45 protein-coding genes are annotated in these 40729 nt (G+C 60.9%); 13 read left to right on the top strand and 32 right to left on the bottom strand.

Features of this window, described 5'->3' with window-relative positions:
* From BMY36_RS13185 to atpD, 12 genes are all read right to left on the bottom strand, one after another.
* Positions 1 to 260: transposase (locus BMY36_RS13185; protein ID WP_175469299.1), on the bottom strand; the 260-nt coding region annotated here is incomplete at its 3' end.
* A gap of 23 nt (positions 261 to 283) precedes the next feature.
* Positions 284 to 1069, bottom strand: a complete 786-nt coding sequence (locus tag BMY36_RS13190) for a hypothetical protein (RefSeq protein ID WP_231579640.1) — start codon at positions 1067 to 1069, stop codon at positions 284 to 286.
* 99 nt (positions 1070 to 1168) lie between these two features.
* The gene (locus tag BMY36_RS13195) at positions 1169 to 1540 is read right to left on the bottom strand and encodes a hypothetical protein (protein WP_050518229.1); all 372 of its coding nucleotides are present in this window, start codon (positions 1538 to 1540) and stop codon (positions 1169 to 1171) included.
* A gap of 105 nt (positions 1541 to 1645) precedes the next feature.
* Positions 1646 to 2458, bottom strand: a complete 813-nt coding sequence (locus tag BMY36_RS13200) for a F0F1 ATP synthase subunit gamma (RefSeq protein WP_050518230.1) — start codon at positions 2456 to 2458, stop codon at positions 1646 to 1648.
* Complete coding sequence (locus BMY36_RS13205; protein WP_050518231.1) at positions 2455 to 3939, bottom strand: F0F1 ATP synthase subunit alpha; 1485 nt, start codon at positions 3937 to 3939, stop codon at positions 2455 to 2457. The genes BMY36_RS13200 and BMY36_RS13205 overlap by 4 nt, the downstream gene beginning before the upstream one ends.
* A complete protein-coding gene (locus BMY36_RS20785; RefSeq protein WP_050518232.1) occupies positions 3929 to 4660 on the bottom strand; it encodes a F0F1 ATP synthase subunit delta in 732 nt (243 codons plus the stop codon). The genes BMY36_RS13205 and BMY36_RS20785 overlap by 11 nt, the downstream gene beginning before the upstream one ends.
* A 4-nt stretch (positions 4661 to 4664) precedes the next feature.
* Positions 4665 to 4910 carry a F0F1 ATP synthase subunit C gene (locus tag BMY36_RS13215; protein WP_050518233.1) on the bottom strand — a complete coding sequence of 82 codons (246 nt, stop codon included), beginning with the start codon at positions 4908 to 4910 and terminating at the stop codon, positions 4665 to 4667.
* Positions 4910 to 5593: a F0F1 ATP synthase subunit A gene (locus tag BMY36_RS13220; RefSeq protein ID WP_050518234.1), complete on the bottom strand. Its 684-nt coding sequence runs from the start codon at positions 5591 to 5593 to the stop codon at positions 4910 to 4912. The genes BMY36_RS13215 and BMY36_RS13220 overlap by 1 nt, the downstream gene beginning before the upstream one ends.
* On the bottom strand, positions 5590 to 5862 hold the full coding sequence (locus BMY36_RS13225) for an N-ATPase subunit AtpR (RefSeq protein ID WP_050518235.1): 273 nt from the start codon (positions 5860 to 5862) through the stop codon (positions 5590 to 5592). Before BMY36_RS13225 ends, BMY36_RS13220 begins: the two co-directional genes overlap by 4 nt.
* Positions 5859 to 6140 carry an AtpZ/AtpI family protein gene (locus tag BMY36_RS13230; protein WP_050518236.1) on the bottom strand — a complete coding sequence of 94 codons (282 nt, stop codon included), beginning with the start codon at positions 6138 to 6140 and terminating at the stop codon, positions 5859 to 5861. Before BMY36_RS13230 ends, BMY36_RS13225 begins: the two co-directional genes overlap by 4 nt.
* Positions 6137 to 6541: an ATP synthase F0F1 subunit epsilon gene (locus tag BMY36_RS13235; protein ID WP_050518237.1), complete on the bottom strand. Its 405-nt coding sequence runs from the start codon at positions 6539 to 6541 to the stop codon at positions 6137 to 6139. The genes BMY36_RS13230 and BMY36_RS13235 overlap by 4 nt, the downstream gene beginning before the upstream one ends.
* Positions 6538 to 7980 carry a F0F1 ATP synthase subunit beta gene (gene atpD / locus BMY36_RS13240; protein WP_050518238.1) on the bottom strand — a complete coding sequence of 481 codons (1443 nt, stop codon included), beginning with the start codon at positions 7978 to 7980 and terminating at the stop codon, positions 6538 to 6540. Before atpD ends, BMY36_RS13235 begins: the two co-directional genes overlap by 4 nt.
* 239 nt (positions 7981 to 8219) lie before the next feature.
* Between atpD and BMY36_RS13250 the strand changes: the two genes are divergently transcribed.
* On the top strand, positions 8220 to 8639 hold the full coding sequence (locus BMY36_RS13250; protein ID WP_050518240.1) for a cupin domain-containing protein: 420 nt from the start codon (positions 8220 to 8222) through the stop codon (positions 8637 to 8639).
* Positions 8640 to 8838: 199 nt separating this feature from the next.
* On the opposite strand, the gene BMY36_RS13255 is transcribed toward BMY36_RS13250, so the two are convergent.
* From BMY36_RS13255 to BMY36_RS13270, 4 genes are all read right to left on the bottom strand, one after another.
* Positions 8839 to 9309, bottom strand: coding sequence for a DM13 domain-containing protein (locus BMY36_RS13255; RefSeq protein WP_050518241.1), 471 nt, complete (start codon positions 9307 to 9309; stop codon positions 8839 to 8841).
* Between the two features lie 243 nt (positions 9310 to 9552).
* A complete protein-coding gene (locus BMY36_RS13260; RefSeq protein WP_050518242.1) occupies positions 9553 to 10230 on the bottom strand; it encodes an ABC transporter ATP-binding protein in 678 nt (225 codons plus the stop codon).
* A complete protein-coding gene (locus BMY36_RS13265) occupies positions 10227 to 11432 on the bottom strand; it encodes an ABC transporter permease (RefSeq protein ID WP_050518243.1) in 1206 nt (401 codons plus the stop codon). Before BMY36_RS13265 ends, BMY36_RS13260 begins: the two co-directional genes overlap by 4 nt.
* Entirely contained in the window at positions 11432 to 12613 is a 1182-nt protein-coding gene (locus BMY36_RS13270; RefSeq protein ID WP_231579641.1) for an efflux RND transporter periplasmic adaptor subunit, read from the bottom strand. The genes BMY36_RS13265 and BMY36_RS13270 overlap by 1 nt, the downstream gene beginning before the upstream one ends.
* Before the next feature lie 167 nt (positions 12614 to 12780).
* Here BMY36_RS13270 and BMY36_RS13275 point away from each other — a divergent pair, with 167 nt between their 5' ends.
* Together BMY36_RS13275 and BMY36_RS13280 are read left to right on the top strand one after the other, a co-directional pair.
* Positions 12781 to 13713, top strand: a complete 933-nt coding sequence (locus tag BMY36_RS13275) for a DnaJ C-terminal domain-containing protein (protein ID WP_050518265.1) — start codon at positions 12781 to 12783, stop codon at positions 13711 to 13713.
* The gene (locus tag BMY36_RS13280) at positions 13710 to 14039 is read left to right on the top strand and encodes a chaperone modulator CbpM (protein ID WP_050518244.1); all 330 of its coding nucleotides are present in this window, start codon (positions 13710 to 13712) and stop codon (positions 14037 to 14039) included. Before BMY36_RS13275 ends, BMY36_RS13280 begins: the two co-directional genes overlap by 4 nt.
* Positions 14040 to 14046: 7 nt before the next feature.
* Here BMY36_RS13280 and BMY36_RS13285 read toward each other — a convergent pair whose 3' ends face one another.
* The 6 genes from BMY36_RS13285 to BMY36_RS13305 form a co-directional block, all read right to left on the bottom strand.
* On the bottom strand, positions 14047 to 15588 hold the full coding sequence (locus BMY36_RS13285; RefSeq protein WP_050518245.1) for a phospholipase D family protein: 1542 nt from the start codon (positions 15586 to 15588) through the stop codon (positions 14047 to 14049).
* Entirely contained in the window at positions 15588 to 16295 is a 708-nt protein-coding gene (locus BMY36_RS13290; RefSeq protein WP_074818805.1) for an endonuclease/exonuclease/phosphatase family protein, read from the bottom strand. The genes BMY36_RS13285 and BMY36_RS13290 overlap by 1 nt, the downstream gene beginning before the upstream one ends.
* A 160-nt stretch (positions 16296 to 16455) precedes the next feature.
* Positions 16456 to 16923 (bottom strand): hypothetical protein, encoded by a 468-nt coding sequence (locus tag BMY36_RS13295; RefSeq protein WP_050518247.1) that lies wholly within the window; start codon positions 16921 to 16923, stop codon positions 16456 to 16458.
* Positions 16924 to 17008: 85 nt separating this feature from the next.
* Positions 17009 to 17164, bottom strand: a complete 156-nt coding sequence (locus tag BMY36_RS19970; RefSeq protein ID WP_156215057.1) for a hypothetical protein — start codon at positions 17162 to 17164, stop codon at positions 17009 to 17011.
* A complete protein-coding gene (locus BMY36_RS13300) occupies positions 17161 to 17334 on the bottom strand; it encodes a CsbD family protein (RefSeq protein WP_050518248.1) in 174 nt (57 codons plus the stop codon). The genes BMY36_RS19970 and BMY36_RS13300 overlap by 4 nt, the downstream gene beginning before the upstream one ends.
* A 104-nt stretch (positions 17335 to 17438) precedes the next feature.
* Positions 17439 to 18203 carry a Crp/Fnr family transcriptional regulator gene (locus BMY36_RS13305; RefSeq protein WP_231579642.1) on the bottom strand — a complete coding sequence of 255 codons (765 nt, stop codon included), beginning with the start codon at positions 18201 to 18203 and terminating at the stop codon, positions 17439 to 17441.
* A 138-nt stretch (positions 18204 to 18341) separates the two neighbouring features.
* On the opposite strand from BMY36_RS13305, the gene BMY36_RS13310 reads away from it, so the two are divergent.
* Entirely contained in the window at positions 18342 to 18578 is a 237-nt protein-coding gene (locus tag BMY36_RS13310; protein WP_050518249.1) for a hypothetical protein, read from the top strand.
* Positions 18579 to 18870: 292 nt separating this feature from the next.
* Here the strand turns inward: BMY36_RS13310 and BMY36_RS13315 are convergent, their stop codons facing one another.
* Both BMY36_RS13315 and BMY36_RS13320 read right to left on the bottom strand, forming a co-directional pair.
* The gene (locus tag BMY36_RS13315) at positions 18871 to 20178 is read right to left on the bottom strand and encodes an ATP-binding protein (protein WP_050518250.1); all 1308 of its coding nucleotides are present in this window, start codon (positions 20176 to 20178) and stop codon (positions 18871 to 18873) included.
* Complete coding sequence (locus BMY36_RS13320; protein WP_050518251.1) at positions 20175 to 20834, bottom strand: response regulator; 660 nt, start codon at positions 20832 to 20834, stop codon at positions 20175 to 20177. Before BMY36_RS13320 ends, BMY36_RS13315 begins: the two co-directional genes overlap by 4 nt.
* 141 nt (positions 20835 to 20975) lie before the next feature.
* Between BMY36_RS13320 and BMY36_RS13325 the strand changes: the two genes are divergently transcribed.
* Genes BMY36_RS13325 through BMY36_RS13340 form a run of 4 tightly spaced genes read left to right on the top strand, consistent with a single transcriptional unit; the run spans position 20976 to position 24999 of the window.
* Positions 20976 to 21344, top strand: coding sequence for a PepSY domain-containing protein (locus BMY36_RS13325; RefSeq protein ID WP_050518252.1), 369 nt, complete (start codon positions 20976 to 20978; stop codon positions 21342 to 21344).
* A 39-nt stretch (positions 21345 to 21383) separates the two neighbouring features.
* Entirely contained in the window at positions 21384 to 21848 is a 465-nt protein-coding gene (locus tag BMY36_RS13330) for a DUF2271 domain-containing protein (RefSeq protein WP_050518253.1), read from the top strand.
* 18 nt (positions 21849 to 21866) lie between these two features.
* The gene (locus tag BMY36_RS13335; protein WP_050518254.1) at positions 21867 to 24080 is read left to right on the top strand and encodes a PepSY domain-containing protein; all 2214 of its coding nucleotides are present in this window, start codon (positions 21867 to 21869) and stop codon (positions 24078 to 24080) included.
* Entirely contained in the window at positions 24061 to 24999 is a 939-nt protein-coding gene (locus BMY36_RS13340) for an FAD:protein FMN transferase (RefSeq protein ID WP_050518255.1), read from the top strand. Before BMY36_RS13335 ends, BMY36_RS13340 begins: the two co-directional genes overlap by 20 nt.
* Positions 25000 to 25007: 8 nt before the next feature.
* Here the strand turns inward: BMY36_RS13340 and BMY36_RS13345 are convergent, their stop codons facing one another.
* The 7 genes from BMY36_RS13345 to BMY36_RS13375 all read right to left on the bottom strand — a co-directional run bounded on the left by BMY36_RS13345 (position 25008) and on the right by BMY36_RS13375 (position 33853).
* Positions 25008 to 26891: a heavy metal translocating P-type ATPase gene (locus tag BMY36_RS13345; RefSeq protein ID WP_050518256.1), complete on the bottom strand. Its 1884-nt coding sequence runs from the start codon at positions 26889 to 26891 to the stop codon at positions 25008 to 25010.
* A gap of 217 nt (positions 26892 to 27108) precedes the next feature.
* On the bottom strand, positions 27109 to 28212 hold the full coding sequence (locus tag BMY36_RS13350; protein ID WP_082224727.1) for an AI-2E family transporter: 1104 nt from the start codon (positions 28210 to 28212) through the stop codon (positions 27109 to 27111).
* Between the two features lie 39 nt (positions 28213 to 28251).
* Positions 28252 to 29400, bottom strand: coding sequence for a hypothetical protein (locus BMY36_RS13355; protein WP_139194052.1), 1149 nt, complete (start codon positions 29398 to 29400; stop codon positions 28252 to 28254).
* A 104-nt stretch (positions 29401 to 29504) separates the two neighbouring features.
* A complete protein-coding gene (locus BMY36_RS13360; RefSeq protein ID WP_231579643.1) occupies positions 29505 to 30590 on the bottom strand; it encodes a zinc-dependent alcohol dehydrogenase family protein in 1086 nt (361 codons plus the stop codon).
* 221 nt (positions 30591 to 30811) lie between these two features.
* Complete coding sequence (locus tag BMY36_RS13365) at positions 30812 to 31402, bottom strand: rhodanese-like domain-containing protein (RefSeq protein WP_050518258.1); 591 nt, start codon at positions 31400 to 31402, stop codon at positions 30812 to 30814.
* Between the two features lie 96 nt (positions 31403 to 31498).
* A complete protein-coding gene (locus BMY36_RS13370; protein WP_244888672.1) occupies positions 31499 to 31858 on the bottom strand; it encodes a hypothetical protein in 360 nt (119 codons plus the stop codon).
* A 78-nt stretch (positions 31859 to 31936) separates the two neighbouring features.
* Complete coding sequence (locus tag BMY36_RS13375; protein WP_082224728.1) at positions 31937 to 33853, bottom strand: PHA/PHB synthase family protein; 1917 nt, start codon at positions 33851 to 33853, stop codon at positions 31937 to 31939.
* Between the two features lie 262 nt (positions 33854 to 34115).
* On the opposite strand from BMY36_RS13375, the gene BMY36_RS13380 reads away from it, so the two are divergent.
* From BMY36_RS13380 to BMY36_RS13400, 5 genes are read left to right on the top strand one after another with little or no spacing between them, the layout of a single operon-like run.
* On the top strand, positions 34116 to 34772 hold the full coding sequence (locus BMY36_RS13380) for a TetR/AcrR family transcriptional regulator (protein ID WP_082224729.1): 657 nt from the start codon (positions 34116 to 34118) through the stop codon (positions 34770 to 34772).
* On the top strand, positions 34762 to 35781 hold the full coding sequence (locus BMY36_RS13385; RefSeq protein ID WP_050518260.1) for an HlyD family secretion protein: 1020 nt from the start codon (positions 34762 to 34764) through the stop codon (positions 35779 to 35781). The genes BMY36_RS13380 and BMY36_RS13385 overlap by 11 nt, the downstream gene beginning before the upstream one ends.
* Entirely contained in the window at positions 35778 to 38525 is a 2748-nt protein-coding gene (gene rbbA, locus BMY36_RS13390) for a ribosome-associated ATPase/putative transporter RbbA (RefSeq protein WP_050518261.1), read from the top strand. The genes BMY36_RS13385 and rbbA overlap by 4 nt, the downstream gene beginning before the upstream one ends.
* A gap of 3 nt (positions 38526 to 38528) precedes the next feature.
* Complete coding sequence (locus BMY36_RS13395; RefSeq protein WP_050518262.1) at positions 38529 to 39653, top strand: ABC transporter permease; 1125 nt, start codon at positions 38529 to 38531, stop codon at positions 39651 to 39653.
* The gene (locus BMY36_RS13400) at positions 39650 to 40384 is read left to right on the top strand and encodes an alpha/beta hydrolase (RefSeq protein ID WP_050518263.1); all 735 of its coding nucleotides are present in this window, start codon (positions 39650 to 39652) and stop codon (positions 40382 to 40384) included. Before BMY36_RS13395 ends, BMY36_RS13400 begins: the two co-directional genes overlap by 4 nt.
* A gap of 35 nt (positions 40385 to 40419) precedes the next feature.
* On the opposite strand, the gene BMY36_RS13405 is transcribed toward BMY36_RS13400, so the two are convergent.
* A partial coding sequence (locus BMY36_RS13405) for an integrase core domain-containing protein (protein WP_244888673.1) occupies positions 40420 to 40729 on the bottom strand: 310 nt, incomplete at its 5' end.

A 40729-nucleotide genomic window follows, 5' to 3' on the forward strand; every position in this document is an offset into this window, starting at 1 on the left:
TCCAAGTCGATCAGGTGCAGGAGGCTCTCGACAAACCCCGTCGTCTGCCGCAGCGCCATGCCGAACAGTACTTTCATCGTCAGACATGTCTGGATCGCAGCGTCACTGTAGTCGGGCTGTCGGCCACGTTTTCCGGTCGGCGCAGCCTCCCAGGTCATGGTGGGATCGAACCAAATCGTCAGCGAGCCACGACGCTTGAGCGCTTCGTTATAGGCGGACCAGTTCCTGGTCTTGTAGGCGAGGGGTGTCGGTTTACTCATACCACACAGCTACCATGCTGGATTCACAAGATGAATCCCTCATGGGATTTGTGCAACAGAGCCGCCTTGCGGTCAAACACCAGAGAGCGTGACGGGTCCGCCTTGACCGTTGCTGCATAGCGCATGACATAGGCGGTGGTGGCCGCAAAACTGACCACCAACAATCCAATCCGCAACGCCAGCCCATCGGTAAACGGCACCCCCGCCGCATTGGACGCAATCACCGTGGAAAACGCGTTGACGGTGGACCCCAACACACCGATCCCCGCCCCCAGCAAAATAATTGCCACAGCCGTCAGTGCGTCATATCCCGCCGCGATCATCACGGGGGTCAGCAGCACATAAAACGCCAGCGTTTCCTCGGCCATGCCTTCGGTGGTGCCGCCCAAAGCGAACAGCCCCATCAGGATCGGGATCATCCATTTCTCCTGCCCTTTCAGCCGCGTCATGGCGCGTTTGATGCCTGCGTCAATCGCCCCCGTGGCCGTGACCACACCAATAAACCCACCAATCATCAACACGAACAGCGCCACATCAATGGCGTTGGCAGTATAGCCAACCGGATCATAAAACCCGGCAATCGGGGCCAAAATCACATCAAACACGCCCTGCGGGTTGGCGTCCGTTAGGGCATAGGTGCCCGCCACGGGCACATCGCGGCCCACCACCTCGGACGCGACCCGCTGATACAGGCCCGCCGGAATAACCCAAGTCAGCCCCGCGATGATGATGATCAAAGCGAACAGAATGGTATACGCCGTAGGAAAATGGAAACGGCTGGTGGCGGCGGGTTTGGTAGAAGCGGGCATGGCAGCTGTCCTTTTTATCAACAGGTAAGGGCGCGGATGGGCAAAGCGTAAATCAGATTTGGTGGGGCTGGATTAACCCAAGTTAGGCCCACCCCCATTTCAGGTCGCGATTGGGGCCAGGGGGTTTTGCTGATGCGACAGGCGCAGCCAGTTTTCATCGTCCAGCAGATAAGTTGATGTGCAAAGCGCCTCATAAATCGGGTCATCGCTGCGCTCGGCAGATACGCGGTAGGCCAGCACGGCGATATGGCCTTGGCGCTGCAAATACCGCTCGGTCATCACCACAGATCGCCAGCGTTGTGCGACATCCTTTTCCCGAAACACCATGTCGCCCTGAAGGATTCCGGCGGGATAGGGCAGCACAAAGACCGCCCCCTTGGCGGACATACGACGGGCGGCGTCTGCGCCTTCGGTCCAAAAGCGTTCTTCCAGATCCCAGAGTTTTGCCCAGAATTTTGCAGCGTCCGTCATGTTTTGCCCCGCTTGATAGCATTGGGGTGCAATGTGACAAAAAGCGGCGGGCTGTGGGCTGATGCAGATCAGCGCGGCTTACTGGGCGCGTTGAGCGGCCCCCGTTTAGGCCACACCTGTGCCCAACTCAATAATCTCGGCTGTGATCGCCTCTTGCCGGACCCGTTGCAAGGTGGCTTGGAAGTGCTTGAGTTCGCGGGCGATCTGGCTGCCTGCGGCAGTCATCGCTTCAATCCGCGCCTCATTCTCGGCGGCAAAGGCGTTCAGGGCGGCTTTGCACACCAGCGCATGGACATAATCCGCGCCCAAAGCGTCGATCAAGGCCGCAGTGGGCAGTTGCGTCAAAGGGCGCTCATGGGTGGTTTTCGGCAGGTCCGACAGATCGAGCGGGAACAAAGCCGCGCGCTGCACCACGCCCCGCCCCGATTGCCAGCCGGTGAACACCACATCCAACCGGTCAATCTGGCCCACGCTCACCGCTGCGAAAATCGCCTTGGTGATCTGGTCGGCCAGCTTTGGGATACCGCGGGTGTGCGACGGCATTGCGGCGTGCCAGCCCGGAAGGGTCCCCCGCGCCGTGGCAACCGACAGCCCCCGCGTGCCGATTAGGAAAAACGCCGCCGCCGGGTCTTGGGCCACGCTGTCCAGAACCCGCTCACTGAACGCGCCCGCAAAGCCTTGTTCGGCGCAAAACAGCAAAATCCCGGTTTTGCCCTGCATGGGGGGCGCAGGGTGTGTGGGGCCAAGAACGCTGGCCATCGCCGCAGCAACGGTTGCTGCATACGCCTCTACCGCGCCCAATTGGGTGCGCGCCATGCGCGCCCGCGCGGCCGCAATGCCTTTCATGGCGTTCACCACTGACCCCAAGGCGCTGATACTCTCCACCCGCGCGGTGATATCGGCTAAGCGTTCGGTCATGGTTTGGCTGTCTTGGCTTCAGGGGTCAGTGATGCCGCAAGCTGCCGCATCGCCGTCAGAACAGCAGCCTGATCCTCGGTGTCTAATCCGTCCAAGACCGCAGGCAAGGCCGCGCGAAACACTTTTACCGCCGCGACGGGCAACGCGTCCAGCAATCCCAATTGCACCGCCAGCATCAGCGCCACCTCATCCCCCAGCCTAAGCGGCGCGTGTTGCGCCTGCTGCAACGCCGCACGGATGCGCGCGCCGCGCGTCAGTTGCGCCTTGACCCGCCCATCGGGCATGCCGCCAAAGCGGGTGAAGACCTCCAGCTCTAAAAACTGTGCATAATCCAGCCGAAGGGTGCCAGCGGCCTTGCGCAGGCTGGGCGCTTGGGTTTTGCCCCCGACCCGGCTGACCGACAACCCCACATCCACCGCAGGCTTTTGCCCCTGATGAAACAGGGCCGCGTCCAGCACGATCTGCCCATCGGTGATGGAAATCAGATTGGTTGGGATATAAGCTGACAGGTTGCCCTGATCGGTTTCGGCAATCGGCAAGGCGGTCAGTGACCCAGCCCCCCGCGCCTGCGACAGCTTTGCCGCGCGTTCCAACAGCCGGGCATGGATATAGAAAACATCGCCCGGATAGGCCTCTCGCCCCGGCGATTGCCGCGTCAGCAGCGCAATTTCGCGGTGCGTGGCGGCGTGTTTGGACAGATCATCAATCACGATCAGCGCGTGCTGGCCCTTGTCGCGGAAATATTCGGCCATCGTCATGCCCGCATAGGGCGCGATCCATTGCAAACCGGGCGCCGATGCCGCCCCCGCCACTATAACGATGCAGCGCGCAAAATTGCCGTGGATTTGCAACGCCTCCACCGCATGCCGCACGCTGGAGGTTTTTTGCCCCACCGCAACATAGACGCAAATCATATCGCTGTGGGCTTGCGCAATAAGCGCGTCAATCGCCAGCGTCGTCTTGCCGGTGGAATGGTCGCCCACAATCAACTCCCGCTGCCCCCGGCCAAGGGCGAACAGCGTGTCCACCACGACCACGCCGGTTTGCACAGGCTCCGTCACTAGATCGCGGTCAATGATCGACGGGGCGGGGCGTTCAATCGGCCAATGCGCCGCCGCGTCAACCCCGCCTTTGCCATCTAGTGGGCGGCCCAGCGGATCCACAATCCGGCCCAGCAACCCCTCGCCGACCGGAACATTGACCACCTCACCGGTGCCAAACACCGCATCCTCCGCCTGCACCGCCACGGCGGAATCGAGCATGACGCAGCCGATCAAATTGGGGTCCAGAACCCGCGCAAAGCCGAATTGCCCACCCGCAAAGCGCAGCACCTCATCCAGCCGCACATCGCGCAGGCCTGAAATCATCGCCACACCGTCACCGATTTCCTCCACCCTGCCCCGGTGTTCAGCGCGGGGGGCAAGGGCTATTCCCTCCACCGCCGCGGTCGCAGATGCCAGCCAATCAGCGTCATGCGGCATGGTCTATGCCCTGCAAAATCGTGGTCAAATCAGCGCGCCAAGAATTGTGCAAAACAAAATGCGGCGAATGAAGTTCGAACCCCGCGATCAGGTCAGGATCGGCGCGAAAATTCAGCTTGGCCTTTTGCCCCAGCGCCGCCTGAACCGCTTTGGTGATGGCCGCTTGCTGCGGCGGGGTTGGCACCAAGGGGCTGACCACATCCACATCTGCCACCCGCAGCAATGCTTTACTGGCATCCGGCAAGGCCGCAATCGCGCCGACCAACGCCTCCAGAAACACCGCCTGAATCGCCGCCCGGTTCAGCCGCCCCAGCAGTTTTTCCGCAATGCTGACCCCAAGCTGCGCCGCATCCTTGGACAGCGCCGCGCGGTTTTTGGCCTCTGCCTGCGTTGTCGCAACCTCTGCGGCCCGGGCCAACGCATCCGCCTGCGCCACACTTTCCGCCAGCGATTTTTTCGCCGCGGCGTCCCCCGCCAAAACCGCTTGGGCCAAAGCCGCCGCACGCTCCGCCGCAATGCCGTCCCGCGCCTTCGCCACCTCTGCCAAACCCGCATCCGCCTTAGTTTTGGCAAGCCCCGCGTCGTCCAGAAAATCCTGCGCCGCCTTTTGGCGCGCCGCAATCGCCGCCGCCACGGGCCGCCAAAACACCCGGCTTAACAGCCAGATCAGGATCGACACGTTGATGGCTTGCAGCCCCAACGCCCATGGGTCAATCGTCATGGTGTCACGCCAACAACGGGTTGGCGAACAGCAACAGCAGCGCGATCACGAGGCAATAAATCGCCGTCGTCTCAATCATCGCGAGGCCCACAAACAGGGTGCGCGAAATGGTGTTGGCGGCCTCGGGTTGACGCGCAATCGCGTCCATCGCGGCGGCCACTGCGCGCCCTTCGGCCAAAGCGGGGCCGAGGGCTCCGAACGACACAGCAAAGGCGGCGCAAAAAATGCTGGCAAGTCCAAGATAATCCATCAGGTTTCCTTTTGGGTGGGGGTTTGGCCGTCCTCAACGGTGGCGGCGATAAAAACCATCGCGAGGACGGCGAAAATATAGGCCTGCACCAGCCCCGTCAGCAGATCGAGCGCCATCAGCGGGATCGGCACCAGCAGGCCCGCAAGCGAGGCGACGATGCCGATGACAAAAACCCCGCTCATGACATTGCCGAACAAACGAACAAACATGGAAAACACGCGGGTCACACTTTCCAGCATGTTCAAGGGGATCATCACTGGGTTCGGCGCGGCAAAGGATTTGAGGTAGCCAAGCACGCCTGTGCCGCGCACCCCGAACCAGATCACGGATAAAAACACCAGCACGGCAAGAGCCGCGTCGGTTTCCAGCTTTGCGGTCGGCGGCTCCACCCCCGGCACCAAGGACGCCCAATTGGCAAATAGGATGAACACAAAAAGCGTGCCGATAAAGCCGCGATAAGGCGCGGGGTCCGCGCCCGTTGTCTCGCGGATTTGGGTGTCGAGCGTGGTCACAATCAGCTCCACCGCCGCTTGCCGCCGAGTGGGGTGCAGCGACAGCCCGCGCGTCAGGGCGTAAGCGCCAAGCACCAACAGCGCCATGATGGCCCAAGTGGTGACAATGGCGGTGCTGATCGGCACCGGCCCGATATAGAACAAGACGGTCGATTCCAGCGGTGAATTCATACCTTGGCCCCGCGCAACAGCAACGCCTTGGCCGCCAGCACGCCCGCCAATGCCGCAATCAACGCCGCCGCGCCAAATTGCACAGCGAGGTAAAACCCTGCAACCAGCAGCCCCAACCGCACCACGCCCAAGCAAAGCGCCAACAGCGCCGACCCGCCGTTCACAATCAGATCGGCGCTTATGCGCAGGGTGCGGAAATAGACGAACCCAAGCGCCAGTCCGGCCAAAGCCGAAGTGGCAATCGTGGCAAAAAGCGGCATGTTATTCATTTGGCATTCATCCATTTCCAAGCGGTCCAACCGCCAAGGCAAACCCCCAGCACCAACAAGGGCACAGTCCAAAACAACCCACTGTCCAGTCGCGCATCCAGCCAACGGCCGAAAAACAGCCCCCCCAGCATCGGGACCACGAAAATCCACCCGAGCACGCCGATTTGCGCCAAACGACGGCCCACCGACATATCCCCTTCGCGCAGCCACCGTGCATTGCGATCCCGGCGCAAGCGGGCCTGTTCGATAAGCGGATCATTCTCCGGCCCGTCCGTCATCGAAACTGCCCCCCATCGGCGCGCGGTCGCAAGCTGCTGACCATGCGGCGAATGGCGTTCATTTGCAGCTGCACGCTTTCCACATGCTCGCTCCGCTCCGCCTCCTCGTCCGATTGAAATCGCGCCAAAACGTCGCCGTCCAGCGTGGCAAGGTCGTCGCCCACAACCGCCTCTCGCGTGGCAATATGGGTGTCCCCCTGCACCGTCAGCACCCCGCCGCGCACCGCGCAAAACCGCGCCACCCCAGCGGCTTTCCAACTGACGATGGACAGTGCAAGGGCGGTCACAAACGGCGCATGGCCGGGCGAGATGCCAAAACTGCCGCTGGCATCCTCGGCGCGCAGGCTGTCGATCTCGGTATCGACCACAACATCAAGCGGGGTGACGATGCGCAACCTCATGCAGCCGCCCCGGTATTCGCGGCCGCCTCTTTCGCCTGCGCATCAGCCAGCGTGCCCACCATGTAAAGCGATTGCTCCGCCCAATCATCCGCCGCACCGTCCAAGATCGCGCGGCACCCGGCCAGCGTATCGGCCAACGGCACGCTTGCGCCCGCTGTGCCGGTGAACGCCTCGGTCACCATAAACGGTTGCGTCAAAAACCGCTGCAAACGGCGCGCACGCTTGACGACCAATCGATCCGCATTCCCCAACTCCTCCACCCCCAGCAGGGAAATAATATCCGCCAACTCCCGGAACCGCGCCAGCGTTTGGCGCACGGCTTCGGCAATCTGGTAATGCGCCTCGCCCACAACCAACGGGTCCAGCAGCATCGAAGATGACACCAGCGGGTCAATCGCCGGGTAAAACCCTTCGGCGGCCTGCGCGCGCGACAGCACAATCACGCAATCCATATGGCTGGAAATTGTGGTTACCGCCGGATCGGTAAAATCATCCGCAGGCACATAAACCGCCTGAATGGCGGTGACGGCAGCCCCCGCCACCGACGCGATACGCTCTTGCAGTCCCGCCACTTCGGTCGCAAGCGTTGGCTGATACCCCACCCGGCTGGGCAAGCGCCCCAAAAGGCTGGACACTTCGGCCCCCGCCTGCACAAAGCGAAACACATTATCCATCAACAGCAAAACATTCTGGTGCTTTTGATCGCGGAAATATTCGGAAATCGTCAGCGCGGTCAGCGGTGCGCGCCAGCGTGCGCCAGGTGGCTCATTCATCTGGCCATAGACAAGCACCGTGCGCGCCAACACGCCCGAGGATTGCATTTCCGACAGCAACTCATGCCCCTCGCGCGACCGCTCTCCGATCCCTGCGAAGACCGAAATACCGTCGTATTTTTCCACCATGGCGCGGATCAATTCCATCACCAAAACGGTCTTGCCCACGCCTGCCCCGCCAAACATCGCGGCCTTGCCGCCTTGGGCCATGGGGGTTAGTAAATCAATCACTTTGATCCCGGTTTCAAACACCGCCGCCGCCCCCGTTTGCGCGATCAATCCGGGCGGGGCCGCATGGATGGACCGGCGCGGCGTGCCCTCAGGCAGCGCAAGCCCATTGTCCTTCACCTCGCCAACCACATTCAAAAGCCGCCCCAACACACCCGTTCCCACAGGCACCGTCAACGGCCCGCCCGTGTCGCGCACATCCACCCCACGCGACAGGCCCGTGGTGGAGCCGAACGCCACAGCCCGCAGGGTGGTCTGGTCCAGATGGCTGTGAACCTCCAGCACCAAAGGGGCGGGCTGGTCCCAATCCACCACCAAAGCGGAATTGATTTGCGGCAAGCCACCCTGCGCAAACACCACATCCACAACCGCGCCGCGCACGGTATGCACGATGCCTGTCGGTACAGGGCTGTGGGGGATGGTGTCTTGCTTGCCCATGCTGACGCGGGCCTCTCAGGTAGAAGAAGGTGCTGCTTTTGACGCGACCCTAACGGCCGCGATGGCCCGTCGCATTGATCTGCGTCAGTTTTAGGGCCACAGGCACCGCATCAGCGGCAATTTGCCCCATAAAGCCCAAAAAATCCCCCACGCTAACCCCAATCAGTGCGAGGGGCGCAGCAAAGGGCCAGAAAGGAAGCGTTGGCCATATCAGGCGACGCTGCATTCGGGGGACCACCATGAACGGATATGTCGCGAATATTGAAGGTCTGACCGAGGAGAACACCGATTTTCGCCACGTGCTTTACTCCGGCGTGCATCTGCAACTGGTTTTGATGTCGGTCCTGCCCGGCGAAGAGTTGGGCGGCGAAATCCACAGCGATACCGATCAGTTCTTTAGGATTGAGGCTGGCAAAGGCATGATTGTGATCGACGGCGTGACCCACAAGGTCAAATCAGGCGATTGCGCCGTGATCCCGGCAGGCGCGCACCACAACCTGATTTGCACCGGGCATGAGGCGCTGAAGGTCTACACCCTTTATGGCCCGCCGCATCACCGCGACCAACTGGTGCAGGATACCAAGGCCGATGCTGACGTGTCGGATGAGGCGTTTGATGGCGAGACGACAGAACATGTCACAGACCCGGTTCGGGTTTAGAGGGCTGCCTGTCGGTCAATCAAGGATACTCCTGTATCGGCGTTGGCCCCGGCTTGCAAAATCCGGGCTCATCGCGGCTGGTTTCATCACCGGCTTGACACAATCCTTCATCATCTGACTAGGATTTGAACGGGGTTTGTGGCAACGTCAATCGGGATGTTTTGCGCATCTGCCAAAAAGGAGCGTTTTTGACGCGGCCCTATCTATACTGAGCCGCAGCAATAAATTCCGAAAAGGCTTCGCACCAGACCAGCACAGTCGTGTAATCTTCGATATTTACGCCGCTGGGGATATCGAGAGAGAACCCTTTGAACGTTTTTACCGCACCGATCCCTTGGCTTTGATCCTTAATTGGCAAAAAATCATCCTCATGCTCGACGAATTTGGGTACGAGGTAGACCATGAAATCGGGGCCCGGTGACAACTCTCCTTCATGGACGATCTGCGTTTGCGTGAGGCTGATCGTGCCTTTGCCCCAGTGCAGGAAATCATGCCCACGCAAATCCTGCGCCAGTTCTGCCGTGTAGACTGCATTCTCGGCCATAGCCTCCAGCGTTGCGGCGTCCGGCGAAGGGGGCGCGGTCAGGATCGGCAGGAGATACACGCCGAGCCCGAATCCCACCGCGAGGGCAGCGGCATGGGAGACAGTTCCAAATAAAATACGTCGCATGACAGTTCCTTTGACGAGCGTGTTTGGATCCTCGTGAATACTACACGTCCCACGCAAATCCGTCTATCACTCCGACGCTGGCTGGGGACTTGTTCCCGCGCCACGATGATGGGCGTGGTGTCGGTCGCCCTCCAGCGGCTTGTCATCGCCCACTATCCACATACCTGCCGTGCTCTTACATCACGGACTTTTCTGCGTCTGCGTAGACCGCTCCAAAAACCACCGTTTGTGATCGCCCCACGCTCACCCCGTCACCAGCCCATCCCCCACCACAATTCTGCGGCGGCACAGGTCTGCGATCTTCTCATCATGGGTGGAGATCAAAAACGTCGTCCCCTCCTCGCGGTTGATCTGTGCGATCAGGTCCATCACCTGCATCGCTGATACCCGGTCAAGGTTGCCCGTGGGTTCATCCGCCAGCACCAGTTCCGGCCCGTTCATCAAGGCCCGCGCCACCGCAACCCGCTGCTTTTGTCCGCCCGACAGTTTGACGGACGGGAAATTGATCCGCTCCTCCAGCCCCATCCGCACCAGCAAATCACGGCCTCGCGCCCGCGCACTTGGCGTCTCGCGCCCCTCGCGGACAGCGGTGGGAAAAATTACATTTTCCAAGGCCGTAAAATCGGGCAGCAGGTTGTGGAATTGGAACACAAAGCCAATGTGCAGGTTGCGAAACGCGGTCAGTTCCGAATCCTGCGCCGCAATAAGGTCTTGGCCCAGCATGGTATACCCCCCTGATGACGGCTTCATCAACGTCCCCAGAATGGTCAGTAACGTGCTTTTGCCCGACCCGGACGGCCCTAACAGCGCCGCCATTTCCCCCGCCTCCAGCGTCAGCGACAGCCCCCGCAAAACGCGGGTGGCTGCATCGCCCACGCCAAAGGTCTTGACCAGATCGCGCACCTCCAACAAAGCGCTCATTGACCAATCGCCGTGACGGGATCAACGCGGGCGGCGGCGCGGGCGGGCAAAATCGACGCCGCAATCGCGCCGATCACCGTCAGCGCAATGGCCAACCCATACGACCCTTGCGTGATGTCCAGCGGCAAGGTGCCCGCCCGAAACGCATCGCGTGTGGGGAACGGCAACAAGGCCGAATACCCCAACGCCGCCCCCGAAAGTCCGCCCATCAGCCCGATCAGCGCGCCTTGGGTGACGAACACAAAGATCACAAATCCCCGCCCAGCCCCCATCGCGCGCATGATCCCAATCTCGGGCCGCCGCCGATAGGTGGACAGCAGAAGTGCCGAGGCAACCCCGATCACAATGGTGATCAAGGCGAATGTTTTCAGGAAATACCCGGTCTGCGCCTGCGCATCCAATGCCTCCATCAACTGCGCGGCCCCGTCCGTCCATGGCACGGCGTCCAAGCCCGTCAACGCGCGGATGCGCAGCGCGGTTGTATCGGCCGCGTTCAAATCGCGCAGCTTAATCTCTATCCGCGTGACACCTTGGGGCAGCGCAAACAGGGTGCGCGCGGTGGACAGGCTGACAAAAACGCTGCTTTCGTCCATGCGCCCGTTCCCGGTTGCGTAAATTCCACTCAGCGTCAGCACCGAGGCCACCCCGCCAGACGATTGCAACCGCACCGTTTGCCCCAAGCGCAGCGCCAGATCATCGGCCAGCTTTTGCCCCAGCACCACCAACCCCGCCCCCAGCCGCGCGGTGCCTTGCACCATATACCCGTCCAAATCCAGAATGGCGGATTCCAGCCCCGGCTCCACCCCCGTCACGCCCACTTGCGACACCTGCGCGCCCCGCGTCATAAACCCCGCTCCGGTGATCTGCGGCGACACCGCATTTACACCCGCCACCCCTGCGATCAGCGGCACAAAGGTTTCCGCATCGGCCAGACTGGCCGTGCGCACACGCGCCTTTTCCACGACCGCCAGAACATGACCTTCGGGAGAGATTAAAATGGCAGGGTCCACCGCCTCTGCCTCAATCGTGATATGGGATAAATCGCCAACGGTGCGGGCCAGAATAAACTCTGCAAGCCCACCAATCAGCGCGGACATGAAGATGAAAATGAACACCCCCACCGCCACGCCCAAGACCAATAAAGCTGTCTGCGCCTTGCTGGCGGTCAAATAGCGGGTGGCGATTTTTAACGCATACAGCATCAGGGCACCATAACCCTGACCGCTTGCCCCGCCTCAATGCCCGTGCCATCGACGATCATCGCGTCGCCCACGGCAAGCCCTTTGGTTACAATCAAACGTGCCGCGGGCCAATCAACCACCTCCACCGGCTGAAACCGCGCGGTGCCGTCCTTGACCAGAAAAACGCCCTCCTCCGCATCCTTGGTCACCAGTGCCGTGCGCGGCAGGGTCAGGGCGGCATCTTGTTGATCCACCACAATATTTGCGGTCACGGTTAGGCCAATCGGGGCCTCAACGCCTTCATCAAACATCAGCTTCAACGCCAGCCCGCCCGTCGCCACATCCACCCGCGATGATACAAAACCAACGCGTCCCGGGCGCGCCTCCCCCTCCCCCGCCAGTTGCAAAACCGCCAGTTGCCCGCGCGAGATCTGGGTGGCATAGCCTTCGTCCACGTCCGTCTCCACCAGCAGATCCGTCAAATCGGCCAGCGTCATTAGCACCAGAGAAGGATCCACGCTTTGCCCCGGATCAACCGCCAGCAGCAAAACATCCCCCGCAATCGGCGCGCGCAGGGTATAGTTTTCCAGCGCAATCCGTGCCTGATCCACCAAAGCCGTTGTCCGCGCCACCTCTTGCCCAGCCGATTGCACCGCGCGGGCCTGCGCATCAAGCACGCTGCGCGCAATGTTGCGACCCAGCGCCACAGACCGCGCGTAAGTTTCAACCGCGCCAACTTGCGCCACCAACGCCGCATCCAACCCCGCCACCGCTTGGCGCATGCTGGCGTTCGCGGCCTGCGCATTGATCTGCGCCAACACCTGCCCCGCCGTCACCACGTCACCCTCAGCCACCAAAAGCGCGTCCAGCCTGCCGCTGACCAAGGGCCGCACCGCCACCGACTGCGCGGAGGCAATCCGTCCGTTCACCGCCAGAATTCGCGTGACGGGCGCAAGCGTGGCCACTTCAACGGCAACCACAAGCGGCTGTGTGACCCAAGGTTGAAAATACCCCGCGACCGACAGACCAACCGCCAAAATCCCCGCCCCGAACCAAAGCCAACAACGCTGGCGCGGCACAGGCGCTTTTGTGGCCGAAACCACTGGCCGCAACGCGGGAACCTGCGGCGGCACCGCAGTTTTGGCCGCATCCTTTGGCACGGGGTCCAACTTGTCGGCCACATCCTTTTTGTCTGATGCCATCTTGACCATAATCCATAATGAGCTGCCAACCCCGTTGCCTACCACAAAGCCCCCCATCAAGGGTTGATATGGATCAACGACAGCGCCCCGCGCCGCGTGCCAATTGGTGCGAATTGTCCCGGCGGCGCAGTGCCCCTCGCGCAGCCAAGGACATTGAAGGAGGCCGGATGCCCGATGATCCCTACAAGACCCTTGGCCTGACCAAGCAAGCCACGGCAGACGACATCAAGAAAGCCTACCGCAAGCTGGTGCGCACCAGCCACCCCGATTTGCACCCCGATGATCCGGCTGCCGAGGCGCGGTTCAAGGCCATCGCCTCCGCGCATGACCTGCTCAAAGACCCCGCCACCCGCGCGCGGTTTGACGCGGGCGAGATTGACGCCGCTGGCACCGAACGCCCGCAGCGCCAGTATTATCGCGATTTCGCCGATGCGCCGGATAACGCTTACCAGCAAAGTCGCGGCTATGGGGCCAACCCCGATCCCGCTGATATCTTTGCCGAAATTCTGCGCAAACGGGGCCGCCAACAAGGCGCGCAAGGCCAAGGCTTCGCGGCCCCCGGCCAAGACATGCGCTTCACGCTAGAGGTTGGCTTTCTGGAGGCGGCCCTTGGCGATGAGGCCCGGATCACCCTGCCCGATGGCCAAACCCTTGGCGTCAAAATCCCGCAAGGCACGGCAGATGGCCAAACCCTGCGCCTGCGCGGTAAGGGCGGCCCCGGATATGGCGGGGGGCCTGCGGGCGATGCGCTTATCACTGTAACCCTTCGCCCCCACCCGCTGTTTCGCCGCAATGGGGATGACATTGAGGTGACGCTGCCCATCACGATTGCCGAGGCTGTCCTGGGTGGCAAGGTCACCGCCCCCACCATCGACGGCCCCGTGGGGCTAACCATCCCGGCGGGCGCCAGCTCTGGCCGCATCTTGCGCCTGCGCGGGCGTGGTGTGGGGCGCGCGGGCAGCACGGCCAAGGGCGACCAAAGGGTGGAGTTGCGGATTGTGTTGTCCCCCGAACAAGATACTGCCTTGCATGACTTTCTGGCCAAACACCAAGGCACGTTCGACCCCCGCAAAGATCTGCTGAAAGGGGCCACCCCATGACCAACAGCTTTTCCGAAGATCAAGTGATCGCCACCATCACCCGCCTGACCCGCCCGCAGCTGACAGGCTTCATTCAGGCCGAATTCATCCGCCCGCACCAAACCGCCGCCGGATACACGTTCCAGCGCATCGATATCGCGCGCATCGAATTGCTGTGCGACCTGTCCCACGACCTTGATCTGGATGAAACGGCCCTTGGCGTGGTCATATCCTTGCTGGACCAGCTTCATAGCGCGCGTCAGGAACGTGCCGCCTTGACCCGTGCGCTGGCCGCTTTGCCACCCGATCTTCATGCCCAGATCATTGCCGCGATGATGCCGCCTTAAGCGTCCGTTACAGCAACCATTCAACAGGCAACCACCCCACAACCATCACCACCACGCGTTTGAACAGGGTTGACCCCGGCTCCTGTGTCAAAACCTTACCGTTGGCTTGGTCAATCCAAACCAACCGCAAGTCTTTCCGCTTCACCTGCCACGCCACGCCTGACAACCCAAGGTCAAACGCAGCGTGCAATGCTTCCGCCATCACGGCGCTTTCAATCAACAGCCCCATTTCGGTGTTCAAAGTGGTGGATCGCGGGTCAAAATTGAACGAGCCCACGAAAATCCGTGCCCCGTCTACCGCAAATGTCTTCGCATGCAAACTGGCTCCGGACGATCCGAACGGTCCCTTTTTCACGCGCGGTGTCTGCGTGTCCTTGCGGGCGTGCAGTTCAAACAAGTCCACCCCAGCGCGCAGCAATGCGCGGCGGCGCTTGGCGTATCCGGCATGGACTGGCACCACATCCGTCGCCTCCAGTGAATTGGTCAGCATCCGCACGGCAACACCGCGCTTAGTCAGCATTGCAAACGCCCGCACACCCGCCGCCCCCGGCACGAGGTAGGGCGAAACACCATCAAACCGCACGCCAATCTCCCCCACCGCCTGCATCAGCTTGGTCGCCAGCAAGTCCTCGCGCCGCACCGCCCCTTGGCCTTTGATCGGGTCATCGCTGACCAACAGGGCACGAGTCCACTCCAACCCCAAATCCCCCTTGGCCATGTTTGCAATAACGTCAGACCGTTCCAAAACCTTTTGGAAATCGGTAAATTGCGGGTTGGATTGGAAGCGCGCCAGACCATCGCCAATCGGATCGCCGCCATTTGTGGGCCGGATAATTTGGTCCACGCCAAGCACCGAAGGGGCCGCCCAATAGCGGTCAAAATCCGCCGCAACATGCGCCACAATCGCCCCCACCGCCAAAATATCCAGATCAACGAAAAGTGCGGCCTCGCCGATTTTGAAATACGCATCCCCCACATTGCGCCCGCCTAAAATGGTGACGAGCCCATCCACGGTAAAAGACTTGTTATGCATCCGGCGGTTCAGGCGAAAGAAGTCGAACGCATAAGACAGCGCTTTGAACCGGCGCAGGTTGAACGGGTTGTAAAGCCGGACCTGCACATTGGGATGGGCGTGCAGCGCCGCCAATTCGCGGTCCAGCCCCCAAACACCATTGTCATCCAGCAACAGGCGAATCCTGACCCCACGATCCGCCGCCCGCAGCAGCGCGTCCAGCAGCAAATACCCGGTCAAATCGCCGCGCCAAATGTAATATTGTGCATCAATCGACGCCACCGCCGCATCCGCCAGCATTATTCGCGCGGCAAAGGCATCATCGCCATCTTGAAGCGCCAACACTCCCGTTTTGCCCGTCTGGCCCACCGCCTTCGAGGCCAAGGCCAGCGCCAATCGCCCTGATGTCGCAGGCGGCAAAGCGGTGCTGTTGGCGCGCTCCTCGCCTTTTGGCACTGCAAACGCCCAGCGCGCCAGCATAACGGCAATGCTAACCACCACTCCAAACCCCAAAAAAATCTTGATTAAAATCAACATTATGCGTCTGCTTCCCAGCTTGGAGCCAGAACCCGAAACCGCGCCCAAACGGGCCGATGATCAGAGGCAATAATCGCGTCCGGCCCGCTCATCACGGCGCTGCCCGTCAATTCAAGATCACGGCTGTAGGCCAACCTGTCCAGATGCAAAAACGGCCGCCCCGCCGGAAAGCTGGGGCCGGGGCTGTGCAGCTGCAACCAATCGGGCAGCGTCTCCCATCCGCGCCCATCACGCCACTCGTTGTAATCGCCCGCGATGATTGTGGGGCGGTGCTCCAACTCCGCCAGCCGCGCCGCGATAAAGGCAATCTGGCGGCGGCGGTTGCCCCGCAACAGGCCCAGATGCACGCCCACCACCCGCAGCGCCGCACCGCGCAGGGTCAAATCCACCACAACCACCCCGCGCGGCTCCAAAGCGGGCAAATCATGGCGGTGGATAGCATCCACCCGGATGCCGGGACGCTTGAGCATGGCAATTCCGTGCCAGCCAAGGCCAACCCCCGTGGGTGTCAGATCAATCACCTCAAACGGCCCAATCCGGCCCTGAAGGATGGGCAAGGCGGTGGGGCGCGGGTGGCGGCGAAAATCGGCTTCCTGCAACACGACGATATCGGCGTCAAACCCTGCGATGGCATCAATTGTGCGGGCTGGGCGGCGGCGAAAATCGCGGCCAAGGCCGGCGCGGATGTTCCAGCTGGCCACCGTCATGTCCATCGTTCCCACAATCTCTTTCCTCTCGTGGCGCAACGCAAAGGGCTTTCTCGCCCTTATCCTATACGCCCTCCGACCAGAAATTGCGACAGATCATAGCGGCACAAAGGTTGCGTTTTGGTCGGGACCAACCAGGCCCCCGCCAAGAAGGCGCAGATTACTGAACGGCGACATTGTTGAAACCGGCCAAGCCATGCGCATCCACATCCGCCTTGGTGATGCGCAATCCAATCATCTGAACGCCCATTTTGGCGATGCCGTTCGTCAGAAGCATCCGATTGGTGTTGGGCATGACAAAATTGAAATACTCAATCCGGCCTTCCGGGTCCTGCACCGAAAAGGTGACTTTGCCGACCTCAAAATTATCGGCGCTCAACACTGTCCAACCGGTATAAGGGCCGGGGGCCGCCCCACCGCCCTGCCCCTCAGCGGCATTCACCGCCGCGATTTGGGCCTCGGTCATCGGGACTGGCAGGATCATATAGGTGACCTCTTTCACCACTTGATCGCCAGCAGCGGTCATACCCACGACTGTTTTGGTCGTTGCAGTTTGGGCTGCAAGAAGGCCTGCGCTGCCGATCGGGCAGAACGTGGCGGCAAGGGTGGTTTTTAAAATCGAACGCATAGGGGGACTCCTTGGCTTCAAGGGGTTACCGGGGGCAAACACGGCGTTGCCCGGGCAGGTCTCATCTTGGGCGGGCATTCCCCCCCTAATTGCTGTCAATCGTCACGCCATGATCACCTATCTGGATGACGATGCCGCTTTGGCGCGCTTGATAGTAAAGATAGCCCAAACCAGCGGCCACAACAGCAAGCACCGCGACCAGACCACCAACACGCTTTGGGTCATCGGCGTGCGCTTTCACTTGCCACGGAGCGTGTCCTTGATGCCGCCGATGGCGTTTTGCACCTTGCCCTCAATCGTATCGGCCCGCCCCTCCGCCGCCAACTTGGCATCGCCGACAGCTTTGCCAACCGCCGTCTTAACCTTGCCTTCGACCACCTTTGCAGCGCCAATCACACGATCTTTGCCCATGTCGATATTCCTGTTGAAAAGACTTAAGCCGCCCCATTGGCTATACCCAATATCTAGCCGGTATCAAAACCGAGGGTGCTGACGCAGGTTAGCCCCCATCCGCGCTATTTCAACAGCGGGCCAATCTCATCCAGATAGGAGCGATCAAACTGCGCGAATTCGATCAATTTGGCATAATTGTCAAAGGTGACATGCCCATCGCGAAACGTCAGCAGCCCCTTTTCGCGCAACTGGCGCAGCACCCGGTTAACGTGAACCGCACTTAGCCCAACAGCATCCGCCAGCATGTATTGCGACAGCGGGCAAGCATAGCCCGCCTTGCTGCCCATCCCCACAAGGGTCAGGCGCGTGCCCAGTTCCAGCAAGAAATGCGCCAAACGCTCGCCCGCATCGCGCCGTCCCACACCGACCAAATGCTCCACCACAATCGCCTCATCGCGCGACGCGGCCCACAGCACCGCAGCGGCCAGACGGGGGGTCTTTGCAAAAGCATCCAACAGGTCTGCCGCATGAACCTCTGTCACCTCAATATCAGTGACAGGCACGATGCTGTGGTCAGAGACGCGCAAAAGCACGCTGCGCAGGCCCAGAAAATCACCGGGGATTTGAAAATCAACCACTTGGCGCTGACCATCCGACAGCAGCTTGTAAGAGCAGGCCCAGCCGGAACATAGGATATAAGCTGCCTGATCCGACTGCCCTTGATCGACCAAATCCCGCCCGGCCACAAAGGTGCGGCGGCGCTGATGCAGACCGTTCAAAACCGTCACCTCAGACTGCGATAACGCCACGAAAACACCAAGCTTTCGAGACAGGGGAGAGTTTTCCAAATGCACGTCCATTTTTAAGGCCATCCAGGACTTTATCATGGAAACGCCCTTAAGGGCTGATCTGCATCAGCCCGGCGCTGTTTTTTGCCGATACTCTTCTTCCATCCCCTGTGGGATCTTCTGCGGGATGTTCTGCGGGACCTCTTATTCAGGGCAATTACCGTTGAAAGGCCCACCATGACCAATGCCAATAACAATGCCGGCGTGGCCGCGCTAACAATCTGCGAAGCGCTGCTGCTGGCGCTGAATGATGCCAAAATCCTGCCTGAAAAGGAAATTCTGGGTGTGCTGCACGACGCCGCAGCCACGCATGAAAACGCGGCTGATGCCGGCGACAACACTGAAATGCACAAAGCTGTGGCCACCCTTATCAACGGCATCATCGCAGGGGGCAACTCGGTGCGCAGGCCATAGCGGCACCGCGTCGGGCGTAAACCGTGCTGCAATCACAGCGCTCTTCGCTACGGGATATTGGTTTGGATCACCGCAAGAAAAGCAAAGTGCCCCCATAGGCGCGCCGTGATATAGGAAAGCCCGCGCCAAGCTATGATGGTTTTTTCAGGCTCGTTGGCGTTCGGACGCAGATCGTGGCACATGCAGTCTTTGTCTTAATATGCGCTTTGTTCAGCTTGGGTCTTGGCCACAAAATCAAATAGGCCTTTCGCGCCCAACAGAAGGTGTCGAGGTGATGATGGGATGGGAAACGTTACCCGCCCGGCAAGTCGAACACCGCCTCAAACCGGCCCTGCGGCGCAAGCAGGGTCAGGCGGCCTTGCGCGCCGTCTGCTATGGCCTGCACGATGGACAGACCAAGGCCGCTGCCAGCGACGTTGCTTTGCCCACGTTCAAAACGCTGGGTCAGACGGGCAAGGGTTTTGGGGGACAGCGGGGGGGCCGCGTTGACCACCCGAAGGCTGCTATTGGTGAGGTCCACCTGCACGCGCCCCGTGCCATGGCGCAGCGCGTTTTCTATCAGATTGCGGGCGACGATAGCAAAGGCGTCGGGGTCCATATCCGACATCACAGGGCCTGATGGCAGCCTGTTGTCAATTCGGCCCTTATCCGGGGTGCGGTTCAACTCTGACAGCACAAGGTCTAGGATACGGCTCAAATCTGACAGATGGTCGTGGCGCAAGCGGCCACCTTCGGCGCGGGCCAGTTGCATCAGTTTTTCAGACAGGCGCGTCAGCCGTTTCAGCGCGATTTCAACCTCGCCCGCCCTTTGGCCCGCCTTTGGGTCGGTCGTTTCGGCGATCAGGCGTTGGGTTTGGGCAAGGGCGGCGGCCAGCGGCGTGCGCAACTCATGGGCGGCATTTGCGGTAAAGCTGCGCTCGGCGGTCAGGGTGCGGTCAAGGCGTTGCATCAATGCGTTGACCGCACCCGCCACGGGTTTGATTTCGTCCGGCAAATCGCCCGACCCAAGCGGAGAAAGATCGCGCGCGCCCCGGCTGGCAAGGGCCGTGCCAAACTGGCGCACGGGGCGAAGGCTGCGCCCGACAATCCAGAACACGCCCAAAAACCCCAACGGCAAGATCACGATCAACGGCAGGGCAAGCCCGATCAGCATCTCGCGCGCCGCCTCCGCCCGGTGGGTCAGAGGTTCGGCAATCGCGATAGTCAGCGTACCTTGCAAGGCCGCGTCATAATACAAGCGGTGCGTGGCGGTTTGGCGGAACCCCATGCCGTCAAAGGCCGGGAAGTTCGCGACCTCGGCCGCATGCGAGCGCAGCAAAACCCGGCCCTGATCGTCGCGCACGATATAGGTGAAAAACTCCTTATGGTCGCGCAGGGTGGCGATGCGCTGGTCGATACCGTCCTCCTCACGCCCCAGAATGTCCAGCACGGCCAGCGGCAACAGGCGTTGCGCGGTTTCTTCCAGCGCGGAATCGAACACTTCGGCCATCTCGGCCTTCAGCAGCGTCATCGTGGCCCAAGCGGTCGCCAACCACAGCAGCACCAACCCCGCCCCAAGCGCCAGCGCCAGCCTGCTTTGCAAGGATGACGGCACCCTCATGCCGCACCCAAACGGTAGCCAAGACCGCGCAAAGTCTCAATCCGGTCGCGGCCCAGCTTTTTGCGCAGGCGGCTGATGTGGACCTCCACGGTGTTGCTTTCCACCTCACTCTCGAAGGAATAAAGTCGGTCTTCCAGTTGTGATTTCGAAAGGATTTGGCCGGGACGCTGGACAAACCCTTCAAACAACACCCATTCACGGGCGGTTAAGGCCACCGTTTTGCCACCCCGCAAAACATGGCGTGCGGCCAGATCGACGGTAAGATCGCCAAGCGTGACCAAGGGGTTCGGATTGCCAGAATAACGCCGCGCAACTGCCCCCAACCGCGCTGAAAGTTCAGCCAGATCAAAGGGTTTCACCATGTAATCATCGGCCCCCGCATTCAGCCCCTCAATCCGGTCGCTGATTTGGTCCAGCGCCGTCAGGATGATCACCGGCACCGTGTTGCCAGCCACACGCAGGTCGCGCAAAAAAGGCAACCCGCGCCCATCGGGCAGCATCAGGTCCAGCAAGATCAAATCATAACTTGCGACTGCCAGATAATCCCCTGCGCCGTCCAATCGCGTGGCCCAATCAATCGAATGGCCATCAGCGGCGATCTGGTCACGCACCGCCGCCCCCAACACAGTGTCATCCTCAATCAGCAGCACGCGCATGGTTTGCCCCACCCTTATATCTTGCCCCGTTATAGCAGCAAACCTGAAGCGGACCTGAAGCACAAATCCGCCCCGCTTCAGGCAGGCGTCAGGTTCAAAGGCGATAAGGCCTCATCAACACAGCTTGCAGGAGGTGAAGCAATGCAAAACTATATCGGGATCAGCGCACTTTTGATTGGTCTGGGCATGGCGGGAATGGCTTTGGCGGATGACGATGATTGCCGCGTGCCAATGGCCAACTGGCAACCGCGCGAGGCGGTGCAGAAGATGGCGGAGGCACAAGGCTGGACCGTGCGGCGGATCAAAACCGACGATGGGTGTTATGAAATCATAGGCCGCGATGCATCTGGCCGCGAGATTGAGGCGAAGGTGGACCCCGCCACGCTGGCCATCGTTGAGTTTGAGTATGACGACGATGATGATCGTGGGCGCAAGGCCGCCCCTTCAAGCAGCACCACCCCGCCCGCCAATGGGCTGTTCACCCCCGGCACAAAGCCCGTGGTAAAATAAACAACCCCGCCGCTTTGCCCAAACCTAACGGAGAAACAGATGAATATCCCCCTGACTGCACTTGCCCTAACCACCGCTTTGGCCAGCCCGGCACTGGCGCGGCCCGTCACGATGACCACCAATATGGCGCAGTATGGCGGCGATGGGGCCTATCTTGCGCTGTACGTCACCGATGCCCAAGGGGCCTATCAGGGCAGCCTGTGGATGGCGGGCGACAAGTCGAAATACTACGAACACCTTAGCGATTGGTATCGCGCCACGGCGGGCGATGCGGCCCAGATTGACGGAATAACCGGGGCAAGCGTTGGCGCAGGCCAGCAGTTGACCATCACGCTGGATCTGGCGGATGCGCTGTTTGATGCGGGCTATTCCCTGCATATCGACGCGGGCGTGGAGGATATGCGCAACTCCCCGTCCGAAATTGTGGTGCCGCTGACATCCTCCGGCGCGGGGCAACCCGTTCAGGGTGCCCGCTATGTCCGCGATTTCACCTATGATTTGTAAGTACGGAAAGGCCCTGTCATGCTGCGCCAACTGCACAAATTCCCCGGACTGATCGCGGCCTTGCTGATCGTCACCATGGCGCTAAGCGGGGCTGTGCTGAGTGTTTTGCCCGCATGGGAGGCGGCGATGGCCCCCGCGCTGGACCAAACGCTGACCGTTGCAACCTTGGCGGAGCGGGTCAGCGCCACCTTTCCGGGGGTGGAGCAAATTCGCCGCAGCCCCGCAGGCCAGATCACTGCATTTTACTTTGAGGCAGGCCGCCCGGGTGCCGTGGTGATCGACCCCGCGACCGGAAAGGGCATAGCCGATCACGCCCCGTCCGGGCTTGCGCGTTGGGTGACCAACCTGCACCGCTCGCTGTTTTTGGGCGATGTGGGGCGTTGGACGGCGGCGGCAGGGGCGGCGGCGCTTTTGGTGCTGTCGCTCTCGGGCGTGATGCTGATGCGGCGGCGGGTTGGCGGCTGGCGGCAGATGTTTTCCCGGCTGCGCGGCCCGGTGGCAGGGCGTTTGCATACGCAGATTGCGCGGCTGTCAGTGGCGGGCTTCGTGCTGTCATCGGTAACAGCCCTGTTGATGACCGCAAGCACCTTCGATGTGTTGCCAAATGGCACGGCACCTGCATTCCCCGCGCAGGTCAGCGGCCGGATCGGTGCCACGCCCGGCACCATGCCCTTGTTGCAAGATACACCCGTGCAGGGTTTGCGAGAATTAACCTTCCCCTATGCGGGCGATCCTACGGATGTGTTCGCGTTGAAAACCAATAGGGGTGAAGGGTTTATCGACCAAGGCACGGGTGCCACCTTGCTTTGGGCGGATGCCGGTTTTTGGCAAAGGTTCAATGAAGTGGTCTTCATGCTGCACACCGGCCAAGGCATGGCTTGGTTGGGCTTGATCCTGGGGCTGATGGCGCTGGGGGTGCCGGTTATGGCTGTGACGGGGGTCGCCATATGGCTGAAAAGCTACCGAGCCCGGCCCCGAATGATCGGCAATGCAGCGGCGGCTCAGGCCGATACGATTTTGCTGGTGGGCAGTGAGGGCGGCAGCACTTGGGGTTTTGCGGCCACCCTGCACGCCGCATTGCGGCTGGCCGGGCATAAGGTGCATGCGGCCCCGATGACGCAGTTAGATCTGGGCCGCTACAACCGCGCCGCACGGGTGATCGTGCTGACCGCCACCTATGGCGATGGGGTCGCGCCCGCCTCAGCCAAGGGGTTTTTGGACCGGCTGGCCGCCCTGCCCCATGCCCCCACTATCCCGCTGGCGGTGTTGGGATTTGGCGACCGTCAGTTCCCGCAGTTTTGCGCCTATGCAGGCGATGTGGCGCGTGTGGCGCGTGTGGCACAGGCGAAGGGCTGGCCCAACCTGTTGCCCATGGCGACGATAGACCGCCAATCGCCGCAAGAATTTGCCCGCTGGGGCCGCGATCTTGGCAATGCTTTGCGGCACGCGCTGGACCTGGCGCACAGCCCGGCAATTCCGCGCAGCCATCCCCTTACGCTGATCTCGCGCCGCGAGTATGGCACGGATATGCAAACCCCTGCCGCCATTCTGCGCTTTGCATGCCCACAATCGGCGCGGTTCGACTGGATAGCCGGGCGCGGTTTCGGGCGATTTGGCCCCGGGGATTTGCTGGGGATATTGCCCACAGGCTCCCCCCTGCCAAGGTTTTATTCGCTCGCCTGCGCCACGCACGACGGGTTTATCGAAGTCTGCATCAGCCGGGTGCCGGGGGGCCTGTGTTCGGGCCAATTGCTGGACTTGGCCCCCGGCGATACGGTCCAAGCCTTCGTGCGCCCCAACCCCGATTTCAAACCCACAAAGGGCCGCAAACCCGTGATCCTCATCGGGGCAGGCACCGGGATTGGCCCCTTGGCAGGCTTTGCCCGCGCCAACACAGCCAGGCGCCCGCTGCATCTGTATTTTGGCACGCGCCACCCGGACCATGATCTTTTCTATGGCGAGGAGCTGGCAGCGTGGCAGAACGCGGGCAAACTTGCCTCCGTGACCACCGCCTTTTCGCGCACCAACACCCGCGCCTATGTGCAAGATGCGTTGCACGCCGATGCCGCCCACATCGCCCAGCTTATCAGTGAGGGCGCGCAGATCATGGTCTGCGGGGGGCGCGATATGGCCGCAGGGGTGGCCACCGTCTTGGCCGAGGTGCTGGCCCCGACGAAATGGACACCCGCCTTGTTGAAAGCCGAGGGGCGTTATGTTGAAGACACCTATTGACCCGACCCGCTACATTTTGGGCGGCCCGACGATGGGCACACACTGGACGGCACTGTTTCATGCAAATCCAGCGGTTGATCTGGACCCCATTCACGCGGCGCTGGCCCGATGTGTTGACGTGGTTGACCGCCAAATGTCGACGTGGAAACCGGACAGCGACCTGATGCGGATAAACCGCGCGCCGGTAGGCCTATGGCAGGACGTACCCGCCGAATTGCTAGCGGTTTTGACCGAGGGTCTCGACATTGGCCGCAGGTCCGGCGGGGCCTTTGATATTGCCATGGGGGATCTGGTGACGGCTTGGAGCTTTGGTCCTGACCCTGCGGATAGCCGCGCGATCCGGGCCGCTTTGGGCCAAGGGCGACCCAGCGCGCATGAGGTTTTGGAGCTTGACCCCGCCGCCCGCAAACTTCGCAAACTGGCCCCAGTGGCGCTGGACCTTTCGGGCATCGCCAAAGGCTTTGCGGTGGATTTGATGACCGACACGCTGCGCCGCTTTGGCATCGAAAGTGGGCTGCTGGGTTTGGACGGTGAGATGCGCGGCTTTGGCCTGCGCCCGGATGGAACGGGATGGAGCGTGGCTGTGGAACGCCCCGATTATGACGCCCGCACCCCCCTGTCGATGATCGCGCTGCAAGATAGCGCCGTGGCCACCTCCGGCGATTATCGCCATTGGGTGGAGGTTGGCCCCCGGCGGCTGTCGCATACAATGGACCCCGCGCGCGGCGGGCCGCTGGGCCATACGCTCGCATCAGTGACGGTGCTGGCGAATACCTGCATGGCGGCGGATGCCTGGGCCACGGCGCTGATGGTGGCGGGGGTGGAAAAGGGCACCAGTTTGGCGCAGCAAAACGGCCTCGCTGCATTGTTTTTGCAGCGGAAAGGTGCTGCGGTGCTGCAAACGCGCGTAGGGTGGTGATCGCCACGCTATGCCGTGCTTTTGGGATTCGCTTCCGGCCCCATATCAGCAGGCGAAATCCGCAAGGCCCGCAGGGCGTTCAGGATCACGGCTACGTCGATCACCTCTTGGAACACAGCGCCTTGCACCGGGGTCAGATAGCCAAAGGCCGCTGCGATCATGCCCAGCACAGAAAGGCCAATCCCCGCGACGACACTTTGCAGCGCGATGCGGCGCGAGGCCTGCGCAATGGCAATCCCGATGCCTAACCGGTCGATCCGGTCCACCAACAGCACCACATCGGCGGCCTCGGCACTGGCGGCAGCCCCCCGCGCGCCCATCGCCACACCCACGTCGGCGGCGGCAAGCGCTGGCGCGTCATTCACGCCGTCCCCCACCATCATCACCGGGGCGGCGCTGCGTTCCCCCACCACCAGCTGCACCTTGCCATCCGGGGTTAGCCCCGCGTGGATGCCGTCAAGGCCCAAACCCGTCGTCACGCGGGCGGCCACATCGGCCCGGTCGCCCGTTGCCAGCAATATCCGGGTGATGCCCAGTCCGCGCAGCCCCCCCAGCATGGCCCCGGCCCCGTCGCGCAGCGGATCGGCCATCACCAGATGCCCCGCCATGTGGCCCTCCACGGCCACAGCCACAAGAACCGCCCCCACGGGGAATGCCGGGCTGGCGGCGGATTGCCCCACAGAGAGCCCCACCGACCGCGCCACGAAATCATCGCCACCAACAATGATGCGCCGCCCGTCAACCGTTCCCGTGACCCCTTCGCCAGCGACTTCCACAACCCCAGTCGGAATAGGCAAATCCAAATCGCGCAATTTGGCAGCGGCAACAATGGCCTGCGCCACGGGATGTTTCGACGCCTGATCAAGGGCAGCGACAAAGCGCAGAATATCATCCTCCGTAAAACCGGGCTGGCAGGCGATAGAGGTGATTTGCGGGCGGCCATCGGTCAGCGTGCCGGTTTTGTCCAAAATCAGGGTGCGAATACGCGCCATTGCCTCCAGCGGCCCAGCCCCTTTGATCAACACACCGAAATGTGCTGCGCGCGACAAGCCCGCGACCAAGGCCACCGGCACGGCCAAAATCAGCGGGCAAGGTGTGGCAACCACCAGCACGGCCACCGCGCGGATCGGGTCGCCCGTGGCCCACCAAGCCGCCCCGGCAATGCCCACCGTTACTGCCAGAAACCCAAGGGACCAACGATCCGCGAGCCGCGACATCGGCGCTTTGGACTGTTGCGCCGCCTCCACCAGCCGCAAAATCCCGGCATAGGTGCTGTTGCGGGCCAGATGCGTCGCGGTCAAATCAAAGGGCGCGCCTGCGTTGGTCGAGCCGCTCATCACCGGCGATCCCTTGGTCATGCGCGCGGACAGCGATTCCCCCGTTAGCGCGGATGTGTCCACAAAGGCCGTATATGATGCGATGATCCCATCCACGGGCACCATATCGCCCTGACGGATCAGCAAAAGATCGCCGGGGGTTACCGCGTCCAGCGCCACCTCCTCCAATTGTCCATTGCTGTGCCGGGTGGCGCTGCGCGGCACACGCGCCAGCAGGCTGTGCATCTCGCGCCGCGCCCGGCCTTCGGCAAAGGTTTCCAGCAAGGTGCCGCCCGCATACATGACCGCCACAACCGCCGCCGCAAGCACCTCGTCAAAGGCCAGCGCCGCTGTCATAGACAAGGCCGCGACGATATCCAGCCCCACCTCACCCCGCCAGAGGCTGCGCAGAATCTCAATGATCAGTGCCGCCAGTACAGGCACAACGCCTACAAACCAGACCAAGCTGGCCTTGTCGCCCATGCCGATCATGTAAAGGCCCAGCCCAACGAGTAGCCCCAGCAATGCAAGCCCAAAGAGCGCGATTTTGAACCGATCAGTGCTGGAGTGTTCCACGCTTGGTGACTTTCTTATCGGTGGCTTCACAAACGGGGCTTTTCACCAAATGTGAATTTGAACTGACACTACGCTAAGCCCCGATTTATGGATATCCGGTTTCGCGGCCGCGATCCATCGGCACAGCGACGAAAGGCAAACACGGCTTGCCGCATACATTTTCTTTTGACCATCCCTGCCCAATCTTGTCCGCCCGCGCCACGACATCACTGCCATCTCATTTCCCACGCGCCGCTTGCCGTGTCCAAAACCCCACCAACAGTGTTGTCATCGTCATCGTCATCGTCATCGGGCCAAGGATAAAGCCCGGCGCGCCGAACAGGATCAGGCCGCCGATGATTGATATGAACGCAGGTATTGTGTGCAGGCGCAGGCGGTTGCCGACGAATGTGGGGCGCAGCACGTTGTCGATGCCGCCAACCACGATACCGCCCCAAATGGACAGAATAAGGGCGCGGATCCAACTGCCATCCAGCAGCAGCAAAAGCGCGGCCGGTATCCAGACCACAAAGGCCCCCAGCACCGGCACGATGGACAACAACCCCATCACAAGCCCCCACAGCAACGGTGTCGGCAGCCCAAGTGCCCAGAACATCAGGCCCCCCAAGGTGCCTTGGATCGTGGCCACCGCAAGCGTGCCGTAAACGGTTGCATGGACGGTATCGACCACCCTGCGCAGCAAATGGTCGGCATCTTGGGGGGCCAGCGGCAGCCACGCCTTGATCAGGGTCACGGCGGCCGCCCTGTCGCGCAGGAAGTAGAACAGCAGGTAAAAGGTGATCAACACCTCTGCCGCCTGTAACAGTGACCCTCTGACAAACATTGCCCCGGTGTTGCTAAGCCATGTCGCAACCGTTGCCATCATCGACGGCAAATCAAGGTGTTGGTCGATCCAACTGCCCAAGGGCGCAGGGGTGGGATAACTGTCGAGCAGGTTTTTCAACTCGCCCCCCTCCACCCTCGACTGAAGCGACGCGATACCGGATGCAGCTTCGGTGATAAGGCGTTCGACCACGAAAATGGCAGGAACCACCACGACAATGGCAATGATGGCGGTTGAGATAAGGGCAGCGACGTTGCGATGCTTGAACCCCTTTTCGACCCGCGCATGGAAGGGTGCGAATAAGATCGCCAGCGTCAGCGCCCAAGTGATCGCGCCCAGAAATGGTCGGGCGATAAGAAGACAAAGTGCGATGCCCACCAAGCTCGCGGTTGCCAGTGCAAACAGGCCAAGGCGGCCGTTGCGGGGTGGTTTTGCCGCTGGTTTCAATTGGACCAGCCCATCGGCCAGATAGGCGACATTTGCCCCGTCAAAGTCCATCCTCTCCCCGCGGTGCCCGGCCGCGCCTTATGTCTGAGGTCAAACAATCCCCAAACCCTTGGTATCACGCCGCAGCAGCAAATTCGCGGGCAGCACAAAGGCGGCCAGCGTTCCGATACCCAGCAATGTCAGGCCTAAAACGAAGAACCATCCGGCCACCGGGACCAGCCAGGCAAGACCCGCAACAAAGGCACCAAGGCAAGCAACTGCGAATTTCAGGGGCAAGCCGTCAGGCCCTTGTTTTCCGATGGCATGCCAGAGGCCGACACCCAAGACGTAGCTTCCAAGCGCATAGCCCGCAAAGATCGCCACACCCGTGATGATCAGCATCACGGGCAACAAGAACACCCCGATGATCGTCAGCATCAGCACGAACCCTGACCCCGCCAGCGCCGACGTCACCACAAACCCAGACCAGATCGCGCGTCCCGGATGGGCCAGCGCCAATCTGCGCCAGTTTTGCACCGCATTTGGGGCGACCGCGATGACCAAGAGGGCTATCAGCCCCGAAATCACCACGCCCGCCAGAAAGCCACCAACGATCGGCCAGACCGGAACCTCCGGGGTCGGCATCCGCTTTGCCCACGCGGCCTCGCTGTGCGCCTTCATAGGCTCAATTGTGACCCGGTCCGCCGTGGCGACGGATGCGGGCACAGTGATGTCTTCCGGGTCTTCGGCAAAAATCCGCAGCTTGCCATCCACCCGCGCGCCTTCGCCGAAGATGATCGTCTCGGCGGCCAAGATCACATCCCCCGCAATCACCCCGTTCAGGGTAACATCGCCGCCCGTGATCAGCGCATAGCCTCCCACATCTGACACCTGCACCTCTGCCCCCGCCGCGCGCAGGTTGCCCGCCACCGGGCCCAAGCTGATCTCATACCCCGTGACACTCGCGTTACCGCCAATCGGGGCGCTGACATCAACGCTATAGCCCGCAGCCAGAAGATCACCGCCAATCGCTGCATCAACCCTTACCCGCCGCCCGGCCAGATAAGCAGAACCCGCAATGGGTGCTGCCACCCCGACCTTGTTGGCCGCCATGAACAGGTCCGTCACGCCAGGCGTGTCGAAAACGGGTGCATCTCCGGCTTCATATCGGTCTTGCCCGATGCTGAGGTTGGTATTTTCCGCAAACGCCGGGGCGGCGAGCAGAAACAGCAGGGCAAGCAGCGGAAGAAACAGTGCCAAAATTACGGAAGGATTTGCCCCATGGCCGGGCTGAACCCTTTGAGAACAGGCCATCGCAGATGCATTGCTCTGCGCCGTCTGCGCCCCGCGCCGCGTGCCCCCCTTCATGTGCTTGACGCCGTGATGATCACCTTCAGCGCCTTGGTCTTGGCGGCATTTCCAAAAGTCTCATAGGCTTTTTCGCCCTCGGCCAGCGTGAAGTGGTGGGTGATCAGCAGCGCCGGGTCGATTTTCTTGGCCGCCACGGTTTTGAACAGCATGGGGATGGTTGCCGTGTCGACCAACCGCGTGGTGATCGCGATGTTGCGGTCCCAAAGGGTTTCCAGATGCAGGCTGGCGGGTTTACCATGCACGCCAATGTTCGCGATAACGCCCCCTGCCGCGATCAACTCTTGGCACAGCTCGAACGTGGCCGGGATGCCAACCGCCTCAATCGCCGTGTCAACACCTGCATCCCCCGTCAGCTTCATCACCGCCGCGAGCGCTTTGCCATCGCTGGAATTGATGGTGTCGGTCGCGCCAAACTTCTTCGCAATCGCCAGCCGGTTGTCATCAAGGTCGATCATGATGATCTTGCCCGGCGAATAGAACTGCGCCGTCAACAGCGCTGCAAGGCCGATGGGCCCCGCGCCCACAATGGCCACCGTGCTGCCCGGCTGCACCTTGCCGTTCAGCGTGCCACATTCCAGCCCCGTGGGCAGAATATCACTCAGCATCACCAGCGCCTCCTCGTCCGAGCCTTTGGGGATGTGATAGAGGCTCATGTCCGCATGCGGCGCGCGGACGTATTCGGCTTGGCAGCCGTCAATGGAATTGCCCAAGATCCAGCCGCCAGTGGTGCAATGGGAATACATCTGCTTGCGGCAAAACTCGCATGTGCCACATGCACTTACACAAGAAATCAGCACAGGATCACCCGGTTTGAACGCGGTGACGGCGGCGCCAACGCTGTCGATCACGCCAACGCCCTCATGGCCCAGTATTCGGCCCGGTTTTGCCGTCGCCACATCGCCTTTCAGGATGTGCAGATCGGTGCCGCAAATCGTGGTATGCGTCACCCGCACAATGGCATCGCCGGGGGCTTGGATCACAGGTTTGGGGCAATCGCGCAGCGCGATCTTGCCGGGTGCGGCATAGACCATCGCTTGCATCATGGTGGTTTTGGGGGTGGGTTGCACTGTGGTAGACATGGCGGCTCTCCTTTTGGGTGGTCTGCACGGTGTCGATCAGACTGAGGGAAGGGCCGGCCCTTGCATGGGTCCGCATCGCCATTGCACCAAGCTTGATAACACGCTTGCCTCCACTTTCGCCCATCCAGAAGATCGGCGCACTGATCCAGATTTATGAGGTGCGTAAATTTGGGGCTTTGGGTTTGTCCCGACCGACAGAGGGTCACAAGACGGCCTCGCCGTTATGTCCCGCCGGTCACGGTCAGGCCAAGCAGTCGCCAGACCTGCATGCCGCCACGGTAGTAAAAGATGCGGTCCGCAGGATATCCCGCCCCAATCATATTGCGGATCGCGGTGGGCGACTGGCCGCACCAAACCCCATTGCAAAACAGCGCGACCGGTTTGGCCGCGGTACAATCCCAGCCATCAAAGTCGGGTTCGCACCCCAGTTGAACCAGCTCATCCACCACATAAGTATAGGGGATGTTGATCGCGCCGGGAATCGTGCCGCCCGCAAACCAGTCGGGCGTGCGGCTGTCTATCACCACGGCGTCTGGGTTTTTAAGCAGCTCAATCAACTCCAACTCACCAATCGTGGTGACGCCTTGCGCCGCGCTGTGCGGTTGGATGCAAAAATCCGGGCAGGCGCGAGAGGTCAGCGCCCATTCGCCAGCAAGCTCATGCGTGGGGTCTTGAATTCTGCCAATTTTGACCTGGCCGCTGTCGGTTTCAATGGTGGTCGTGGGCATGTCCTTGGTAATCCCAACCACAGTTTGGGCCATTGCAGGCCCCACGGCCAATATCAGGGCGATTGTCAGGGGAATGGTTTTCATGGTTTTGTCCTTTTGCTATGTCTAGGGTTCGGTTATCAACTTTGCCGCAAAGGGGGCGTTACCGACACTTCGCCAGTTTTGGGGCCGCAAACGTCGTTAACCCACGGACGGTTTCGCAATATGACGCAGGGCGACCACCGAAATGACGGCCCAAACGCCCGTGCGCAGGATCATCGCGCCAACGGTGCGCATCTCAAACGCGCCGCCTTGAAGCATATGAAACCCGAAAACAACTCCGACCAGCGCCGTGCTGGCAAGAATACCCAATGAGACCCAGACGGCAGGGCGATGGCGCAAAAACAACCCAATCCCGGCAAGAATATAGACAAAACCGGCCAGAAAGTTAAACCAAAGCACAAAGCCCACGGCATTGCCAACGGCCGCTTGGGCCTGCGCGTCACCGAACAAGGCGCGCCCCCCTGAAAAGACGGTCAGCGCGCCTAATATCAGCGCCACAAAGGCGGCTATCGTTAAACTTGTGTTCCTATGGGATGTCATTTTCAGTCTCTCTTTCCTTCACTCGGCGCGACATCTTTAGTTTTGCATGACATAGCTGCCGGGGGCATCGTCGCGTTGGCCAAAACCCACCTGTCCGGCTCCCATATGCGGCGGCGCGATATCATCCCCCGAACGGGCCCCAAGCCAAGTGACCCATGCCTCCCACCACGATCCGTCATTGGCAACCGTCTCAGCCGCCCATGTTTCCGGCCCGATGTAGCGGTCCATCGCGCCCTTGGTCTTGATCTGGTAAGACCTGTGCAGGTGGCCCGGCTCGGATACGATGCCCGCATTATGGCCGCCGCTGGTCAGAACAAAGGTCACTTCGGTATCGGTCAGGGCTTGGATCTTGAACACCGAAGGCCAAGGGGCAACGTGGTCTTTTTGCGTTCCAACCGCAAAGATCGGCACCCGGATGTCGGACAGCGCGATAGGGCGAGCATTCACCGTGAACCGCCCTTCGGCCAGATCATTGTTAAGGTAAAGCTTGCGCAGATATTCCGAATGCATGGCATAAGGCATGCGCGTTGCATCGGCATTCCACGCCATAAGGTCACTCATGGGCCTACTTTCGCCCATCAGATAATTCCGGATGATCCGCGACCAAACCAAATCGTTAGAGCTGAGCATTTGAAACGCCCCCGCCATCTGGGTCGTATCCAGATAGCCCTGTTTCCACATGACACTGTCCAGAAAGGCAAGCTGGCTTTCGTCAATGAAAAGCTGCAATTCGCCCGGTTCGGTGAAATCAACCTGACTGGCCAGCAGGCTGACGGAGGCCAGCCGGTCATCCCCATCCCGCGCCATCGCCGCCGCCGCAATAGACAAAAGCGTGCCGCCAAGGCAATAGCCCGCCGCATGGATTTTGCGGTCCGGCACAATGCCCCCAACTGCGGCCAGCGCCGCCATGATGCCAAGGCGGCGGTAATCGTCCAGCGTCAGGTCGCGGTCATCTTCATCCGGGATCTTCCACGACATCATAAAGACGGTATGACCCTGCCCAACCAGATAGCGCACCAGCGAGTTGTGCTGTGACAGATCAAGGATATAATATTTCTTGATCCAAGCGGGAACAATCAAGATCGGCTCCGCGCGCACCTTATCTGTCAAGGGCGCGTATTGGATCAGTTCGATCAGGCGATTGCGGTAAACGACCTTGCCTTTTGTCACGCCAACGTCCTTGCCCGGCACAAACGCCTCAACGCCCTTTGGCCCTACTCCGGCCATTCTGCCCTGCGCATCCGCCACCACGTTTTGCATACCTTGGATCAGGTTCATCCCCTGCGTTTCGCGCATGCGGGCCAGCACTTCCGGGTTGGTCCACAGAAAATTCGAAGGCGAAACCATGTCCAGCATCTGGCGGGTCAGAAACTGCAATTCCCGCTCGTGTTGGGCGGTAACGCCGGGAACCCCTGTCACCAGATTGTGCCACCACTGCTGTTGCAGCAAAAAGCCCTGATAGATCATATTGTAGGGCTTGGTCTGCCAAGCATCGCCGCTGAAACGATTGTCTTGCGGCAAAGGCACAATGCAAGGCGCGGTCTGATCGGACTTTGTGGCGCAATTCAGGGCGAAACGGCTTTGGCGTTGGATTTTGTTGGCAGCACTTTCAAGCAGTTGCAACTGCTTGCCGGGGGCTGACACAATGTGGGTTGCCCAATCAAACCATGCCCCCATCAGGGCAGCTGGCGAAAGCCCATTCGTGAAACGGGAAATTGCGCTTTGCACCGTGTGATCCAGCGCCTCGGGCAAGGGTGTGGCCCGTTCTGCCCGATACGCGGGCGGCGTTTCCTGCACTATAACATCGGGCTGCAACGCGGGGCTTTGCGCAAAACCACCGGGTGTGGACGCACGACGCTCGTTTGAGGCTTGGGTGGCTGGCCCATCAATGGAACTGACCTGCTTTTGGGGATCATGCAGTGGCACACCAAAAGAGCTTTTGTTTTTGGCCATTTGTCATAATCCTTTTATTGCCTGTTATGGGCCTGCACCTTTGAAAGCATCCGCCAAAGGGCCCTTTGAACTGGCCCCAGGCCCGCGCCTCAATCAAACGCTTGCAGCAGGCTCGTCGCTTACATAAGATAGTAATCAGTTACTATCTTTTTTTCAAGCCTTCCATCCCTGATGGACGGAATTTGATATAAAACAACCTTGTGAGGCTTATCATGCAATCTGGCAAACTTTACACCGCAGCGCAGCACATGGATGCTTTCTCATGACCATGACCCGCGCCAAAAATCTGCCTGCCGAGGAACGCCGCAACGTCACGGTTGAGGCAGTGATAACTTTGGCCGCTACGATGAACCCCGGTGATATCACCACGGCGGCCATCGCCAAACACATGCATCTGACACAAGGCGCGCTGTTCCGGCATTTCCCCAACAAAGAGGCGATCTGGCACGCGGTGATGCAATGGGTGGCGACCCATCTTATGGCCCGTATCGACAAATCTGCTGCAAAGATCAAAGCGCCGCTGGAGGCGATGGCGGCGATGTTTCAGGCCCATGTCGCCTTTGTGGCCGAACACCCCGGCGCCCCGCGCATGCTGTTCGGCGAACTTCAGGGCGCGGATATGACGCCCGCAAAACGGCTGGCGCGGGCGATGATGGTGCAATACGCCGCGCGCTTGAACGACCTTATCCTTGCCGCCAAAGCGCGGGGTGATCTGCCCCAAGATCTGGACGTGGAGGCCGCGACCGTTTTGTTCATTGGCACCATTCAGGGGCTAGTGATGCAGGCGCTGATTTCGGGCGATATGGCGCAGATGGTGACCATGGCGCCGCGCGTCTTTCATATTTACCGACTTGGCATTGAAAACGCTGCGTCTGACATACGGAATCAGACAAGCGGAGAAATTCGCCATGTCTCGTAAAACCTCTCTAGCCCTTGTCTTGGTCGTTCTGGCGGCCTTTCTGGGCTATGGCGCATGGCGTGTCTTGCTGGCGCCAAGCGATTTGCCACCCGAAGGCTTCGCGCGGGGCAATGGCCGGATAGAGGCAGACTTGGTGGATATCTCCACGCGTCTGGCGGGGCGTGTCGCCGAAATCACCGTGCGCGAAGGCGATCTGGTGCAGCCGGGCGATGTTTTGGCGGTGATGGACACCACCGAACTGGCCGCGCAGAAAATGCGGGCCGAGGCGGCGGTGGCCAGTGCGCAGGCCGCCGTAACCGTGGCGCAAGCCGGCATCGCGCAGGCCGCGGCGCGCCTTGCGCTGTCACAAAGCAATCTGGCGCGGGCGGAAACGCTGGGCGCGCGTGGTGTTATCACGGTTGAGGATTTGGACATCACCCGCACCCAAGGCCAGCTTGACGCGGCGGGGCTGACGGCCGCACAGGCAACCGTTATTGCCAAAGAACGCGCGGTTGATGCCGAAGCGGCCGTGCTGCGCGAAATTGAAGCCCGCATTAACGACAGCACCCTGCACGCCCCCCAAGCCGGGCGGGTTCTTTACCGCCTTGCACAACCCGGCGAGGTGCTGGGCGGCGGCGGCAAGGTGCTGACGCTGGTCAGCCTTGGCGATATTTATATGGAGTTTTTCCTGCCTGCGACTGCGGCTCCAAGGGTTCTTTTGGGGGATGAGGCGCGGATTATTGTCGATGTGATGCCCGGCATCGCCGTGCCTGCCACGGTTAGTTTCATAGCCCCGCAAGCGCAATTCACCCCCAAACAGGTGGAAACCGTGGCGGAACGCGAAAGCCTGATGTTCCGTATCCGCGTTCGCATCCCGCAAGAACTGGTAGCAGGCCACTTGGCGCAGGTTAAAACCGGGGTGCGCGGTGTGGCGTGGGTTCGTCTGGCCTGGCCGGACGGCACTGTGCTTGACTGGCCTGCGGGGCTGACGCCGCCGCTTGTATCAGCCCTTCCCGGCACGGACAAATGACCGCCCCCGTTGCAAAGCTAACCGGGGTAAGCCACCGCTACGGCAAAGTGCAGGCCTTGCAAGATGTCACGCTGGAATTGCCCGCAGGCCAGATGATCGGGTTGATTGGGCCGGACGGTGTGGGCAAGTCCACGCTGATGGGGCTTATCGCCGGGGCCAAAAAGATGCAGGCGGGCCAAGTTGCGGCTTTGGGGGGCGATATGGCCAGTGCGCGCCACCGCGCGGATGCAGGGCGGCGCATTGCCTTCATGCCGCAGGGCTTGGGCAAAAACCTGTATCACGACCTAAGCCTGCGCGAAAATCTGGATTTCTTCGGCAAACTTTATGGCTTGTCCCACACTGATCGTGATGCACGCATTTCCCGGCTAACCCGCGCCACGGGCCTTACCGCCTTCATGGACCGGCCTGCGGGCAAGCTGTCGGGTGGGATGAAGCAAAAGCTGGGGCTTTGCGCCGCCCTAATCCACGACCCGGATTTCCTGCTGCTGGATGAGCCAACGACTGGGGTTGACCCATTATCGCGCCGCCAATTCTGGGATCTGATCGACACAATCCGCGCGGGCCGCCCGGAGATGAGCGTGCTGGTGTCCACCGCCTATATGGAGGAGGCCGCGCGCTTTGGCTATCTCGTGGCGATGAATGCGGGGCAGGTTTTGGCGACGGGCAGCCCTGCTGACCTGATCGAGCGCACCAAAACCGCAACGGTTGAGGCCGCCTATGTGGCCCTGCTGGGTGGCGATGCGGCGGAAGCAATCGCCTCCGAACCCGCCCCCACCGCCAATACCAAAGCCGGCCCGCCCGCCATCCGCGCCGAAAACCTGACCAAGCGCTTCGGCAATTTTACCGCTGTCGACTCAGTCAGCTTTGAGATCAAGCGCGGTGAGATTTTCGGCTTTCTCGGCTCCAACGGCTGCGGCAAGACCACCACGATGAAAATGCTGACCGGCCTTACCTCCGCCACAACGGGTGAGGCGTGGATTTTCGGCCAGCCGGTCGATGCGCAAAACCTTGATGCGCGGCGCAGGGTCGGTTTTATGTCGCAAACCTTTTCACTTTACGGCGAGCTTACGGTGCGCGAAAATCTGATGTTGCACGCACGGCTTTTCCACCTTGGCAGTGTGCTGACTGCCACGCGAATGGCCGAACTGGTCCCGCGTTTTGGGCTTGGCCCCTACCTCGATCAAGGTGCCGCCTCCCTGCCCCTCGGCGTGCGCCAACGTCTGTCGCTGGCGGTTGCGGTGATCCAAGCGCCGGATATCTTGATTTTGGATGAGCCGACATCTGGCGTCGACCCGCAAGCGCGCGATGCGTTTTGGGTGATGCTGCTGGAACTGGCGCGCCGCGACGGGGTAACCATCTTCATCTCAACCCATTTCATGGACGAAGGCATGCGCTGCGACCGCATTTCCTTGATGCATGCGGGCAAAGTACTGGTATCAGACGCCCCCAAGGCGCTGATCGCGACGCGCGGAGTGGCAACGTTGGAAGACGCTTTCATTGCTTACATGCTTGACGCCCAGCCCCCTGAGGCCCCCGTGGATGACGGGCTGTTGACCAGCGACACCGCGCAAAACCACACCAAACCCACGTCAGGTTTCAGCCTTAGCAGGCTTTTGGCCTATACCACCCGCGAGACGATGCAGGTAAAGCGCGACCCGGTGCGGCTGGTGTTTTCCTTTGTCGGCTCCGCGCTTTTGTTGCTAATTATGTCGTTTGGCATCTCGCAAGAGGTGCGGGGCATTCCCTTTGCCGTCTATGATCTGGACCAAAGCCCCGAAAGCCGCGCCTATCTTTCAGCGTTTCAGGATACGCCGTGGTTTTCCGAACGCCCCCCGATCACCGACCCTGACGGGCTGGAACGCCGGATGGAAAACGGCGAACTGGCGCTGGCGCTGCAAATTCCGCCGGGCTTTGGCCGCGCCCTGCGGCGCGGTGAGCTGGCCGAGATTGCCGGCTTGATTGACGGATCAGACACCAACCGTGCCGGCACAGTGGAAAGCTACGTCAAAAACGCGCACGCCGATGTGCTGGCATTGGCGGGGCAATCGGCGCTGGCGCTGGCCGATCTGGCAACCATGCACAAGGCCGATGCAGCTCCGCCCGCGCAACTGATCCCGCGGTTTCAGTATAACCCCGCGATGGAAAGCCTGCCTGCCATCGGGCCGTCTATCCCGCCGCTTTTGCTGCTGCTATTTCCTGCGATTTTAATGGCGGTCAGCGTCGCGCGCGAAAAGGAAATTGGCACGATCACCAATTTCTACGTCACCCCCACAAACCCCGCCGAATTTCTGATCGGCAAGCAACTGGTCTACATCGGCATCACGCTGCTGAACTTTGTGATCCTGACGGTGTTGGTGGTCACCGTGCTGGGTGTGCCGCTAAAGGGTGATACGGCGGCACTGGTGCTGGGCGCGCTGCTTTATGACGTGGCGGCAACGGGTTACGGTTTATTGGTGTCGATGCTAACCGCCACGCAGGTCACGGCGGTGTTTGCGGCGGCGATCCTGTCCGTCATGCCGACACTGCAATTTTCCGGCATGATTACGCCAGTTTCATCGTTAGACGGCGCCGCGCGGATCATGGGCACGTTCTGGCCCACCACCTGGTATATGGGCATCAGCGTTGGCACCTTTACCAAGGGGTTGGGCCTGTCCGAACTGTCGGGCCACCTGCTGCGCTTGGCCGCCTTTGGTCCTATCCTGACGGGGCTGGCGGTGCTATTGCTGCGCAAGCAGGAGCGGTAAGCAATGCGGCAACTCTCAAACATCTTTTGGCTTGCGGGCAAGGAATTGAAAAGTGTGCTGGGTGATCCGGTCATGGTGATCTTGATCCTGTGGTCCTTCGTCGTGGCCGTGATGCTAGAGGCAAGCGGCGCGGGCGATACTGTTCGCAATGCAGCCATAGCCATTCTAGACGAAGACAACTCCACCCTCACCCGCGCGCTGACAGATGCGCTTGGCCCACCATGGTTCCAACCGCCGGTGATGATTGCGCCCGACCGCGTCAGGCCCGAGATGGACGCCGGAAGCATCATGTTCGTCCTTAGCTTCCCGCCGAGATTTGAGGCCGATGTGATCGCGGGCCTGATGCCAAGCGCCCAGTTGGAGGTCGACGCAACCGCCGTTAACCAAGCCCAGCTTGGCACCGATTATATCGCCAATATCCTGCAATCAGAAACCTGCGCCTTTTTGTCAGACAGCCCTGCCGCGCCAGAACCTGCCCTGCGGCTGGAACTGCGCCGCGCCTCCAACCCCAATGGCAACCCGGTCTGGTTCAAGGCGATGTCGTCGCTGCTGAACCAGCTATCGCTGCTGACCATCGCGCTGACGGGTGCCGCGATGCTGCGCGAACGCGAGCAGGGCACGATTGAACACCTCATGGTAATGCCGCTGACCCCGCTAGAGATTGCGCTGTCGAAGGTTCTGGCCAATGTCGTGGTGGTGCTGGCGGCGTTCACCCTGTCACTGTTCTTGGTCGTGCAGCAATTGTTGCAAGTTCCGATTGCCGGATCAGTGCCGCTATTGCTGGCGGGGACGGCCATCTATTTGGCCGCCGCCGCCGCCATCGGGATGTTTCTGGGCACGGTTGCGCGCAGCATGGCGCAGTTTGCCTTGTTGGTTATCATGGTGGTGATCCCGATCATCATGCTGTCGGGCGGCATGGGCGCGGTCGAAAGCCAGCCCGACATTGTGCAACGCCTGACGATGGCCCTGCCCTCGCGGCACTTTCTGGCCTTTGCCAAAGCCGTTGCTTTTCGCGGGGCCGGCCTGGATGCCGTCTGGGTGCAGCTGTCCCTTATGGCCGGACTTGGCATCGCCTTTTTCGCCGCAAGCCTTTTGCTGTTCCGCCGTTCCATGAGCGTGTCAGGATGATAAACGGATACGCCAAAAACATCGACGCGCGCTTTTGGGTGTGGCGGCTGGTCCTTTTGGTGTTCATCGCAACGGCTGGCTGTGCGGCGCGGCCCGGTCCGCAAGCGCTGTTGTCGGTTCCCACAGCTGAAACGGCACTTCGGCAGGTGACCATAAATGTCGCCTCGACCCGCGCCAGGGATGCTGTAACCGGCGCCTATACCGATGCCCGCGCGCCCACGCTGAACTACGAATCCTTCACCGTTTCCATCCCGCCAACCCATAAGGCGACCAAGATCGAGCTGCCAAAAGCCAATTCAGACCCGATGACCAGTTTTGCTGTAACCGACCGAAAGCTGTTGCCCGATCTTCGCTTTTCAGCGGTTCAGGGCCAAGGCAAACGTGACGTGCTGATCTTTGTTCACGGCTACAATTACAACTTTGCCGAGTCGTTGTTTCGCTTGGCACAGGTCGCCGCCGATGGCGAGTTGACGGAAATGCCTATCCTTTTCGCATGGCCCTCCGCTGCCTCTGTGGTTGGCTATATCGCCGATAAGGATGCGGTAACCTATTCGCGCGATGATCTGGTCAAGGTGTTGATGGATGTAGCCGCCGACCCGAAGGTGGGTAAAATCACCCTGTTTGGGCATTCCATGGGCGGCTGGCTGGTCGCCGAGGCGTTGCGCCAGCTGCGGCTAACAGGGCAAGACAGGGTGATCGCGCGTTTGGATAATGTGGTGCTGGCGGGGTAATCCCCCCTATTTTTAGTGGGGTGCGATCGTAGAATTCACGCGGCCATTTTCAGTTTCATTGCGGGTGTTATGCCGCCGATGCCCATGTTGGGGCGGTCGTTGTTGTAAGTCCACAGCCATTGCGTGGCGTAATCTTGGGCCTCCTCGATGCTTTCGATGATGTATTGGTCCAGCCATTCATGCCTTACGGTGCGGTTGTAGCGTTCGATATAGGCGTTCTGCTGCGGCTGGCCGGGTTGGATGTGCTGGATGGTAACCCCACGTTTCACAGCCCATTTCATCCGTTGCCCGACAGACGATGCGTGCATCGCCGAGAGGGAGCTTTTCACTGATGTATTCGGGGCC

The sequence above is a fragment of the Pseudorhodobacter antarcticus genome (assembly GCF_900110135.1).
Classification (GTDB): domain Bacteria; phylum Pseudomonadota; class Alphaproteobacteria; order Rhodobacterales; family Rhodobacteraceae; genus Pseudorhodobacter; species Pseudorhodobacter antarcticus.

Excerpts from the sequence above, each read along its gene's own strand:
- BMY36_RS13235 (WP_050518237.1), bottom strand. The coding sequence starts at position 6,541 with ATGAGGTTGCGCATCGTCACCCCGCTTGATGTTGTGGTCGATACCGAG.
- BMY36_RS13385 (WP_050518260.1), top strand. The coding sequence starts at position 34,762 with ATGTCTCGTAAAACCTCTCTAGCCCTTGTCTTGGTCGTTCTGGCGGCC.
- BMY36_RS13320 (WP_050518251.1), bottom strand. The coding sequence starts at position 20,834 with ATGCGCGTGCTGCTGATTGAGGATGACACTGTGTTGGGGGCGGCGGTG.
- BMY36_RS13285 (WP_050518245.1), bottom strand. The coding sequence starts at position 15,588 with ATGTTGATTTTAATCAAGATTTTTTTGGGGTTTGGAGTGGTGGTTAGC.
- BMY36_RS13400 (WP_050518263.1), top strand. The coding sequence starts at position 39,650 with ATGATAAACGGATACGCCAAAAACATCGACGCGCGCTTTTGGGTGTGG.
- BMY36_RS13295 (WP_050518247.1), bottom strand. The coding sequence starts at position 16,923 with ATGCGTTCGATTTTAAAAACCACCCTTGCCGCCACGTTCTGCCCGATC.
- BMY36_RS13200 (WP_050518230.1), bottom strand. The coding sequence starts at position 2,458 with ATGACCGAACGCTTAGCCGATATCACCGCGCGGGTGGAGAGTATCAGC.
- BMY36_RS13315 (WP_050518250.1), bottom strand. The coding sequence starts at position 20,178 with ATGAGGGTGCCGTCATCCTTGCAAAGCAGGCTGGCGCTGGCGCTTGGG.
- BMY36_RS13255 (WP_050518241.1), bottom strand. The coding sequence starts at position 9,309 with ATGCGACGTATTTTATTTGGAACTGTCTCCCATGCCGCTGCCCTCGCG.
- BMY36_RS13305 (WP_231579642.1), bottom strand. The coding sequence starts at position 18,203 with ATGATAAAGTCCTGGATGGCCTTAAAAATGGACGTGCATTTGGAAAAC.
- BMY36_RS13330 (WP_050518253.1), top strand. The coding sequence starts at position 21,384 with ATGAATATCCCCCTGACTGCACTTGCCCTAACCACCGCTTTGGCCAGC.
- BMY36_RS13375 (WP_082224728.1), bottom strand. The coding sequence starts at position 33,853 with ATGGCCAAAAACAAAAGCTCTTTTGGTGTGCCACTGCATGATCCCCAA.
- BMY36_RS13250 (WP_050518240.1), top strand. The coding sequence starts at position 8,220 with ATGAACGGATATGTCGCGAATATTGAAGGTCTGACCGAGGAGAACACC.
- BMY36_RS13190 (WP_231579640.1), bottom strand. The coding sequence starts at position 1,069 with ATGCCCGCTTCTACCAAACCCGCCGCCACCAGCCGTTTCCATTTTCCT.
- BMY36_RS13365 (WP_050518258.1), bottom strand. The coding sequence starts at position 31,402 with ATGAAAACCATTCCCCTGACAATCGCCCTGATATTGGCCGTGGGGCCT.
- BMY36_RS13290 (WP_074818805.1), bottom strand. The coding sequence starts at position 16,295 with ATGACGGTGGCCAGCTGGAACATCCGCGCCGGCCTTGGCCGCGATTTT.
- BMY36_RS13280 (WP_050518244.1), top strand. The coding sequence starts at position 13,710 with ATGACCAACAGCTTTTCCGAAGATCAAGTGATCGCCACCATCACCCGC.
- rbbA (WP_050518261.1), top strand. The coding sequence starts at position 35,778 with ATGACCGCCCCCGTTGCAAAGCTAACCGGGGTAAGCCACCGCTACGGC.
- BMY36_RS13380 (WP_082224729.1), top strand. The coding sequence starts at position 34,116 with ATGACCATGACCCGCGCCAAAAATCTGCCTGCCGAGGAACGCCGCAAC.
- BMY36_RS13195 (WP_050518229.1), bottom strand. The coding sequence starts at position 1,540 with ATGACGGACGCTGCAAAATTCTGGGCAAAACTCTGGGATCTGGAAGAA.
- BMY36_RS20785 (WP_050518232.1), bottom strand. The coding sequence starts at position 4,660 with ATGACGATTGACCCATGGGCGTTGGGGCTGCAAGCCATCAACGTGTCG.
- atpD (WP_050518238.1), bottom strand. The coding sequence starts at position 7,980 with ATGGGCAAGCAAGACACCATCCCCCACAGCCCTGTACCGACAGGCATC.
- BMY36_RS13310 (WP_050518249.1), top strand. The coding sequence starts at position 18,342 with ATGACCAATGCCAATAACAATGCCGGCGTGGCCGCGCTAACAATCTGC.
- BMY36_RS13215 (WP_050518233.1), bottom strand. The coding sequence starts at position 4,910 with ATGGATTATCTTGGACTTGCCAGCATTTTTTGCGCCGCCTTTGCTGTG.
- BMY36_RS13265 (WP_050518243.1), bottom strand. The coding sequence starts at position 11,432 with ATGCTGTATGCGTTAAAAATCGCCACCCGCTATTTGACCGCCAGCAAG.
- BMY36_RS13205 (WP_050518231.1), bottom strand. The coding sequence starts at position 3,939 with ATGCCGCATGACGCTGATTGGCTGGCATCTGCGACCGCGGCGGTGGAG.
- BMY36_RS13325 (WP_050518252.1), top strand. The coding sequence starts at position 20,976 with ATGCAAAACTATATCGGGATCAGCGCACTTTTGATTGGTCTGGGCATG.
- BMY36_RS13220 (WP_050518234.1), bottom strand. The coding sequence starts at position 5,593 with ATGAATTCACCGCTGGAATCGACCGTCTTGTTCTATATCGGGCCGGTG.
- BMY36_RS13340 (WP_050518255.1), top strand. The coding sequence starts at position 24,061 with ATGTTGAAGACACCTATTGACCCGACCCGCTACATTTTGGGCGGCCCG.
- BMY36_RS13260 (WP_050518242.1), bottom strand. The coding sequence starts at position 10,230 with ATGAGCGCTTTGTTGGAGGTGCGCGATCTGGTCAAGACCTTTGGCGTG.
- BMY36_RS13275 (WP_050518265.1), top strand. The coding sequence starts at position 12,781 with ATGCCCGATGATCCCTACAAGACCCTTGGCCTGACCAAGCAAGCCACG.
- BMY36_RS13230 (WP_050518236.1), bottom strand. The coding sequence starts at position 6,140 with ATGACGGACGGGCCGGAGAATGATCCGCTTATCGAACAGGCCCGCTTG.
- BMY36_RS13335 (WP_050518254.1), top strand. The coding sequence starts at position 21,867 with ATGCTGCGCCAACTGCACAAATTCCCCGGACTGATCGCGGCCTTGCTG.
- BMY36_RS13395 (WP_050518262.1), top strand. The coding sequence starts at position 38,529 with ATGCGGCAACTCTCAAACATCTTTTGGCTTGCGGGCAAGGAATTGAAA.
- BMY36_RS13300 (WP_050518248.1), bottom strand. The coding sequence starts at position 17,334 with ATGGGCAAAGATCGTGTGATTGGCGCTGCAAAGGTGGTCGAAGGCAAG.
- BMY36_RS13360 (WP_231579643.1), bottom strand. The coding sequence starts at position 30,590 with ATGTCTACCACAGTGCAACCCACCCCCAAAACCACCATGATGCAAGCG.
- BMY36_RS13225 (WP_050518235.1), bottom strand. The coding sequence starts at position 5,862 with ATGAATAACATGCCGCTTTTTGCCACGATTGCCACTTCGGCTTTGGCC.
- BMY36_RS13350 (WP_082224727.1), bottom strand. The coding sequence starts at position 28,212 with ATGGACTTTGACGGGGCAAATGTCGCCTATCTGGCCGATGGGCTGGTC.
- BMY36_RS13270 (WP_231579641.1), bottom strand. The coding sequence starts at position 12,613 with ATGGCATCAGACAAAAAGGATGTGGCCGACAAGTTGGACCCCGTGCCA.